This window comes from Xanthomonas sp. CFBP 8152, assembly GCF_014199025.1.
Lineage (GTDB): Bacteria > Pseudomonadota > Gammaproteobacteria > Xanthomonadales > Xanthomonadaceae > Xanthomonas > Xanthomonas arboricola_B.
The window spans coordinates 1-56,757 of sequence record NZ_JACHNO010000004.1; the positions used below are offsets into that span (position 1 = coordinate 1).

Annotated in this window: 52 protein-coding genes and 3 pseudogenes (1 of these 55 only partly in view); 14 read left to right on the forward strand and 41 right to left on the reverse strand. The window is 67.3% G+C overall.

Features of this window, described 5'->3' with window-relative positions:
* The first annotated feature begins 118 nt into the window (after positions 1–118).
* The gene (locus FHT09_RS15490; RefSeq protein ID WP_104606696.1) at positions 119–580 is read left to right on the forward strand and encodes a hypothetical protein; all 462 of its coding nucleotides are present in this window, start codon (positions 119–121) and stop codon (positions 578–580) included.
* A 25-nt stretch (positions 581–605) separates the two neighbouring features.
* Positions 606–1,082 (forward strand): tRNA (cytidine(34)-2'-O)-methyltransferase, encoded by a 477-nt coding sequence (locus tag FHT09_RS15495; RefSeq protein WP_104534297.1) that lies wholly within the window; start codon positions 606–608, stop codon positions 1,080–1,082.
* Between the two features lie 152 nt (positions 1,083–1,234).
* Here the strand turns inward: FHT09_RS15495 and FHT09_RS15500 are convergent.
* From FHT09_RS15500 to poxB, 6 genes and pseudogenes are all read right to left on the reverse strand, one after another.
* Positions 1,235–1,800: pseudogene (locus FHT09_RS15500) on the reverse strand (MFS transporter); the annotation flags it as partial.
* A 43-nt stretch (positions 1,801–1,843) separates the two neighbouring features.
* Positions 1,844–2,458, reverse strand: coding sequence for a hypothetical protein (locus tag FHT09_RS15505; RefSeq protein WP_104606695.1), 615 nt, complete (start codon positions 2,456–2,458; stop codon positions 1,844–1,846).
* 136 nt (positions 2,459–2,594) lie between these two features.
* Complete coding sequence (locus FHT09_RS15510; RefSeq protein ID WP_104606694.1) at positions 2,595–3,401, reverse strand: hypothetical protein; 807 nt, start codon at positions 3,399–3,401, stop codon at positions 2,595–2,597.
* Between the two features lie 434 nt (positions 3,402–3,835).
* Complete coding sequence (locus tag FHT09_RS15515; protein ID WP_104606692.1) at positions 3,836–5,179, reverse strand: sigma-54 dependent transcriptional regulator; 1,344 nt, start codon at positions 5,177–5,179, stop codon at positions 3,836–3,838.
* The gene (locus FHT09_RS15520) at positions 5,164–6,606 is read right to left on the reverse strand and encodes an ATP-binding protein (protein ID WP_104606691.1); all 1,443 of its coding nucleotides are present in this window, start codon (positions 6,604–6,606) and stop codon (positions 5,164–5,166) included. Before FHT09_RS15520 ends, FHT09_RS15515 begins: the two co-directional genes overlap by 16 nt.
* Before the next feature lie 45 nt (positions 6,607–6,651).
* Positions 6,652–8,361, reverse strand: coding sequence for a ubiquinone-dependent pyruvate dehydrogenase (gene poxB, locus FHT09_RS15525; protein ID WP_181141370.1), 1,710 nt, complete (start codon positions 8,359–8,361; stop codon positions 6,652–6,654).
* A gap of 364 nt (positions 8,362–8,725) precedes the next feature.
* On the opposite strand from poxB, the gene FHT09_RS15530 reads away from it, so the two are divergent.
* Positions 8,726–9,322 (forward strand): diffusible signal factor-reguated Ax21 faimly virulence factor, encoded by a 597-nt coding sequence (locus FHT09_RS15530; RefSeq protein WP_042596714.1) that lies wholly within the window; start codon positions 8,726–8,728, stop codon positions 9,320–9,322.
* A 272-nt stretch (positions 9,323–9,594) separates the two neighbouring features.
* Here the strand turns inward: FHT09_RS15530 and FHT09_RS15535 are convergent, their stop codons facing one another.
* The 6 genes and pseudogenes from FHT09_RS15535 to FHT09_RS15560 form a co-directional block, all read right to left on the reverse strand.
* Complete coding sequence (locus tag FHT09_RS15535; RefSeq protein WP_104539013.1) at positions 9,595–10,620, reverse strand: NAD(P)H-dependent glycerol-3-phosphate dehydrogenase; 1,026 nt, start codon at positions 10,618–10,620, stop codon at positions 9,595–9,597.
* A gap of 15 nt (positions 10,621–10,635) precedes the next feature.
* Positions 10,636–11,151: a protein-export chaperone SecB gene (secB, locus tag FHT09_RS15540; protein ID WP_055825569.1), complete on the reverse strand. Its 516-nt coding sequence runs from the start codon at positions 11,149–11,151 to the stop codon at positions 10,636–10,638.
* A 110-nt stretch (positions 11,152–11,261) separates the two neighbouring features.
* Entirely contained in the window at positions 11,262–11,699 is a 438-nt protein-coding gene (locus FHT09_RS15545; RefSeq protein ID WP_104538935.1) for a rhodanese-like domain-containing protein, read from the reverse strand.
* A 76-nt stretch (positions 11,700–11,775) separates the two neighbouring features.
* Positions 11,776–12,198, reverse strand: coding sequence for a hypothetical protein (locus tag FHT09_RS15550; protein WP_104539014.1), 423 nt, complete (start codon positions 12,196–12,198; stop codon positions 11,776–11,778).
* Between the two features lie 28 nt (positions 12,199–12,226).
* Positions 12,227–12,697, reverse strand: a complete 471-nt coding sequence (locus FHT09_RS15555) for a YiiD C-terminal domain-containing protein (RefSeq protein ID WP_104539015.1) — start codon at positions 12,695–12,697, stop codon at positions 12,227–12,229.
* A 139-nt stretch (positions 12,698–12,836) separates the two neighbouring features.
* Positions 12,837–13,037 (reverse strand): annotated as a pseudogene (locus tag FHT09_RS15560) (glycosyl transferase); the annotation flags it as partial.
* Positions 13,038–13,297: 260 nt separating this feature from the next.
* Here FHT09_RS15560 and FHT09_RS15565 point away from each other — a divergent pair.
* The 3 genes from FHT09_RS15565 to FHT09_RS15575 all read left to right on the forward strand — a co-directional run bounded on the left by FHT09_RS15565 (position 13,298) and on the right by FHT09_RS15575 (position 16,504).
* Entirely contained in the window at positions 13,298–14,158 is an 861-nt protein-coding gene (locus tag FHT09_RS15565) for a uroporphyrinogen-III synthase (RefSeq protein WP_104606689.1), read from the forward strand.
* Positions 14,159–14,261: 103 nt separating this feature from the next.
* Positions 14,262–15,239: a uroporphyrinogen-III C-methyltransferase gene (locus FHT09_RS15570; protein ID WP_104606688.1), complete on the forward strand. Its 978-nt coding sequence runs from the start codon at positions 14,262–14,264 to the stop codon at positions 15,237–15,239.
* The gene (locus FHT09_RS15575; protein ID WP_104606687.1) at positions 15,236–16,504 is read left to right on the forward strand and encodes a heme biosynthesis HemY N-terminal domain-containing protein; all 1,269 of its coding nucleotides are present in this window, start codon (positions 15,236–15,238) and stop codon (positions 16,502–16,504) included. Before FHT09_RS15570 ends, FHT09_RS15575 begins: the two co-directional genes overlap by 4 nt.
* 184 nt (positions 16,505–16,688) lie before the next feature.
* Here FHT09_RS15575 and FHT09_RS15580 read toward each other — a convergent pair whose 3' ends face one another.
* Complete coding sequence (locus FHT09_RS15580) at positions 16,689–17,231, reverse strand: hypothetical protein (protein WP_104606686.1); 543 nt, start codon at positions 17,229–17,231, stop codon at positions 16,689–16,691.
* 101 nt (positions 17,232–17,332) lie between these two features.
* Entirely contained in the window at positions 17,333–18,628 is a 1,296-nt protein-coding gene (locus FHT09_RS15585; RefSeq protein ID WP_104538939.1) for an acetyl-CoA C-acetyltransferase, read from the reverse strand.
* Between the two features lie 88 nt (positions 18,629–18,716).
* Here FHT09_RS15585 and FHT09_RS15590 point away from each other — a divergent pair, with 88 nt between their 5' ends.
* Positions 18,717–19,601, forward strand: a complete 885-nt coding sequence (locus tag FHT09_RS15590) for a hypothetical protein (protein WP_166775269.1) — start codon at positions 18,717–18,719, stop codon at positions 19,599–19,601.
* Positions 19,598–20,035 (forward strand): VOC family protein, encoded by a 438-nt coding sequence (locus tag FHT09_RS15595; RefSeq protein ID WP_104606684.1) that lies wholly within the window; start codon positions 19,598–19,600, stop codon positions 20,033–20,035. Before FHT09_RS15590 ends, FHT09_RS15595 begins: the two co-directional genes overlap by 4 nt.
* A gap of 168 nt (positions 20,036–20,203) precedes the next feature.
* Here FHT09_RS15595 and FHT09_RS15600 read toward each other — a convergent pair whose 3' ends face one another.
* The 7 genes from FHT09_RS15600 to glnA form a co-directional block, all read right to left on the reverse strand.
* Positions 20,204–20,851: a superoxide dismutase family protein gene (locus tag FHT09_RS15600; protein ID WP_104606683.1), complete on the reverse strand. Its 648-nt coding sequence runs from the start codon at positions 20,849–20,851 to the stop codon at positions 20,204–20,206.
* Between the two features lie 49 nt (positions 20,852–20,900).
* Positions 20,901–21,500: a superoxide dismutase family protein gene (locus FHT09_RS15605; RefSeq protein ID WP_181141368.1), complete on the reverse strand. Its 600-nt coding sequence runs from the start codon at positions 21,498–21,500 to the stop codon at positions 20,901–20,903.
* Positions 21,501–21,866: 366 nt separating this feature from the next.
* Positions 21,867–23,297 carry a nitrogen regulation protein NR(I) gene (gene ntrC / locus FHT09_RS15610; protein ID WP_104606682.1) on the reverse strand — a complete coding sequence of 477 codons (1,431 nt, stop codon included), beginning with the start codon at positions 23,295–23,297 and terminating at the stop codon, positions 21,867–21,869.
* A complete protein-coding gene (locus FHT09_RS15615; RefSeq protein ID WP_166775272.1) occupies positions 23,290–24,345 on the reverse strand; it encodes an ATP-binding protein in 1,056 nt (351 codons plus the stop codon). The genes ntrC and FHT09_RS15615 overlap by 8 nt, the downstream gene beginning before the upstream one ends.
* A gap of 264 nt (positions 24,346–24,609) precedes the next feature.
* Positions 24,610–26,052 carry an ammonium transporter gene (locus FHT09_RS15620; RefSeq protein ID WP_181126433.1) on the reverse strand — a complete coding sequence of 481 codons (1,443 nt, stop codon included), beginning with the start codon at positions 26,050–26,052 and terminating at the stop codon, positions 24,610–24,612.
* 22 nt (positions 26,053–26,074) lie between these two features.
* Positions 26,075–26,413 carry a P-II family nitrogen regulator gene (locus FHT09_RS15625; RefSeq protein ID WP_002808480.1) on the reverse strand — a complete coding sequence of 113 codons (339 nt, stop codon included), beginning with the start codon at positions 26,411–26,413 and terminating at the stop codon, positions 26,075–26,077.
* Positions 26,414–26,689: 276 nt separating this feature from the next.
* Positions 26,690–28,099, reverse strand: coding sequence for a type I glutamate--ammonia ligase (glnA, locus tag FHT09_RS15630; protein WP_016903411.1), 1,410 nt, complete (start codon positions 28,097–28,099; stop codon positions 26,690–26,692).
* A gap of 221 nt (positions 28,100–28,320) precedes the next feature.
* Between glnA and FHT09_RS15635 the strand changes: the two genes are divergently transcribed.
* A complete protein-coding gene (locus tag FHT09_RS15635) occupies positions 28,321–29,115 on the forward strand; it encodes an undecaprenyl-diphosphate phosphatase (protein ID WP_104538945.1) in 795 nt (264 codons plus the stop codon).
* A 136-nt stretch (positions 29,116–29,251) separates the two neighbouring features.
* Positions 29,252–30,064, forward strand: coding sequence for an META and DUF4377 domain-containing protein (locus FHT09_RS15640; RefSeq protein ID WP_104606681.1), 813 nt, complete (start codon positions 29,252–29,254; stop codon positions 30,062–30,064).
* 105 nt (positions 30,065–30,169) lie between these two features.
* On the opposite strand, the gene FHT09_RS15645 is transcribed toward FHT09_RS15640, so the two are convergent.
* The 13 genes and pseudogenes from FHT09_RS15645 to FHT09_RS15700 all read right to left on the reverse strand — a co-directional run bounded on the left by FHT09_RS15645 (position 30,170) and on the right by FHT09_RS15700 (position 43,545).
* Positions 30,170–30,781: a YbhB/YbcL family Raf kinase inhibitor-like protein gene (locus FHT09_RS15645; RefSeq protein ID WP_104606680.1), complete on the reverse strand. Its 612-nt coding sequence runs from the start codon at positions 30,779–30,781 to the stop codon at positions 30,170–30,172.
* A gap of 427 nt (positions 30,782–31,208) precedes the next feature.
* Positions 31,209–33,281, reverse strand: coding sequence for a tetratricopeptide repeat protein (locus FHT09_RS15650; RefSeq protein ID WP_104538948.1), 2,073 nt, complete (start codon positions 33,279–33,281; stop codon positions 31,209–31,211).
* Positions 33,282–33,339: 58 nt separating this feature from the next.
* Positions 33,340–34,326: an alpha/beta fold hydrolase gene (locus tag FHT09_RS15655; RefSeq protein WP_104606679.1), complete on the reverse strand. Its 987-nt coding sequence runs from the start codon at positions 34,324–34,326 to the stop codon at positions 33,340–33,342.
* Between the two features lie 63 nt (positions 34,327–34,389).
* Positions 34,390–35,289, reverse strand: a complete 900-nt coding sequence (locus FHT09_RS15660; protein ID WP_181126434.1) for a lysophospholipid acyltransferase family protein — start codon at positions 35,287–35,289, stop codon at positions 34,390–34,392.
* A 21-nt stretch (positions 35,290–35,310) separates the two neighbouring features.
* On the reverse strand, positions 35,311–35,739 hold the full coding sequence (locus FHT09_RS15665; RefSeq protein WP_104538950.1) for a hotdog fold thioesterase: 429 nt from the start codon (positions 35,737–35,739) through the stop codon (positions 35,311–35,313).
* Between the two features lie 280 nt (positions 35,740–36,019).
* Positions 36,020–38,041, reverse strand: coding sequence for a phospholipase D family protein (locus FHT09_RS15670; protein WP_104606678.1), 2,022 nt, complete (start codon positions 38,039–38,041; stop codon positions 36,020–36,022).
* On the reverse strand, positions 38,038–38,610 hold the full coding sequence (locus FHT09_RS15675) for a YceI family protein (protein ID WP_104606677.1): 573 nt from the start codon (positions 38,608–38,610) through the stop codon (positions 38,038–38,040). The genes FHT09_RS15670 and FHT09_RS15675 overlap by 4 nt, the downstream gene beginning before the upstream one ends.
* A 3-nt stretch (positions 38,611–38,613) precedes the next feature.
* Positions 38,614–39,090, reverse strand: a complete 477-nt coding sequence (locus tag FHT09_RS15680) for a histidine phosphatase family protein (protein ID WP_104538954.1) — start codon at positions 39,088–39,090, stop codon at positions 38,614–38,616.
* A gap of 14 nt (positions 39,091–39,104) precedes the next feature.
* Complete coding sequence (locus FHT09_RS15685) at positions 39,105–39,737, reverse strand: ParA family protein (protein ID WP_104606676.1); 633 nt, start codon at positions 39,735–39,737, stop codon at positions 39,105–39,107.
* 142 nt (positions 39,738–39,879) lie between these two features.
* Entirely contained in the window at positions 39,880–40,905 is a 1,026-nt protein-coding gene (locus tag FHT09_RS15690; RefSeq protein WP_258077244.1) for a hypothetical protein, read from the reverse strand.
* Between the two features lie 120 nt (positions 40,906–41,025).
* A complete protein-coding gene (locus FHT09_RS15695) occupies positions 41,026–41,943 on the reverse strand; it encodes an AEC family transporter (protein WP_104606674.1) in 918 nt (305 codons plus the stop codon).
* Between the two features lie 440 nt (positions 41,944–42,383).
* Positions 42,384–42,649, reverse strand: a pseudogene (locus FHT09_RS20460) (hypothetical protein).
* 257 nt (positions 42,650–42,906) lie between these two features.
* Positions 42,907–43,545 carry a hypothetical protein gene (locus FHT09_RS15700; RefSeq protein WP_104606673.1) on the reverse strand — a complete coding sequence of 213 codons (639 nt, stop codon included), beginning with the start codon at positions 43,543–43,545 and terminating at the stop codon, positions 42,907–42,909.
* 160 nt (positions 43,546–43,705) lie between these two features.
* Between FHT09_RS15700 and FHT09_RS15705 the strand changes: the two genes are divergently transcribed.
* A complete protein-coding gene (locus FHT09_RS15705) occupies positions 43,706–47,449 on the forward strand; it encodes an indolepyruvate ferredoxin oxidoreductase family protein (RefSeq protein WP_181141367.1) in 3,744 nt (1,247 codons plus the stop codon).
* 251 nt (positions 47,450–47,700) lie between these two features.
* Here the strand turns inward: FHT09_RS15705 and FHT09_RS15710 are convergent, their stop codons facing one another.
* The 3 genes from FHT09_RS15710 to egtB are packed head-to-tail and all read right to left on the reverse strand — an operon-like array spanning position 47,701 to position 50,258.
* The gene (locus FHT09_RS15710; RefSeq protein WP_104606671.1) at positions 47,701–47,970 is read right to left on the reverse strand and encodes a DUF3253 domain-containing protein; all 270 of its coding nucleotides are present in this window, start codon (positions 47,968–47,970) and stop codon (positions 47,701–47,703) included.
* 15 nt (positions 47,971–47,985) lie between these two features.
* On the reverse strand, positions 47,986–48,972 hold the full coding sequence (egtD, locus tag FHT09_RS15715; RefSeq protein WP_104606670.1) for an L-histidine N(alpha)-methyltransferase: 987 nt from the start codon (positions 48,970–48,972) through the stop codon (positions 47,986–47,988).
* Positions 48,969–50,258: an ergothioneine biosynthesis protein EgtB gene (egtB, locus tag FHT09_RS15720; protein WP_181141366.1), complete on the reverse strand. Its 1,290-nt coding sequence runs from the start codon at positions 50,256–50,258 to the stop codon at positions 48,969–48,971. Before egtB ends, egtD begins: the two co-directional genes overlap by 4 nt.
* 65 nt (positions 50,259–50,323) lie before the next feature.
* On the opposite strand from egtB, the gene FHT09_RS15725 reads away from it, so the two are divergent.
* Positions 50,324–51,505, forward strand: a complete 1,182-nt coding sequence (locus tag FHT09_RS15725) for an aminotransferase class V-fold PLP-dependent enzyme (RefSeq protein WP_104606669.1) — start codon at positions 50,324–50,326, stop codon at positions 51,503–51,505.
* Positions 51,506–51,579: 74 nt separating this feature from the next.
* On the opposite strand, the gene FHT09_RS15730 is transcribed toward FHT09_RS15725, so the two are convergent.
* Genes FHT09_RS15730 through FHT09_RS15745 form a run of 4 tightly spaced genes read right to left on the reverse strand, consistent with a single transcriptional unit; the run spans position 51,580 to position 55,429 of the window.
* The gene (locus FHT09_RS15730; protein WP_104606668.1) at positions 51,580–53,052 is read right to left on the reverse strand and encodes a glycine betaine ABC transporter substrate-binding protein; all 1,473 of its coding nucleotides are present in this window, start codon (positions 53,050–53,052) and stop codon (positions 51,580–51,582) included.
* Positions 53,049–53,786: an ATP-binding cassette domain-containing protein gene (locus FHT09_RS15735; RefSeq protein ID WP_039529173.1), complete on the reverse strand. Its 738-nt coding sequence runs from the start codon at positions 53,784–53,786 to the stop codon at positions 53,049–53,051. The genes FHT09_RS15730 and FHT09_RS15735 overlap by 4 nt, the downstream gene beginning before the upstream one ends.
* A 46-nt stretch (positions 53,787–53,832) precedes the next feature.
* Entirely contained in the window at positions 53,833–54,234 is a 402-nt protein-coding gene (locus FHT09_RS15740; RefSeq protein ID WP_104606667.1) for a calcium-dependent protein kinase 21, read from the reverse strand.
* Positions 54,224–55,429, reverse strand: a complete 1,206-nt coding sequence (locus tag FHT09_RS15745; protein ID WP_104606700.1) for a fatty acid desaturase — start codon at positions 55,427–55,429, stop codon at positions 54,224–54,226. Before FHT09_RS15745 ends, FHT09_RS15740 begins: the two co-directional genes overlap by 11 nt.
* A 151-nt stretch (positions 55,430–55,580) precedes the next feature.
* Here FHT09_RS15745 and FHT09_RS15750 point away from each other — a divergent pair, with 151 nt between their 5' ends.
* Entirely contained in the window at positions 55,581–56,426 is an 846-nt protein-coding gene (locus FHT09_RS15750; RefSeq protein WP_104606666.1) for an ATP-binding cassette domain-containing protein, read from the forward strand.
* Between the two features lie 195 nt (positions 56,427–56,621).
* On the forward strand, positions 56,622–56,757 hold the beginning of the coding sequence (locus tag FHT09_RS15755) for a TIGR00266 family protein (RefSeq protein ID WP_104538966.1). The gene runs 875 nt beyond the window's last position; 136 of the gene's 1,011 nt are visible here — the first part of the coding sequence; it begins with the start codon at positions 56,622–56,624; its stop codon lies beyond the right edge, outside the window.

A 56,757-nucleotide genomic window follows, 5' to 3' on the forward strand; every position in this document is an offset into this window, starting at 1 on the left:
ATGACCCCGGCTGCTTATGCCCAACATCTGGCCAACACCGATATCATTACCCCCGGACTCTAAACCAAGCCGCTACTCAGGGCGGGGGGATGTCGCACCCACACCAAGAGACCTCGCCATGAAGACCCAGACCCTGCGCCTCGCCCTCTCCGCCACCCTGCTTGCCGGTACCGCCCTGGCCGGTTTCGCCCAGGCCGCCAGCCTGACCACGCTGGACACCGTGCAGGTCCGCCCGTCTGCCGACCAGATCGCCCAGCAGACGCTGGAGCGCAACAGCGACATCCGTACCCTGGCCGCCGTGCAGGTGCGTCCGTCTGTCGAGCAGCTGGCCGCCCTCGCCGCCGGACAGGCCGGCCCGCGCATCGTCACTCTCGCTGCGGTGCAGGTGCGTCCGTCCGCCGACCAGCGCGCCGACCTGGTGACCCGCAGCACCGCTGCCACCGCGCAAAGCACCGCCGGCCAGGCTGCTGCTGCCATCGGCGCGCTGATGGGCCAGGTCATCGTCAACCTGCCGGTGCCGCAGCTGCAGCCGTCGCCGGTCGAACTGGAAGCGCTGGTCAACGCCGCCATCAGCCTTTGAGCACGCGCGCAGCTACACTGCGCGCATGTCAGCTCCCGTCCTCGATGTCATCCTGTTTCAGCCGGAAATTCCGCCCAATACGGGCAATGTGATTCGCCTGTGCGCCAACACCGGCGCGCGCCTGCACCTGATCGAGCCACTCGGCTTCGACCTCAGCGACAAGCAGCTCAAACGCGCCGGCCTGGACTATCACGAATATGCAACCCTGCAGGTACATGCCGACCTGCCCACCGCCCTGGCCGCGATCGCGCCCAAGCGTGTGTTTGCCCTGAGTACGCGCAGCACCGTGCGTTACGACACACCGCAATTTGCCGATGGCGATGCCTTCCTGTTTGGCCCGGAAACACGCGGCTTGCCCGCCGACGTGCTGGAGTCGATCCCGCCACAGCACCGGCTGCGCCTGCCGATGCGCCCGGACAACCGCAGCCTCAATCTGTCCAACACCGTTGCGGTGATGGTGTTCGAAGCCTGGCGTCAGTGGGACTTCAGCGGCGGCCGATAGCCGCGGCGATGCAGGCGGCTGGCTGACTGCCAAATCCTCCGCCCCGATCCCGGCGCGCTGCATGGTTCCCGTACCGGTCTGTCGTTCAAAGCGTGCTCCGCGCGTATGCCAGTCCCGGGCACTGCAGTTTGCCTGCTGCTCCATGCTTGGCATCACTGCATCACCTGGACCTCGGCCGCTGCCTGCAACATGCCGCGGCAGCCTGCCGATAACGCCACCGCCAGCGCGGCGATGGCGTCCAGCGCCAGAAACGCGATGCGATAGCCGAAGGCGTGCGCCAGCCAGCCACCCAACGTCGGGCTCGCCGCGCCCACACCTTGCATTGTCATCACTGCGCCCTGGCCGACATTGATACGCCCGGTGCCCTAAAGCAATCGCGCCACCAGTGCCAGCACCGCCACGGCCTGCAGGCCGGCGAGTCCGTCAAAGATCTGCACCAAAACACGCCCCCAGCCATGGATCAGCGACGCTGCCACCAGTGCACCCACCAATGTCCGTGCACGCGGATCCAGCGCATCGCCGACAACGCCACCACCATCATGCCTGAACGACCATGATGGTGGTGGCCGTCAGCGCACTCGCATCGCCCGCATGCGCAGCCACGATGGCCATGCCGTAGAGCGGCATTACCGCCGCATTGCCCAGTGCAACGGCCCCGGGGCGATGCCGGCAATGCCAGCGGACGGCAGGTCTGCAGTACCCGCCAGTCGCGACCCGATTGCGGTCGCACTGCGCCGACACGGCAGTCGCATTGCAGGCTGCTAGTGCTTCGGCTTCGGCTTATGCCCACCCGGGCCATGCGGATGCTCGATCTGCTTCAGCGACGCGGCCTTGGTGCCCAGCCCATGCGCGTGGATCAGCACGCCGTGCGGGGTGGTCCTGGTATCGCCTTCGGCCACCAGCGTCTTGCCGACCACCAGCTGCCTGGCGAAGTCCGCACCGGCGTGCGGCGGGAACCGCACCGTGGCCCCGTCGTCCAGCAACACGCCATGCACCTGCCCGTGCGGACCGTGCAGCAACCGCGCAATGGTGCCGCTGTACTGGGTGATTTGCGGCCTGGGCGGCTTGTCGGCGGGCGGTTTGGGCTTGGGCTTGGCGTGCGGCCCGTGCGGGCCTTCATCGACGATGCGTTTGCCGCCTTCCGGATCGATCGCCAGGGCCACCAGCATGTCCACATCGCGCGGCTTGAGGCCGCGCACGGTCAGGGTGCTGCCTGGCTTTAGCGCCTTGAGCAAGGCGGCGGACAGGTGCGGCGGCGTGTGCACCTCGGTGCCGTCGGTCAGCAGCAGGCCGTCGATATCGGCCTTGGGATTGAGCAGAAAGCGCGCCAGCGTGCCGCGGGTTTCGGGGAGGAAATCAGGATCGATCCAATGCATGCAAAAACTCCAGAGAAGTGAGAACCGGCCGATGCCGGCAAGCCGCGCCCGCCGCCACGCATGACGCGTGGTGAACAGGCGCGTAGAGGGGAACGAAACGATGTGAGCGCCGCCGCGTGGCCGGCGGCGCCCTGGATCAACGCGGCGCCGGAGCCGGAGCCGGCGGTGCAGCCGGTGGGACAGGTGGCGCTGGTGGTGCGGGCGGCACCGGGCCGTCCGGGCGCGGCGGGCTGAACAACGCACGCTGCGAGGCGCGATCGCGGCCCAGTCGAGTGGCTTCGATGGCGCGGCCGTTGGCGGTGGCAACCCCGAAGCCGCTCACGCTCAATGGCGCGCCGGCCTGCAGCAGATCGCCAAACTGCAGCGCCAGATGCGGCGGCATCCGCACCAGCGTGCCGTCGCTCAGCAACGCGCCATTGGTCTCGCCACCCGGGCCGTAGACCAACCGCTCGATGCGTCCTTCCGCCTGCAACGGTGTCAACGCGGCAGGTGTCGGCGGCGCCGGCGGCATGGCGCCAGTGGGCGGCTGGTCGACCACTTCGCCCCCACCACGACTGGAGCGGATGCTGCTGGCGCGCAGCACCGGCAGGCTGCCCAGGCGATAGCCCTGCACGCTCACCGTATCGCCGCGGCGTACCGCGGCCTGCAACTGCGCGGACAGATGCGGTGCAAACGCCACCTGGGTGCCATCGCGCAGCCACAGGCCATCGACCTCGCCATTGGGATTGAGCATGAAGCGCTCGACCGTGCCGGTGATGCGTACCGGCGTGGCGGCCAACGGCGCAGGTGGGGCGGGTGGGGCAGGCGGCAGCGGTGGAGCCGGTGGTGGCGTGCCGACCGGCGGACGCGGCGCTACCGGTGCCGCCGGCGGTGTGGGAGCCTGCGCGGCGGCGGTCGCCACGCTGCAGGCCAGTGCGAAAGCAAGTGCGGTCTGACGAATCATGCAGTATCTCCAACGCGGCAGGAGCGCCGCTCGCCCTGAAGACAAAGCAGCAATCGTGCCAACGGCGAATCCGTTGTTTTACAGGGGTTTTGTGTCTGCACGCTCACGGACAGTCGTCTGCATTTCATACACCACTGTCCGCTTTGCAGACACTTGCAGCTTGGGTTGTGCGTCCCTGCAAGGCAAGAACGTGCCGGGCACGCTCGACGGTGGCGTGCGCGTGCGGATGTCCGGGCTGGATTTTGAACGCGTGGTGCTGCGCTTTCCGGCTGCGCCGTTTGCTGGTGGAACGCCGATGGCCAATGCTGCGAGTGGCAGCGGCGGCATGCAACCAAAAGGTGCGCACCACAACAGGTGCACGTGCTGCTGTGCGCGTACTGCGTGGTGACCGAAGCGGCAGCCTGCAACCATCGCGTCCGGTCTGATCGCTGCGACTACTGCAAGCCGTACTCATCGAGCTTGCGGTACAGCAGCTGGCGATGAATCCCGAGCCGGCGCGCGGCTTCAGCGCGGTTGCCGCCACTGTGCGCCAGGGCGGCCTGGATCATCTGCTTTTCCAGCCGCGCCACGGCTTCGGGCAAGCTGCCTTCCGGTGGCGCTATCGTCATGGGTTGCTCTGCACTGTGATCAAGCGCTTCGTCCAGATCCGCGGCAACGATGCTGTGGCCGCGCACCAGCAGCTGGCTGCGTTGCATGAGGTTACGCAGCTCGCGCACGTTACCGGGCCACGGGTAGGCCAGCAGCCGCGCTTGCGCGTCCGCCGACAACGCACGCGCCGCGCCTTCGCCGGTGCGCAGAAAATACTGCGCCAGCAGCACGATGTCCTGCCCGCGTTCGCGTAGCGGCGGCAGTTCGATCGGCACCACATTCAGGCGATAGCGCAGATCGCTGCGGAACTGCCCTGCCGCCACCCACGCCGCCAGATCGCGATGCGTGGCCGCCAGCACGCGCACATCCACCTTCTGCGCGCCGCGCCCGCCCAGCGGCGTCACTTCGCCTTCCTGCAAAAAGCGCAACAACTTGGCCTGCATCGGCAGCGGCATGTCGCCGATCTCGTCCAGAAACAGCGTGCCGCCATCGGCTTCGCGAATCAGGCCGATGCGGTCCCCGGTCGCCCCGGAAAACGCGCCCCTGCGATGGCCGAACAATTCGCTTTCCATCAACTCCGACGGAATCGCCGCGCAATTGACTGCCACGAACGCCGCATTTGCGCGTGCGCTGGCGCGATGCAGGGCGCGCGCGACCAGTTCCTTGCCGGTACCGGTTTCGCCGGTGATCAACACCGGCAGATCGGACGCCGCCGCCAGCCCGATGCGTTTATGCACGGTACGCATCGCCGGACTGTGGCCGACCAGGCCGTCGTCGTCGGAAGGTTCGCTCGCTGCGGCATCGGCGTCGGCATCGGCATCGGCGCGACTTGCCAATGCACGCTCCACCACATCGACGATATCCGCACGCCCCACCGGCTTGACCAGGTGATCGAACGCACCCAGCGTCATCGCCTCGATGGTGTTGCCGCTGGATGCGTACGCGGTGAGCATCACCAGCGGCACCTGGCGCGCGCGGGGATCGTCCGCACGCGCACGCATCAGCTGGATCCCGTCCATGCCGGACATACGGAAGTCCACGAACGCCAGCTCGATGTCGCCCTCGTTCAAGCGCATCAGTCCCTCGGCGCCGTTATCGACCGCGACCACCGCATGGCCGAGCGAGCGCAGCGTTGCCTGCAAGGTGGCCAGAAACGCCGCATCGTCGTCGATGATCAGAATGCGCGCCATGGCAGCTCCAGAATGAAATGGGTCAAACCGTCGGTGTGTGCGTAACGCACCTGCCCGCCATGTGCACGGGCGATCTCGCGCACCAGCGCAAGCCCCAGGCCATTGCCGTCGGCGCGACCGCTGACGAACGGCTCGAACAACTGCGCTGCGATAGTTGGGGCGATGGCCGCGCCGCGATTGCCCACCTGTAGCTGCAGCAACCCATCGCGGGCGCTGGCATCCAGTGTCACCGCGCTGCCTGCCTCGGCATGTTGCAGTGCGTTGCGCAGCAGATTGTGCACGGCGCGTCCGAGCTGCTGCGGATCGAGCGTCCACTGCAGCGGCGTGTCAGGGACGCACAGCTGTGGCGTCGGCGTGCCTGGCGGCAGCAAGGCCGGATCGAGCAAGGCCGCCAACCAGTCCTGCACCACCACCGTTTCCAGCTGCAGGCGGATCGGCTGCACCATGCCGAGCAGACTTTCGACCACCCCATCCAGGCGACGGATCTGCCCCAGCATCAGCTCGCCGTGCGCGGCATCGTCCGGCGTGCCCTGGCGCGTGGCGATTTCGTTTTCCACCGCCAGGCGCATCGTGGCGATGGGGTTGCGAATCTCATGCGCCACCGTGGCGGTCAGGCGCCCGAGTGCGGCCAGCCGCTCGTGCCGTGCCAGTTCGTCGGCCAGCCGCCGCGTCTGCGCCAGGGCGTGCGCATTGCGCTGTGCGTAATCGCTCACCGCAGCGCCCAGCCGGTCCAATTCGGGCGCGCCGGTGACCGGAATCTGCGGAAGTTCGGTGTCGGCGGCCAGCGCCTGCTGGATGCGCTGCAGGCGCTGACTCCAGCGCCGCACCACCACGCCCAGGGCAATCGCGGACACCGCCACCATGGCGAAAATCAGCAGCATGCCGATTACCAATGGCCGCCAGGCATCGGAGGTGCTCGCCGGCACCCGCGACATGGTCCATGCGGCGGTGCCGGCGGCCAGCGGGCAGGCGCTGATCAGTACCACTTCGCGGCTGCCATCGCGACGAAAATCCACGGCCCTGTTGCCCACCGCACTCTGCCGTGCGGTACTGACGATCGTGGTCCACTCGGCGGCCGGAATATCGGTCTTGTGATCGCTGCCGTCGTAGGTGGGATAGGCGTAGGCAACAAACCCCTTGTCAAGATTCCACACCCCGCCCTCCACGCCGGGCGCATCGGCCAGCACCAGTTGCACGACCACCGCGGCCAGCCCGGCGCCGTTGTCGCCGCTGCGCGCCGCCTCGCTTGCACCGGCGTAGCGCTGCACGATGCGTGCGCATTGCGCGGTCAACTGCTGGTGCGCATCGTCCAGTCGCACGCCTTCGGTCTGTCGGTACAGGCCATACAACATGGTGGCCACGCCCACGCAGGCAGCCAGGACCACCACCCAGATCAGCAGCAACTGGCGCAACAACGAACGAGGCATGCGAGGGTCCGAAAAAACGTGCAGTGGTGGAGCGTGGCGATGGCGTCAGCGCATATTGGTCTTGACCAGATCGATCACTTCATCGCCGCGCCCGCTCATCACTGCCTTGAGCAGGTACAGGCCCATGCCCTTGGCCTGTTCCAGCTTGATGGCCGGCGGCACCGCCAGTTCCTGCGTGGCGATACGCACGTCCACCAGCGCCGGACCCGAATGCGCGAAGGCCTGCCGCAACGCCCGCTCCAGTTGCGCGGACTCATCGACCCGGATGCCCAGGATGCCCATCGCATTGCTCATCGCAGCGAAGTCCGGATTGCGCAACTCGGTGCCGGTATCCAGATAACCGGCGGCCTTCATTTCCATCGCCACAAATCCCAGCGAGGCATTGTTGAACACCACGATCTTCACCGGCAGGCGCAGCTGCGCCAGCGAGATGAAATCGCCCATCAGCATCGCAAAACCGCCATCGCCGGACAGCGCAATCACCTGACGGCCCGGATACGCCGACTGCGCACCCAGCGCCTGCGGCATCGCATTGGCCATCGAGCCGTGATTGAACGAACCGAGTAACCGGCGTTGCCCATTCATGCGCAGATAGCGCGCAGCCCACACCGTCGGCGTGCCGACATCGCAGGTGAATACCGCATCCTGGTCGGCGATCTGGCTGATCATGCGCGCCACGAATTGCGGATGCAGCGGCTCGCCTGGATCGGCCGGCACCGCCAGATCGTCCAGCCCCTCGCGCGCCTTGCGATAGTGCGCAAGCGACTTGTCCAGGAAGTCGCGTTTCTCGCGTCGCTGCAGCTGGGGCAGCAAGGCGGCGATGGTTTCACCCACATCCGCTGCGATACCCAACTGCAACGGCGTGCGCCGTCCCAGCGCGCTCGGGTCGCGGTCCACCTGCACGATGGTCGCGTCCTTCGGATAGAACTGCCGATACGGGAAATCCGTGCCCAGCATGATCAAGGTGTCGCAATTGAGCATCGCGTGGTAGCCGGAGCTGAAACCGATCAGGCCGGTCATGCCGACATCGAACGGGTTCTCCCACTCCACGTGTTCCTTGCCGCGCAAGGCATGCACGATCGGCGCGCCCAGGGTGTCGGCCAATGCCACCACCGCATCGTGCGCACCCGCGCACCCGCTGCCGCACAACAGCGTGATCGCTTCGCTTTGCTGCAGCAGCTCAGCCAGCTGCTGCACATCTTCGGGAGCCGGCAGCACGCGCGGTTGGCGCAATTGCGGCCAGGCCGTGGGGATGTGCTTGTCCACTTCCAGCAGTGCGATATCGCCGGGGATCACCACCACCGCCACGCCTTGCTGCAGGATGGCGGCGCGCATCGCCCGGTGCAGCACTTCCGGGAGCTGCGCCGGATTGGTCACCAGCTCAACAAAGTGACTGCACTCGCGGAACAGTTCCTGCGGATGCGTCTCCTGAAAATAGTTCAGCCCGATCTCAGACGAGGGAATATGCGCGGCAATCGCCAGCACCGGCTGGCGGCTGCGATGGCAATCGAACAGCCCGTTGATCAGGTGCAGGTTGCCTGGTCCGCAGCTACCCGCGCACACCGCCAGCCTGCCGGTCACCGCCGCCTCGGCGCCGGCGGCGAACGCGGCCACTTCTTCGTGGCGCACGTGCATCCACTCGATCGTCTGCATCTCGCGCACGGCATCGGTCAAGCCGTTGAGGCTGTCGCCGGTCAATCCCCAGATCCGCTCCACCCCCGCGCTCTGCAGCGTCTCGGCCAGAAACCGCGCCAATGTCTTCTTCTTCGCCACGATGCAGCTCCACGCTTGTTCGACAAGCCTGGCATGCTCCCAGTCGCGGCGTCAGCGCAATGTGCTTGCACGCTGCAAACGCGGTAAAAACCCCTGAAAAACAGCTGCTGCTATACATGCGCGTGGTAACGACCGATGTAAAGCGCCAATGCATCACGCTTTTCGTGTGCGCTACGCGCGTTGCAAGTTAGTGACAAGGAAGCGCAGCTGAACCGGGTGCGATGATTCATGCACCAGTCAGTCCAAAATTCATGTCGCGTTCCATCGAATAACGGAGAATTTACATCTCGGCAGCGAACGGCATCCGCCTCAGCGCCGGCCCAAACCATAAGTACAGGTATCGATCATGAAGACTTCACTGCTGGCCCTCGGCCTTCTCGCAGCCCTGCCGTTTGCGGCCTCCGCTGCTGAAAACCTCTCCTACAACTTCGTCGAAGGCGACTACGTGCGCACTCCGACCGAAGGCCGCGACGCCGATGGTTGGGGCGTGAAGGCGTCCTACGCCGTCGCTCCGAACTTCCACGTGTTCGGCGATTACAGCAAGCAGAACGCTGACGACAACGACAACGTGTTCGAAAGCTCCAACTCCGACTTCCAGCAGTGGGGCGTTGGCGTGGGTTACAACCACGAAATCGCCACCAGCACCGACTTCGTCGCCCGCGTTGCCTACCGCAAGCTGGACCTGGACACCCCGAACATCAGCTTCGATGGTTACAGCGTTGAAGCTGGCCTGCGCAACGCCTTCGGCGAGCACTTCGAAGTCTACGCCCTGGCTGGCTACGAGGACTTCTCCAAGAAGCGCGGCATCGACATCGGCGACAACTTCTACGGCCGCCTCGGCGCCCAGGTCAAGCTGAACCAGAATTGGGGCATCAACGGCGACATCCGTATGGATGGCGACGGCAACAAGGAATGGTCGGTCGGCCCGCGCTTCAGCTGGTAAGCCGCACGTTTGACTGCAACGCGACTCTCTCTCCCGCGTTGCATTGGAAGCCCGGTCCCCCGACCGGGCTTCTTTCTTTTGGGCGATCGGCTGGTGACGCGCACATCGCTTCATAGCGGCATGTGCGCAATGCCGCTCCTGTAGAAGCACGGTGCATCGCGCTCAGCTGCTGCGTCCTGCCGCCAGCCTTTGCGATCCGTGCCAACAAAAAGCCCGGCAATGCCGGGCTTTTTGTTGATTTCCGCACAGTGCGCCAACACGCGACGCCGCAATCAGGTGAACAGGGTCTGCGGATACTCGGGCTTGCGCTCGCGTGCCAGCAATTCCTTCAAGCCCGCTTCCGGGGTGATCTCGCCATGCAACACCGCACGCACGGCATTGGAGATCGGCAGCTCGATGCCGTGATGCTCGGCCTGACGCATGACTTCGTCGGCGGTCTGCACCGATTCCACCACCTGGCCGATCTCGCGGATCGCATCGTTCAGGCTCTGTCCGCGTCCCAGGGCCAGTCCCAGCCGTCGGTTACGCGACAGATCGCCGGTGCAGGTGAGCACCAGATCGCCCAGACCCGCCAGACCCATCAAGGTCTCCGGACGCGCACCGATCGCCGCCGCCAGACGCAGCATCTCGTTCAAGCCGCGCGTGATCAGACCGGCGCGGGCGTTGAGGCCAAGCTGCATGCCATCGGCCACGCCGGTGGCCACGGCCAGCACGTTCTTCATCGCGCCACCGAGCTCGGCGCCCACCATGTCATCGCCGGTGTAGGCGCGGAAGGTCGGGCCATGCATGGCATCGGCGACGACTTGCGCAAACGCCGCATCGTCGCCGTGGACAGTGATGGCGGTCGGCAGGCCGAGCGTGACTTCCTTGGCGAAGGACGGCCCGGTCACCACGGCCAGAGGAACGCTGGAGCCGAGGATGTCGCGCGCCACTTCGTGCAGGAAACGCCCGGAACCGGGCTCGAAGCCCTTGGTCGCCCACGCGACGCCGGCACCGGCCGGACGCAACGGTGCGATCAACCGGATCGTCTCGGTGAATGCATGCGAAGGCACCACGACCAGGATCCAGCCGGCATCGGCAATGGCCAGTTGCAGGTCGGTGGTTGCGCGCAGGCTCTCGGGCAATGCGATACCCGGCAGATAGCGTGCGTTTTCGTGCGTGCGGTCGATGGCATCCACCATCGCCGCATCGCGTCCCCAGAGCACGGTCGGGTGACCGTGCCTGGCGAGCAGCGCGGCCAGGGCCGTGCCCCAGGAGCCGGCGCCGAGAACAGCGATCTTCTGTTTCGAATCGCTCATCGGCGCACGCAAGGCTTAGGCGTTGCCAGCCGGCTCGGAATCGGCCAGCGAAGTGCCTTCGCCCTGCGAACGCTGGCGCAGGGTTTCTGCGTACAGCGCTTCGAAGTTGATCGGCTGCAGGTAGAACGGCGGGAAGCCGCCGGCCTGGATCAGGTCGCTGACCAGGGTGCGCACATACGGGAACAGGATGTTCGGGCACTGGGTGCCGAGCAGCACGTCGATCGCCTGCGGCTCCAGGCCGACCAGGCCGAACACGCCGGCCTGCTGCACTTCGGCCACGTAGGCGGTCTTGCCACCGGCGGTGCAGGTCAGGGTCACGGCCAGCACGACTTCGAAGGCGTTGTCGTTGAGGCGCTGCACCTTCTGGTTGAGGTTCAGCTGCAGCTCGGGCTGGTTGGCGTCATTGAAGACGGCCGGCGCGTTCGGCGATTCGAAGGAAACGTCCTTGACGTAAATCTTCTCGATGGTGAAAGCGGGGCCAGCAGCGGCGTCGGCCGGCGCAGCCGCGCCGTTGATGATTTCGTCGGACATTCCTAACTCCAGAAACGGTTCGGTGGATGCAGCGTTGAATGATGCAGACGTGAAAGCGCGAGTCTCTCACGCCAGCAATGGGGACTTGCCTGGCGCCTCACAAGGTGCGGTCAGGCGCGGCCCTTGACCAGCGGCAGCTCGGCCATCTGCCAGGCAGCCACGCCGCCATCGAGCCAGTAGACCTGCTCGAACCCGGCTTTCTTCAGCGTCTTGGCCGCGCCTGCGGAGGCGTTGCCAGTGCGGCACACCACCACCACGGGCGAGGACTTGGCGTTGGCGAGCAGCTTGCCGGCCGGGTCGAATTTGGCCAGCGCCACGTTGCGGCTGCCGGCGATGTGGCCTTTTTCGAAATCGGCGGTCGGCGACAGATCGATCACCAGCGCGTTCTCGCTATTGATCAAACGGGTCAGCTCGGCCGGCTTGAGTGCGCGATACCCACGGAACAGGCGCGCGACCTCGGTGACGATCAGGGCGATGGTCAGGCCCACCAGGGCCAGCGACAACATGGGGTTGCGGCCGACAAAGGCCTGCAGCTCTTCGAAATTCACGGGGTCAGGGTCAGTCAAGCGGGCGGGAATTGTCGCACAGCTGGCGCACGCGACGGCCAAGCACCCCTGCGGCGGGCTATTGGCCCTGCCACAGATCGGGCAGGCCGCTGGCCAGCCACCAGCGTTTGCGCTCGGCGTCCCAGCGCCACAACTCGATGCTGCGCACCAGCCGCTCGGCCTGGGTATTGCGGTTGATCACCCGCAACTCGACCTCGCGGCGCAGGTCGCCGTTGCCGTCTTCGCCCACCCGCAGCTCGCGGTAGCCGGAGATCTGCACCTGTTCATAGCGCGAGCGTTCCAGATCGCTGAGCGGATGCGCCTGGGCGTAGGTCGGTTCGACAAAGCCCTGCGCGGCATCGAAATCGCTCCAGCGTATGGCGGCCGTGTAGGCGGCCTGGGTGGTTTCCAGCGCGCGTGCCTGGGCGCGGCTGCCGGCAGATACCACCCCGCTGACCATTGTCAGCCCGAGCAACAGCATTGCCCCGATCACTGCACGCATGCGCATTCCCCCAAGTCCAGCGCGCATCCTACCGTTTTGGAAACGCCACGAAACGCCCGCTCAAGGTGGCCGCCGCCGCGCCGGAACCCAGCGCGATCTGCGCACGCATGCCGATACGCGCCTTGCCGCGCTGCCGGAAGGTCGCAAGGAACGCCTCCCAGCCACCGAGTTCGGACGGCTCGGCATTGGCCACCAGGTCTTCGTAGACCGGGGCGACGTAGCGCAGCTGGCTGTCGGCCACATAGACATCGGCGCTGTGCCCGGCCAGTTGCAACTGCAGCGTCAGCCAGCCCCAACTGGCCAGCGTCATCAACGAAGCCAGGCTGCCGCCGAATGCATTGGCTTTGTCGTTGACGTTGGCCTGCAGCGGCGCACGCAAACGTAACGCGCCGTCATGCAAGCCGTCGACGGCAATGCCCATCGAGAGGACCGGCGGCATGGCGATGAACTGTTGCTGCAGCGACTGCAGGGCGGATGCGAGCGTGCACGAAGGAGTCATCGGCGAAGGCTGGAAGACGGCGAAGGGCGGCATCATGCCGCAATGTTCCGCGAGCGTCTTGTGCACTGGAATGACATGCGGTACCGCATGGTGAGACGCGTGTGGCGCCGCGGCGCCACACGCCTCGATTCTGCCCTGCTCAGTGTGCGAACACGACCTCGCGATAGCGTTGCGCCACCATGCAGTAATGCGGCGGCCCTGGCCTTCCAATGCGCGCGGCGCTGCTTCTGCGCATGCGTCAACGGCACATCGATGTAGTGCCGGTGAACACGCTCTGCTCCGGCGCGGCGTGGAAGCACTTGTCCAGGAAGCAGACGGCCGGCGACAGACGACAGGTGGACTGCGCAGGCGTCCAGGTGGCGCCATCGACCGCAGGCATCCGCTCGAGCGGATGCCCAGCGCCTGCCACCGCGCCGACATCGCCTGCAGGCAGTCGCGCTGCGCTGCATGTCGATGGGATAGACCTTGATCGCGGTGTCACTCCAGCTCGATTGTCGTGACCAATCGTGGGCGGAAGCAGTCATCGGTGCGGACCCCATCGCCAGATTCTGGCCGCAGAAGCGCAGGCGTCACGCTGATGCAGGCACGCAAGGCCAGACCATGCGCAGGAATCTGATCGTCGTCAGCCTCATCGCAGCGCGCGACGCCCGCCCCGATACGTCACGGCTCTCGCATAATCACCCGATGACACGTCCCGCCCCAGCTGCCGCCGCCTGGACCTTGATCTCGCTCCGGCCCAGCGGTGAACACGCGCCATTGCGGCGGGCCGCCGCGCGACACGGCGGACGGCTGCTGGCGCTGTCGCCGTGGCGGCTGCAGACCAACGACACCGCACAGGCACTGGCCGCATTGCGGCAGGCCTTGCAAGCGCCGATCGCGGTGTTCACCAGCCCGGCCGCGGTGCACGCTGCGCATCGTCTGGCACCACTGCAGCGGCCGGCGCAGGCGCAATGGGTGAGCGTGGGAGACGGCACTGCGCGCGCGCTGCAGGCCTGTGGCATCGACACGGTGATACGCCCGGCACGCATGGACAGCGAGGGCCTGCTTGCGTTGCCGCTGTTGCGGCAGCCGCTGCAGGCCGTGGGGCTGATCACCGCCCCGGGTGGGCGCGGCATGCTGGCGCCGGCCCTGGAGCAGCGTGGCGCCCGCATCCTGCGCGCCGATGTCTATGAGCGCGTGGCGCTGCGCCTGCGCGCATCGGCAGTCCGCGCGCTGGCGGATGCGCTTCCTGCTAGCGTGTTGGCGCTGAGCAGCGCCGAAGCGCTGACGCTGGTGCTGCAGCAGTTGCCCGGACCGCTGGTCGACACCTTGCGGCAACGGCCAGTGGTGACCTCCAGCGAGCGCATGCTGCAATCCGCACACCTCGCCGGCTTCCGTCATGTGGTGCGCGCCGCAGGCCCGTTGCCCGAGCAGTTGGCCGCTGCTGCCGCGGCGATCGTGACGCCATTGCGACCTTGCTGAACTCCAAACGCAAGCACCGCTTGCGAGTGTCTGCCGCTGCACGCCATGCTGTGCCGGATGACTGCAGCACCTGCACCCGTCGTGACCGCGCGAGGATGGACGAATGACCGAAATGCCCGCTACCACGCGACGCTTTCCCCTGGCATGGCTGCTGCTCGTCGTCGCGCTGGTCGCCGTGGGCGTGGCGCTGCTCTTCGGTTGGCGCGCATGGCAGGACTATCAAGGCGCGCAGCTGCAGGCGGCCGAGGCGCAGCAGCAGCGCTGGGACGGCACCCAGCAGATGCTGGAGACGCTGCGCCGCGACCAACGCCTGGCCAACGAACGCCTGGCGGACGCGGCAGCCACCAACCGCGTGCTGCGCGACGAGATGCTTGGTCTGAGCCAGCGCAGTGCCCTGCTCGAAGACACCGTACAAAAGCTCGCCGACACCAATCGCCACGGCGCGCAGGCGCTGCGGTTCGATGAGGTGGAGCTGATGCTGCGGCTTGGCCAGCAGCGGCTGAGCATTGCCGGCGACGCCGACGGTGCCCGCCGCGCCTACGCGCTGGCCAATGCCGCACTCAATGGCATCGACGATCCCGGCTATCTCAATCTGCGCCAGGCGCTGGTGCAGGAACGCGACGCACTGGATCGCCTCGGTGCCGGTCCGCAGGCGCAGGCCGGTCAAGCCCTGGATCAGTTGGCCGGCGACCTGCTGCGCCTGCCCGAACAGACCGCAAAAGACAGCGAAGCGGCGCAGCCGTGGTGGCAGAAAGCACTCGCACCGCTGGTGGACATCCGTCCCAGCCGTGGCGATGCGCTGCTGACCGGCGGCGACCGCCACGCCGCGCGCGACGCCTTGCAGATCGAAGTCAGCCTGGCCCGCGCTGCGGCCGAGCGCGGCGATGTCGCCGGCTTTGCGCAATCGCTGCGGCGCGTGGACACCTGGACCAGCCGGCTGTGGCCGGATTCGCCACAACGTCGCCAGGCACGCACGCGCCTGCGCACGCTGCAACAAGCCCCACTGCGTCCGCGCCTGCCGGAACTGGGCACCACCCTGCTGCAACTGCAGGCCATGCGTGAAGGGAGATCCATCCAATGAAAGTGTTGCGTACCGTCTTGATCCTGTTGGTTGCCGTGGCGCTGGGCGTGCTCGGTGCGCAATGGCTGTCGCATCAGACCAGTTACGACCTGGGCAATGTGGTGGTCAGCGTCGGCGGCAACGACTATCGCGCCGCCATGCCGCAGGCGCTGCTGATTCTGGTCATCGCGCTGTTGGTGCTGTGGCTGGTGTGGACGCTGGTCAGCCTGCCGTTCCGGGTCTGGGGCAAGTACCGCCGCAAGAAGGGCCGCGCCCGCCTGATCGAAGGTCTGCGCGCAGCCGATCACGGCCAATGGCAGCGTGCCGAGCGCCTGTTGGTCAACGCCAGCGAGGATGCGGACGTCAGCGGCATCGCCCTGGCCAGTGCGGTGCGGGTCGCCGATGCACGCGGCGATGAGGTGGCGGCGAACGCGCTGGCCCAGCAATTGGCCGAGCGCGATCCCACCGCGCATGCGTTGCTGCAGGGCGAGCGGCATCTGGCGCGGCAACGCCCGGTCGAGGCGATCAATGCGCTCGACAGTGCCGATGCGCAACCGCTGCCGGCGCGCGGCTTGCTGCTGCGCACGCATGCTTTGGCGCAGATCGGTCGCGCCGACGAGGCCTACGGTCAGCTGGGGGCATTGCGCCAGCAGGCGGTACTGGCACCGGAGGCCTACAGCGCACTGGAAGCCACGCTGGCCGAGCAGACGCTGTTGCAGGCAGGCGATGCCAATGCCCTGGCCGAACGCTGGGAAGCGCTGCCCAAACCGCTGCGTACCTATCCCGCGGTGGTGGGTGCCTACGCACAGCGCGCGGCAGTGCTGCACTGGGACGATGCAGCGGTGCATAGCCTGGAACAGGCGCTGGATACGCAGTGGGACGAGTCGCTGGTGCGCCTGTATGGCGTGCTGCCGCTGGAAAAATACGATTCGCGCCGCGCCAGTGCGCAGCGTTGGCTGACCCAGTACCCGGACAGCCCGGGCCTGTTGCTGACCCTGGCACGCCTGGCACGTCACCAGCAGCAGTGGTCGCAGGCCGAAGAGTTTCTGCATCGCGCAGTGGCCAATGGTGCGGGCAGCGAGGCCTGGGAAGAACTCGGCCACGGCTTTGCTGCCGCGGGCGATCTGCAGTCCGCGCAGCACTGCTATGCCAACGCCCTGCGCGCCACGCGGGGCGAGCCGGTGCACGAGGGCTTGCCGCAGCAGTCGCTGCGCGGGCCGATCGTGTCGGCCTATACAACGCCACCGCCGGCCGATCCGCTCGCACCGGACGATCGCGTGCTTTGATCTGACCTCTGATCGCTCCTGGAGCGATGCGCGGATTCACCAGCAGCCCCGGCATGTCCGGGGCTCTTGGTTTTCTAGATCCGAGCAAAAGCGCTACCGGCAACGCTTGCCGGCCTGTCATCACGCCTGCAGGGACGGCACCGCGCGGACGTTACGACGGCATCTGCAAACACAGCAGCGCAAATCACCAATCGCGCGATTGCCGCGGCGGCGCCGGCAATGCGCGCAAAAACGCCTCACAGGCACCGAGATAACGCGCCTGCTCGTGATCGACCGATTGCGCCGACAACACGCGCGAACAGCGCCTGCCGATCAACAGCATCGCCGCCATCGCACCGGCACCGGTCAGCCAGCCGGTTGCGCCATCGATCCACAGCACCCCCACCAGCAACGGCACGATCAACGCCATCGCGATGGCGACACAACGCACGCGGCGGCGCTCATGCCGCGCGCACAGACTCAGCACGTGCGCACTGCGCTTGCGCAGCACGATGGCCAGGATCAGATACGGCAGCACCCCCATCAATAGGGCCAGATAGATCGCCGGGTGATGCCAATGGAAGATGTAGCGGCGCGGCGAGATGTCCGCCGGCGCATTGCACTTGACGCAACGTGGCGGCAGATCGGCGCCTGGCGTGCACACCAGCACGTCGCCCTCGCGCCACACGGCGCCGTGCGCCGGAGGCAGATAAAGCGTAGGGGGTTGGCGTGAATCAACGTTCGACATCCATGCGTCCTTGCAGGTTGGGGATTCGGGATTGGGGATTTGTAAAAACCAGGGGTCCGCTTCTGCCTTGCGAATGCCCAATCCCACGCTGCGCAGCAGCGTCAGCGCTCGACGATGGCCACCACGCCCATGCCGCCGGCGGTGCAGATGGAAATCAACGCACGGCCGCCGCCGCGCTCTTCCAGTTGCTTGGCGGCGGTGGCCACCACGCGCGCGCCAGTGGCGGCGAAGGGGTGACCGGTGGCCAGCGACGAGCCCAGCGGGTTGATCTTGTCCGGGTCGATACGGCCGAGCGGCGCCTCCAGCCCCAGGCGATTGCGGCAGTAATCCTCGCTTTCCCAGGCGCGCAGCGTGCACAGCACCTGGGCGGCGAAGGCCTCGTGGATTTCGTAGATGTCGAAGTCCTGCAGGGTCAGGCCCTGGCGCGCCAGCATCTGCGGCACCGCAATGGTCGGCGCCATCAACAGGCCTTCGCCATGCACGAAATCCACCGCAGACACCTGCGCATCGCGCAGGTAGGCCATCGGCGTGTGGCCATGCGCCAGCGCCCAGGCCTCGCTGGACAGCAGCACCGCGGCCGCACCATCGGTGAGCGGGGTGGAATTGGCCGCAGTCAGCGTGCCGCGGCCGGAGGTCTTGTCGAAAGCAGGGCGCAGCGTGGCCAGCTTTTCCAGCGAGGTGTCGGCGCGCAGGATGTTGTCGCGCGAGACGCCGCGGAACGGCGCGATCAGCGTGTCGAAGAAGCCGCGCTCATAGGCGGCGGCCAGCTTGTGATGCGAGGACACCGCCCATTCGTCCTGCGAATCGCGCGAGATGTTCCATTCCTTGGCCATGTCCTCGCAGTGGTCGCCCATGCTCTTGCCGGTGCGCGGCTCGGCCACGCCTGGGAACTCGGGTTTGAGCTCGCTGAGCTTGAAGCCGCGCAGCAGGGCCTTGAGCTTGTCGCCGGTGGCCTTGGCGCGGTTGGCGGCCATCAACCGCGCGCGCAGCTTCTTGCCGTAGACGATGGGTACTTCCGAAGTGGTGTCCGAGCCGCCGCCGATGCCCGAATCGATCTGGCCCAGCGCGATCTTGTTGGCGATGGTGATCACCGAGTCCAGGCTGGTGCCGCAGGCGCGCTGCAAGGTGATGCCCGGCGTCAGCGGCGACAGCCCGGACGACAGCGCCGCTTCGCGGGCCAGGTTCCAGTCCGAGGAGTGCTTGATCACCGCTCCCATCGCCACTTCGCCCAGTTGCTGCCCGTGCAGCCCGAAGCGCTCGACCAGTGCGCCCAGCGTGCGCACCGACATGCCCAGGTTGCCCACGTCCGCGTAAGCGGTGTTCTGACGACAGAACGGGATACGAACGCCGCCCAGAATGGCGACGGGACGGGCTGCGGGCATCGGTTGACCTGGCATGGAGGACTCGGGGACATGGCCTGCACAGGGCCGGCAGGCATAATGGCCGCAGTGTAGCTTCGACCCCGTGATGGGCCAACCGCGAATCATGAGCAAGACCGAACACGGCGTGACCGCCATGGGTGTGATGGCGCTGGAATTGACGGGCGGCACCGTCCCCGAGCGCGGCGCCCTGGCGCCGGAACAGGCCGGCATGCTGGCCGAACGCATCGGCCGCGACCTGGCGCAGTGGATCCCCGAGGTCCGCGAGCTCGAGCTCAGCGTGGCGATGGCGCACTTCGACCCGGCCGAGGCGCTGCGGCCCGGCTGGCCGCTGCATCGCCGGCTGGAGGAGCTGCATGCGCGTGCGCCCGGGCGCGATCAGGGCCCGCGCGTGCTGGCGTTCGGCGCCGATGCGCAGGGCGAGATTCCCCTGCCCTTCCAGGCCGACCCGCAGCTGACCGGTGGCGGCCTGCGCGTGCTGCCGTTCCTGCTCTCCGGCGATCCGCAGATCGTGACGACGGTGGCCGATGCGATGGAAGACGTGCTGCTGGCCCAGGGCATGGCGCAGGCCGATACCGCGCTGCTGGCGCAGGAAAGCTTCGGCGCACGCATCGAACATGCGCGGTATCTCACCGCGAACGATCTGGCCGCAATGATTTCGATGCAGTACGACAACCAGGGCCTGGCCCCGTTGTGGCCGCTGATCGAAGCCGCCCTGCTGGCGCCGCAGTCCGAAGAGTGGCTGGAACAGCCGCCTGAGCCGGTGCTGCGCTACGTCGATGGCGAAGTGCGCATCGCGCTGTTCGACCCGGCCGGCTGGTGCGATTACTACGCGCACGACCGCGACAATTGCGAGCGCCTGCGCGGGGTGTACGAGCAGTATCTGTCGCGTCAGCGGCAGATGGCCGCAGTGCTGGAAGCGCATGGCCTGCCCGTGCTGTACGTGCACGTGGAACCGGGCCAGGATCCGCGCCTGGCATTGGCCGCGTGAGTCAGGCGCCGGCTTCCACGGCGCCGGCGTTGCAGGGCGTCTTGGAAACCGGCGTGTATGTGGCAGATCTGGAACGCGCCTGCGCGTTCTATGTCCGCGTGCTGGGACTGGCAGCCATGTACCGCGACGCGCGCATGGCCGCGTATGCAATCGCCCCCGGGCAGGTGCTGCTGCTGTTCCTGCAAGGCAGCACCGCCACCACCGTCACGCTGCCGGGCGGCACGATTCCGCCGCACGATGGCAGCGGGCGGGCACATTACGCACTGGCCATCGCCGCCGATGCGTTGGCCGGATGGGAGGCACATCTGCAGGCCTGCGATGTGCCCATCGAAGGCCGCACCCAGTGGCCGGGCGGCGGGCAGAGCCTGTACTTCCGCGATCCGGATGCGCATCTGCTGGAGCTGGCAACGCCGGGGCTGTGGCCGAACTATTGAATCGCTGATGACGCGGTGCCCACGGCGCCCGGCACTTCGATGCGTGCGAACAGGAAGCATTGAGCATGCCGCACCGCATGACCGGATCGCTCCCACCGCAGCACAGGAACAACAACGCCGCGGTGATCGATCACCGCGGCGTTTGGCCTGGCCGCTGACTTGCCCTGCTTACCTGGCTGCAGCCGGCGCGTTGTCGGTGGTGATCACGCCGCAGGCCAGACGGCCGCCGGCGTTGCCGGTGGGCTGGGTCTTGTAGTCGTCCGCATCGGCATGCACGATCACCGCGTGGCCGGCGATATCGAACTGGTCGGCCTTGCCGAGATTGACGTTGCTCGACACCGGGCCGTCGACGCTGGCATTGCCCTGCGCATCGGCCTTGATGTTGGGCATGTCGCCGCCGTGGTGCGGGTCGGCACTGACGGCGCCGTGATCGGATTGGGCCGGATTGAAGTGTCCGCCGGCGCTGCTGCCGTCCGGTGCGCTGCAATCGCCCTTCTCGTGGATATGGAAGCCGTGTTCGCTGCCGGGCTTGAGGCCACTGAGCTGGCCGGTGACACGCAGCGCGCCGTCGACGATCTTGAAGCTCACCGTGCCTTTGACATCGCTGCCCTTGGTCGGCTTGAGCTCGGCGGTTGCGGTGGTGGTGGCCGCCGCTTCGGTGACCATGGACGCGGCGTGCTCGCCGCCATGCGCCGTTTCGGCCGCTGCACCGGCCTGCGGTGCGGGTGCAGGGTCGGCCGGTGCGGGTTCGTCGCGCTTGCACGCGGTCAGCGCCAGCGCGGTGGCAAGGAACAATGTCGTTGGAAGAATGCGCATGAAAAAACTCCTGTAGAAAGGCCGCAGCTGCAGCCAGGGGTGCCCCGACTCAGGGATGCGAAGGGGGTGTGCGCCACTGGGTGACGCGGATGACGCCGCAGGCCAGACGTGCGCCGGCATTGCCGCTGGGTTGGCTGCGGTAATCGTCGGCATCGGCATGCACGACCAGCGACTTGCCGACCACGTCGGTGGGTGCGGCATCGCCGAGGGTGATACCGGCAACGATCATGTCCAGATGCGCGACACCTTCGGCATCGGCACGCAGATTGTCCATGTCGCCGGCGTGGTGGGGAGCACTGCCGGCACGTCCGTGCGCCGCACCGGCCGGATTGAAATGCGCACCGGCGCTGCTGGCATCGGCGGCGCTGCAGTCGCCCCGTTCGTGCACATGGAAGCCGGCCACGCCGCCCGGACGCAGGCCACCGACCGTGCCGGTGATGCGGATGCCCTGCAGCGCGGGGACCAGCACCACCCGACCGCTGACCAGACTGCCCGACGCCGATGCCAGCGCCGCCTCGGCCTGCTGGACTGGACGCACGGGCACCACCCGCGCCGCCGGGGGTGGAGGCGGGGGCGGCGGGGGCGTGCTGCTGCAGGCGGCCAGCGCCAGTGCGGTAAGGGCAACGATCGTGGACGACCGGTAACGCATCGAGCTGTTCTCCTGATCAGGCTGAAAACCTATGCGGGCGCATGTTCACATGTCATGAAATGCAACCGCTGGCAGCACAGGAGTTTACGGGGTTGGTGTGGTGAGTCGGGTTGTTAGATGTTGTGCGAGGTGCCAGCCACGGTGCGCGAGCTGCCTGGACGATGGCGTCGGCATGTCAGGGCTGCGCTGGCGTCATCGACGGCACGGGATGCGGCGGCGTGCCACGCATCAACGCTTGCCGCGGGCAATGTCAGGCAGCCTCGGCGCGATCAAGGCATCGTTGGAATAGCTGCGCGTGCAGTAGCGCTTTCATCGGCACAGGGACCCTCACCCTCCTCTCCCATAGGAGAGGGGCTTGGACCCAGATCAGCGGCGCTTGCGCCCCGGGCCGAGTTTGCGGGTGACGGTGTTGCGGCCCAGCCCCAATCGGGCGGCGGCTTCGGCACGGCGGCCCTGGGTGAGTTGCAGGGCGGCTTCGAGCAGGGTCTTGTCCAGGCGTTCGCGGGCTTCGGCGTGCAGGCCCTGGGCGCCTTCGCTCAGGCGTTGCGCGGCCCAGCTGGAGAGCATCTCGTCCCATTGCCCGTCGCCGCGGCCGGCACGCTGGCGGCGGCCGCCGCGCGCCAGTGCCGATTCGACGTCGACCACGTCGATGATGTCGGCAGTGGCCAGGGCCGCCAGGCGCCAGCAGACGTTTTCCAGTTCGCGCACGTTGCCGGGCCAATCGTATTGGCGGAGTTGTTCCAGTGCGGCCGAGGACAGCCGCTTGGGCAGCATGTCGAGCTTGCGCCCGGCCATGGCCAGGAAATTCTCGGCCAGTTGCGCGATATCGCCACGGCGTTCGCGCAGCGGCGGCAATTGCAGGCGCACCACGTCCAGGCGATGCAACAGGTCGGCACGGAAGCGGCCTTGCTCGACCAGCGCCTCCAGGTCCTGGTGGGTGGCGGCGATCACGCGTACATCGACGCGGATCAGCTCGCGCCCGCCGACCCGGAAGAATTCGTTCTCGGCCAGCACGCGCAGCAGGCGGGTCTGCAGCGGCAGCGGCATGTCGCCGATTTCGTCCAGAAACAGCGTGCCGCCGTCGGCCTGTTCGAAGCGGCCGATATGGCGTTTGGTGGCGCCGGTGAAGGCGCCGGTTTCGTGGCCGAACAATTCGCTTTCCAGCAGTTCCGCCGGAATGGCGGCGGTGTTGAGCGCGACGAAGGGTTTGCGCGCGCGCGGCGATTCGTTATGCAGCGCGCGCGCGACCAGTTCCTTGCCGGTGCCGGTCTCGCCGTTGATCAGCACCGACAGCGGTGCCTGGGCCAGCCGGCCGATCGCGCGGAACAGCGCCTGCATCGCCGGGGTGTCGCCGATCAGCGCCGCCGAGCCTTCTGCCAACGGAGTCCCGACGATCTCCTCGACACCGGCATCGGCATCCGGCAGCGCCCGTGCGGCCAAGGCCACCGCATCGTCCAGATCGAAGGGCTTGGACAGGAACTCGTGCGCGCCGCCGCGGAAGGCGCCGGCGGTACTGGCGACATCGGTATAGGCCGACATCACGATCACCGGCAGTTGCGGGTGCCTGGACTTGAGCTTGTCGAGCAGGCTCAGGCCGTCTTCGCCCGGCATGCGCACGTCGGTGAACAACAGATCCGGCGTAGGCCGCATGGCCAGTGCCTGCAATGCGGCGGCGGCACTCTCGAAGCCATCCACGGCATAACCGGCATCGCGCAAGGCGGTGGACAGCACGAAGCGGACCGAACGGTCGTCGTCGACCACCCAGATGTGGTGGGATGCGGCGGCGGCCTCAGCCATGCGGATGGTCCTTGTCGTGATTGCCGGCCAGCTCGGGCAACAGCAGGGTGAAAACGGTATGCCCCGGCCGCGAGCGGTAGGTCAGCGTGCCGTGGTGTTCGCGCGAGACCTGCTGGGCCAGCGCCAGACCCAGCCCGCTGCCTTCGGCACGTCCGCTGACCAGCGGCAGGAACAGGTGCTCGGCCAGTTCCTCCGGCACGCCGCCGCCGTCGTCGATGATCTCCAGCCGCAGCGACATCGCATGCACGCGGTCGCGGATGCGCTGGCCGTGCTCGACGCGGGTGCGCAGGGTCACCCGCGTGGCGCCGGCCTGGAACGCATTGCGCACCAGATTCCACACCGCCTGGGTCAGGCGGTCGCCATCGCCGAGGATCTCGGGAATGCTGGGGTCGTAATCGCGCTGCACCTGCACCGACCAGCCGCCCTCGGCTTCGGCCAGGCGCAACACGCGTTCGAGCACGACGTGGATGTTGAGATGGTCGTGCGGGCGCGCCGGCGTGGGCGAGAGCAGGCGTTCGAGCAAGGTGTTGAGGCGTTCGATCTCGGTGCCGATCAACTCGATCAGCTCGCGCTCGTCTTCGTCGCGCCCGGCCGAGCGCCGCGCCAGCAACTGCGCCGCGCCCTTGAGCCCGGCCAGCGGATTGCGCAGTTCGTGCGCCAGGCCCTTGAGCGCGGCGCTCAAGGCGTTGGGCAGCGCATGGGTGGGATCCAGCGCGGGGAATTCGTCGACCGGATGGGTTTCCAGCAGCCAGCCGCCGTCGTCCAGCCGCGACAGCCAGCCTTCGGCAAAGCGCGGTGCGTCATTGGGCAGGCCCAGTGCCAGCCGATGCAGGCGCAGCACGTCCCGCTCGTCGTTGAGCAGGAAACGGGCGAGCGCATCGCCCTGCACTTCCAGCGCGGCCAGCGGTTGATCGACCAGGCGCCGCGCACTGACCCCAAGCCAGCGCGCGAAGGCGGGATTGACGCCCAGCACGCGACCTTCGCGGTCGGTCCAGGCCACCGGCGTGCCCAGGCTGTCCAGCGACGGGAGTAGGGACGACATCAGCATTGCACCAATTTAGTGCAAACACGATCGGCCTGCGCATGTGGCGCGCAGAATCGAGCATGCAGGAAAGAATTCGGGGCCGGACGGCGGCAGGTCGCACCGATCCAGCGGGCATCCGCGCCGACAGTCACGGGCGTGGTGCTGGTCATGCAGACACCTCGGCAGTTGGTCCGCGGCCGGCGGGGCAGCGGGGAAAACGGACCCGGCAAGGCGCTCCCGGCCGGGTCGTTGCGCCACCCGCGGCAGCGTGGCCGCGGGTGTGCATGCTCAGGACTCGTATGCCGCTTCGCCGTGCGAGGTGATATCCAGGCCCTCGCGTTCGGCTTCTTCGGTGACGCGCAGGCCGAACACCAGCTTGGCCGCCAGGAAGCCCACCACCGACACCACGCCGATCCACACCAGGGTGATACCCACGCCCAACGCCTGGATGCCGACCTGATGCACGATGTCGTAATCGCCGCCCTTCTGGCCGCCCAGCGACGCCGCCGAGAACACGCCGGTCAGGATCGCGCCGATGATGCCGCCCAGGCCATGCACGCCGAACACGTCCAGACTGTCGTCGGCGCCCAGCAGGCGCTTGAGGCCAGTGACGCCCCACACGCACAGCACGCCGGCAGCCAGGCCGATGACGATCGCGCCGAACGGACCCACCGTGCCGCAGGCCGGGGTGATGCCGACCAGGCCGGCGACCATGCCCGACGCCACGCCCAGTGCGGACGACTTGCCCTTGATGATCTTCTCGGTCAGCGACCAGCCCAGGATGGCGGCGGCGGTGGCGAGCAAGGTGTTGAGGAAGGCCAGCGCCGCACCGGCATTGGCTTCCAGGTTGGAGCCGGCGTTGAAGCCGAACCAGCCCACCCACAGCAACGAGGCGCCGACGAAGGTCAGGGTCACGTTGTGCGGCTTGATCGCCTCGCGGCCCAGGCCGGCCCGCTTGCCGACGAAGTAGGCGCCGACCAGGCCGGCGATACCCGCGTTGATATGGACCACCGTGCCGCCGGCAAAATCCAGCGCGCCCAAGCCGAACAGGTAGCCACCGGTGGCCCAGACCATGTGCGCCAGCGGCAGATAGCCGAAGGTGAACCAGATCACCGAGAACAGCAGCACCGCGGCGAACTTGGCGCGTTCGGCGAAGGCGCCGACGATCAGTGCACCGGTGATGCCGGCAAAGGTCGCCTGGAACGCCACGAACACGTATTCCGGCAGGCTGACGCCCTTGGTGAAGGTGGCCGCCAGCGTTTCGATGGTCACGCCCTTGAGCAGCGCCTTGTCCAGGTTGCCGATCCATGGGCCTTCGCCGGAGAACGCCAGGCTGTAGCCATACACCACCCACAGGATGGTGAGCAGCGAGAACACCACGGCGACCTGGATCAGCACCGACAACACGTTTTTGGCGCGCACCATGCCGCCGTAGAACAACGCCAGGCCCGGTACCACCATCAGCAACACCAGCAGCGTGGAGGTCAGCATCCAGGCGACATCGCCCTTCTCGACCACCGGGGCGGACTCGGCCGCGGCCACCGGTGCGGCTGGCGGCTGCGCCGACGGCAGCGGTTCGGTGGTGACCGGCTCGGTCGGTAGCGGGGTGACCTGCGGGGTGGACTGCGCGTGCGCGCTGCCCATGCCGCCCGCCACCAGCGCGCTGAACAGCATCAACATGCAGACACTGTAGAACCGGGCTTTCCACCCGGCAAAAAGGGCTGTCTTCATAAGGACTCCGGGGATGGGGAACTCAGAGCGCATCGGCGCCGATCTCGCCGGTGCGGATGCGCACGACTTGCTCGATCGCGGTTACGAAGATCTTGCCGTCGCCGATCTTGCCGGTGCCGGCGGCGTTCTGGATCGCCTCGACTACTGCGTCCAGCCGGTCGTCGGTCACCACCGTCTCGATCTTGATCTTGGGCAGGAAATCGACGACGTACTCGGCGCCGCGGTACAGCTCGGTGTGGCCCTTCTGGCGCCCGAAACCCTTGACCTCGGTCACGGTGATGCCCGACACGCCTGCTGCGGACAAGGCCTCGCGGACCTCGTCGAGCTTGAACGGCCGGATGATGGCGGTGATCAATTTCATGCGCATACCCCGAATGGTGGAAAAGACCGGCCGGCATTGCGCCGCCCGGCGGTGTCATTCACCTGGATGCCAACCCCGGCATCCGCGCGTTCGCGATGACGCAGACCTCGGCCGATGCCGATGCATCCGCCTCGTGGGAGAGGTCAGGCCCGCGCCTCGCGAACTGTGTGCGCTCTCAATACCCCTTCAATCCACGGCCGATGCCGTGGACCGATCAAACATGTGCGGCGATGGCGGAGGTGGGAGGGGGGGCCTCCGCCATCACCGCGGTGGAACTCAGTTGCCGTAGTACAGCTGGTACTCCAACGGGTGGGTCGCAGCACGGAACTTGGTGACTTCCTGCATCTTCAGCGCGATGTAGCCGTCGATGAAGTCGTCGCTCATCACGCCGCCGGCCTTGAGGAACTCGCGGTCCTTGTCCAGCGCTTCCAACGCCTGATCCAGGCTGGAGCAGACCTGCGGGATCAGCTTCTCTTCTTCCGGCGGCAGGTCGTACAGGTCCTTGTCGCTCGGCGCGCCCGGGTCGATCTGGTTCTTGATGCCGTCCAGGCCGGCCATCATCAGTGCGGTGAAGGTCAGGTAGCCGGACTGCAACGGATCGGGGAAGCGCATTTCGATACGGCGTGCCTTCGGGTTGGTGACCCACGGAATGCGGCACGAGGCCGAACGGTTGCGGGCCGAATAGGCCAACATGACCGGCGCCTCGAAGCCCGGGACCAGACGCTTGTAGCTGTTGGTGCCGGAGTTGGAAAAGGCGTTGATCGCACGCGCGTGCTTGAAGATGCCGCCGATGTACCACAGCGCCATCTGCGACAGGCCGCCGTAACCGTCGCCGGAGAACAGGTTGACGCCGCCCTTGGTCAGCGACTGGTGCACGTGCATGCCCGAGCCGTTGTCGCCCACGATGGGCTTGGGCATGAAGGTTGCGGTCTTGCCGTTGCGGTAGGCGACGTTCTTGATGATGTACTTCATCGTCAGCAGTTCGTCGGCCTTCTGCACCAGCGAGCTGAACTTGGTGCCGATCTCGCACTGGCCGGCGGTGGCCACTTCGTGGTGGTGCACTTCGGTCTCGATGCCGACCTGTTCCAGCGTCTTGATCATCTCCGCGCGCAGGTCGTGCAGCGTGTCGGTCGGCGGAACCGGGAAGTAGCCACCCTTCACGCCAGGACGGTAGCCGCTGTTGCCGCCGTCGTACTTGGCGCCGGTGTTCCAGGCAGCCTCTTCCGAGCCGACCTGGAAGAAGGTGTGGCCCATGTCGTTGGCAAAGCGCACCGAATCGAAGATGAAGAATTCCGGCTCCGGGCCGAAGAACGCCTGGTCGGCGGTGCCGGAGGACTTCAGGTAGGCCTCGGCGCGCTTGGCGATGCCGCGCGGGTCGCGCTCATAGCTCTGCATGGTGGCCGGATCGAGGATGTCGCAGGTCAGCACGATGGTCGGATCGGCGAAGAACGGATCCAGATACGCAGTGCCGGCGTCCGGGAGCAGGACCATGTCCGACTCGTTGATGCCCTTCCAACCCGCGATTGAGCTGCCGTCGAACATCTTGCCTTCTTCGAACAGCGCCGGCTCGATGATGTTGGCCGGAAAGGTGATGTGCTGCTGTACACCACGCATATCGACGAAGCGCAGGTCGACAAACTCGACCTTGTTGTCCTTGATCAGCTTTTCAACATTTTCCACGGACATCGGAAGAAACCTCTGCAGGAGTTAAGTGGCTCGTGAGCGAACTACAGCAGGGACCATGCCAAGCGCTGCATCTTCACAAGTTGTTGATTTTGCTCGCATCGCTTGAGGCCGCTCACGGCTAATTAGCACCCTTAATGTGCTAACCAATTTCATAATGCACCAATATGGTGCATGCCGCTATGCACTATCCTGACGCCTCCCCCATCCCCCTCTCCAGTCCGATGTCCGATCTGATTTCCGCCCTGCTGTTGGGCATTCTCGAAGGCCTCACCGAATTCCTGCCGATCTCCAGCACCGGCCATCTGCTGATCGCCGAACAATGGCTCGGACGCCGTTCTGACTTCTTCAACATCGTCATCCAGGCCGGCGCGATCCTGGCGATCTGCCTGGCGCTGCGGCAGAAGCTGTGGACCCTGGCCACCGGCCTGGGCCAACGCGACAACCGCGACTACGTGCTCAAGATCGGCGTGGCCTTCCTGGTTACCGCGGTGGTGGGGCTGATCGTGCGCAAGGCTGGCTGGCAGCTGCCGGAAACCGTGCAGCCGGTGGCCTGGGCGTTGCTGATCGGCGGGCTGTGGATGCTGGTGGCCGAGCACTTTGCCGGCAAATTGCCCGAGCGCGATGTGGTGACCTGGAAGGTCGCCATCGCGGTGGGTCTGGCGCAGGTGGTGGCCGGTGTGTTCCCCGGCACCTCGCGCTCGGCCTCGGCGATCTTCCTGGCCATGCTGCTGGGCCTGAGCAAGCGCTCGGCGGCGGCGGATTTCGTGTTCATGGTGGGCATCCCGACCATGTTCGCGGCCAGCGCCTATGCCCTGCTGGAAATGTACAAGGAAGGCGGCGTCGGCAGCGAGAACTGGGCCGATGTGGCGGTGGCCTTCGTGGCGGCGACCATCACCGGCTTTGTGGTGGTGAAGTGGCTGCTGGGCTATATCAAGAAGCACCGCTTCACGGTGTTTGCGGTCTACCGCATCGTGCTGGGCGCTGCCCTGCTGTTGTGGCTGCCGGCGCTGGCCTGAGACCGCCATGCGGTCGCGTGCCGTGCCGGTTGAGCCGGCGCGACATGCAGGGCACGTGGCCGGGCAGTGACGTGCATCATTGCCCTGGCCGCGCGGTGGCGGTATCACTGACATATCGATCACCGGGAGCCGCCGCATGCGTGCCGTGTTGTTTGCCCCTGCACTGCTGGCAGCGGGCGTGACGGCCTGCGGGTCGAACACGCCGCCGCAGGCGCCCGGATCCAGCGCCGACCCCGCTGCCGCCGAGCCGGCCGCGAGCACCCCAATCGCCGCCGACAATGCGCCGTTACAGGCCGCCTTGCAGGCGCAACACTGGCAGCTGCAACAGGCCAGCGATGCGCACGGCACCGCCTTGCGCAGTCTGTTCGTCGCCGGCACCCCGCCCTTGCAGCTGGATTTCAGCGATCAACGCATCCAGGTCAGCCAGACCTGCAACGCATTGGGCGCCGACTACAGCGTGGCGCAGGCGCATTTGCAGATCGGCCGGGTGGTGTCGAGCAAACGCCTGTGCCCGCAACCGCGGCGGATGGCCCAGGAACGCGCCGCCAGCGCGTTGCTGTCCGGGCGCTTCGCGGTGGCACTGAACGCCGCACAAAACGGTCGGCAGCTGACCCTGACCCGCAGCGACGGCACCCGGCTGGTGTTCGGCGGTGTCGCCACGGCCGCCACACGCTATGGCGGCCCCGGTCAGACGCTGCTGATCGAAGTGGCGGCCGACACCGTGCCATGCGGGTCCGATCCGGCACGCCAATGCCTGAAACTGCGCGAACAGGATGCGGCAGGGCAGCCTGTCACCCGGACCTGGCAAGTCTTCGAGGGCAAGATCGAAGGCTTCGAACACGAAGCCGGCATCCGCACCCTGCTGCGCGTCACCCGCTACCCGGCTGCCGCAGGCACGGACGGTGCGCCGGTGTACGTGCTCGAGCAGATGATCGAAGCCAACGGTTAGCGGGTGTGGCGGCGGTGGTGCGAGCGACGCCGCACGCACCAGGGGCACCGCTGGCCGCACCGGCCCCGGGCACCCTAAGCGGTTGCGCAGGACCGTTCGTTGCCGTCAGCGCAGCGCCGGATTCAGCGTGTAGGTGCCGTGCAACGCCGCCTCGGCCAGCACGTGGCCCTGGATCGCCGCCAGCACATCGGCCGCGGTGAAGGTCTCGGGCAGGCCGAGTTGCGCCACGTCCAGCGCAAACACGCGGAAGAAGTAGCGGTGCACACGCAGGTCGTTGAACGGCGGGTACGGGCCGTCGTAGCCCAGATAGTTGCCGGCCATGTCGGCATTGCCGGCGAACCATTCGGTATACGAATTCAGGCCCTGGCGCGCACCGGCCGGGCCGGCCGGCTGCTGCTTGCCCTTGGGCACGAAGCCGTCGCTGCAGCTGCCTGCGGCGATCGCATGCACGTCCGTAGGGATATCGGCCATCGCCCAATGCACAAAATCGGTGCGTGGCTGATCGACCGGAATCTGCACGTCGTCGCGGCCCACGGTCTCCGGCACGGTCGGCACATCCGGGTCCAGGCACAGCAGCGCGAACGAGCGCGTGCCGGCCGGTACCTCGCTCCAGGCCAGATGCGGGTTGCGGTTGGGCGCAAAGCCCTCGGGCGTTCCGGCGGCAAATTCCGCCGCGATGGACTTGCCGTTTTCGATGCTGTTGCTGGTCAGGCGCATGCGGGGGTCTCCGAGGGAATGAGGCCGACCAGGGTGCCTGGGCCCGCGCCGCAGAGGAAGCCATCGCCATGGAACCCTCTGGTGCGCCCGGCCGGGTTTATCGCTGCCGGTTCACCACACCAACGGACACCGCGGCCGCGTGATCGTGCATCGGTAACATGGACGCTGCAGCGCCCGCGTGCCGCGTCGCGCGCCGTCCGCGTGCGCTCGGCAGGCAGCGCCATAGTCAGTCAGTGCTGGCGCCGGCCAATCCGCACCGACCGTAGGAGCGGCCCTGGCCGCGACGGGGCGTTCTCGGTAACGCCACATCATTCGGTGGCGACGCATCGTCGGTAACGCCTCGTCGCGGCCGGGGCCGCTCCTACGAGGCGGTGCGAGCTGCGCCGCCGATGGCATGCCGCACCCACGCAGCCGTGCTGGGCGGCGCTCAGTCCTGCGGGTAGCCGAAGCGCACCGCGATCAGCGTAAGCAGATCGAATTGCGCGCCCAGTACGTTGCGGTAGTTGCGCCAGCGACCCGCGGCCAGGCGGGCCGGGCCGCGCGGTTCGACCAGCGGGAAGCGCAGGCCGAACGCCTGTTCCAGCGCGGTGGAGATGCCTTGCGGGTCGCTCTCGATACCGTCCAGGCGGATGATCCGGTGCGGATACAGATCGCGCTCATGCAGCACCGCGAGCTGTTCCAGCGCCGTCAGCAGCCAGTCGGCGGCCTGCTGCGGCGATTGCACGGCCAGCGGTGCCGGCGCGCCGGCCGACAGCCAGTCCAGCAGCATGTCGCGCGGGTCGCGTAGCGCGATCGCCAGCCGGCCTTCGGGCAGGTGCGGGCGCAGCGCGGTCAGCAAGGTGTTGTCCCACCACAGCAGCCAGTCGATGACGTTGCCGTCGTCGATGCCGCGCCGCGGCAGCTGCGCCTTCCAGCCTTCCACCAGCGCCATCGGCGCCAGCTCGCCGGACGCCAGCTGCTCGACGGTGCGGTAGCTCTGCAGCGCGTCGGACGGCGGCGTGCTGCCATAGCGGTCGTCGCGCACCAGCGGGGTGGCCGCGCCCATCACCGCGACCAGGCGTTCGACATGCGAGCCGGGCGTGCCCCATACGAACAGCGGCCGTGCCGTCACCGTTTCAGGAATGGTCCCCAGCTCCGGCCACTGCATCGGCTGCTTGGCGGCCTGCGGCGGCAACGGCAGGCGGTGCTGGGCCTGTTCGCGCTGGAACTGCATCCAGGTCGCCACGGCAGCGTCGGGTTGGCCGGCGCGGTCCTGCACGTTGCCCAACCACGGCCGCAGCACGGTCTGCTGGGGTTCGGGCAGCGAGTCGATCAGCGATTGCACGCAGGCGATCGCCGCCGGCGGGTCGCGTTCCAGCAGCGCCTCGACGATGCGTTGCTCGCCGCTGATGCGGCCCGGCTCCACCGCCACGATCTGGCGCGCCACCATTTCCGCCTGTTCGGCATGGCCCTGCATGTCGTGCACGCGCATCAGCGCTTCCAGCGCCGGCAGATGCTCGGGCATGCCCAGCAGCCAGCGCTCGATCACCGCCTGCGCCTGCGGCCCGCCGACTGGCTCCACCGCCAGCCGCGCCAGCCACAGGTCGTGCGCATTGGCCGAGGTGGCCAGCGCCGCGTCCAGGGTGTCGCGCGCATCGTCCACCGCGCCCAGCCGCTCCCAGGCGGTCAGCAAGGCATGCAGGGTGCGGCGGTCGGCCGGCCAGTGGGCCAGCGCCAGGCGCAGGTGCGCGGCGGCCTGGTCGGGGCGACCGGCCTGCAATTCCATCTCGCCGGCGAGCCGGCGCATGGCCGGGAGATCGCCGCCGGGCTGGGCGAACACGCCCTGCATCGCGGCCAGCGCGTCGTCCAGGCGGCCCTGGCGCTGGGCGAGCTGGGCGATGAAGGCGCGCAGCGCGGTACCCGGCGGATTGAGCTCCACCACGCGCTCGAAGGCGCGCTCGGCAAACGCGAAGTGCTCCTTCTGCAGATACGCAAAGCCCAGCGCGAACATCACCCGCGGGTCGTCGGGCAGTTGCTCGGCGGCACGGGTCAGCAGCGACAGCGCGCGCTCGCCCTGGCCGCGACGCAGCTCCACCACGCCATCGACGGCCAGCAGCTGCGGGTGCTCGGGCGCCAAACGTGCGGCGGTGCGGCTCAGCCGCTGCGCCTCGTCCAGATCGCCGCGCGCCACCGCCAGATGCGCCTGCATCACGTAGGCGTTGAACTGGTTGGGGTCGAGCGCGGTGGTGCGCGACAGCGCATCGTCCGCCGCGGACAGCTCGCGCATCGCCAACAGCAAGCCGGCGCGCAGCAGGTGCAGGTCGGCATCTTCCGGCGTCAGCGTCAGCGCGGTTTCGATGCTGGCCAGCGCCAGCGCCGGTTGACCCTGCTGCTGCAGGGCCAAACCCAGCCAACGATGCGTGGCGGCGGTCTCGGGCGCGCTGAGGACCCACTCGCGGGCCAGCGCCACCGCATCGTCGGCCGCATTGCGGCGCAGGGCTTGAAGAATGGCGTCTTGCATGGCGGAGGGCGTGTCCAGGACAAACGCCTATTGTAACGATGCGCGAGGTGGCGCCGACTTACGCCTGCGCCGCCAGCCGCTCGGCCACCCAGCGTTCGGCAAAACCATCGCCGCGGGCGTTTTCCAGAAAGCCGCAGTGGCCGCCCCAGCGCGCGATTTCCAGCTGTGCGTGCGCCGGCAGCTGCCAGCCGGCGAAATCCTCGAACGGAATGACCGGGTCGTCTTCGGCCATCAGGATGTCCACCGGCACCTGCAGACCGGTCAGGCGCTCGCCGGCGATCGAATAACTGTCGAAATACGCTTCCAGCGTGCCATGCCCGGTGTGCTGCTCGGCCAGCCAGGCCATCAACCCGCGCATGTCCAGCGCCAGGGTGGCGTCGTCGTAGCCGTGCTGATCGGGGAACAGCTTGCGCTTGCGCAGCAGCGAGTCGCGCCACTTGCGGCGGAAATACCAATCGTAGAACTGCGGGCCTTTTTCCAGCTGCAGCATCGTCGCCGCCGGGTCCAGCAGCGGGCACACCGCCGCCACGCGCGCCAGCGGCAGACCGGCCGCCGGTGCACGCAGTGCCAGCCGCAACGCGAAATTGCCACCCAGCGAATAGCCCGCCGCCAGCAGCTGCGGCGCGGGGAACCGTCGCCACAGATCGCCCGCCGCATTGACCACTTCCCCGATCCGATCGGAGTGGAACAGGTCCACGTTGAGGTGGTGCGTGCCGCCGTGGTCGCGGAAGTTCAGCCGGAACACCTGATAGCCCAGGCCGAGCAGGCGCGCGGCGGTCAGCCGCATGTAGTTCGAGTCGGCACTGCCTTCCCAGCCGTGCAGCAGCAGCACCGTGCCGCGTACCGGCGCATCGCCGGGCGGGATGCTCATCCAGCCCTGCAGGCGCACGCCGTCGCCGCCGTCGAGAATATGTTCGCTGGTCACCGCGCCGCTGGCGGCCAGCACCTGGCGGCTGCGGATCCGGCGCAAGGCACTGCTGCCCAGCACCGATTGCACATGCGGATTGCGCAGCCAGCGCGGCGGCAGATAGTCGGAGGCGTTCATGCGCTCATCGGGCCAGACAAGATGGTGCTGGCCGCAGGGAGGATGAGCGTTTGCATCGTCGGCTCAGGACTCCATCGCCGCGATGATGCGTTGCCGCGAGGTATCGGCCAGGCGGCGACGGCCTTCGATATCCAGCGCGCGGATCGGCTCTAGAAAATGCACCTCGGCCAGCCGCGACGGCTCGCCGAGCAGCCGCACGATATTGGCGAAGAAACTCTCGCGCTCGCCGAACGCCACCACCGCCTGCGCATTGCCGCGCTCGCCGTAACGCAGCGCCACCGGCTGCACCGGCACGCCGGCCTCGACCGCGGCCTGGAAGATGCGCGCATGGAACGGGCCGACTTCGGTACCGCCACGGGTGCGGCCTTCGGGAAACACGCCCACCGGCTTGCCGCTGCGCAGACGCAGCAGCATTTCCTGCAGCACCCCGCCCAGCGATTCGGTATTGCCGCGCTGATGGAAGATGGTCTGGCCCTTGGTCGCCAGCCAGCCGACCAGCGGCCAGCCGGCGATTTCGCGCTTGGCCACAAAACCCATCACGCGCTGGCTGTGCAGCATCGAGATGTCGACCCAGCTGACATGGTTGGCCACGAACAGGGTCGCGCCCGGCAGCGGGGTGCCGAAGCGACGCAGGCGAAACCCGAAGATGCGCATCAGGTTGCCCTGCCACCAACGGATCATCAGCTCGTCCAGGGTGTCGTCGCGCCCGGTACGGATGCGCGCCAGCGGCGGTGCCACCACGCACAGCATGGTGATCGGCAGGCAGATGCTCAGATGCATCAGCAACAACGGCACCCGATACAGGTACCGGAACCAACGCAACACGCTGCCAGCATCGCGCGTGGCGTCCAGGGATGACTCGCTCATTGACGGAACGGGACCGGTACCAGGGGAAGGAAGCGCAACTATTGTGACAGCAGCGTGGCCTGCGCGCAGTGCCCGCCGCGGGTGGCGCTGTTCCACCCATGCACTTGCACGGCGTGCTCAGCCATTGCTGCGCGGGACCACGGCCAGGGTCAGCCGCGAGACGCAGACGCGCTTGCCGGCCGGATTCTCGATGGTGATGTCCCACACCTGGGTGCTGCGTCCCACATGCACCGCACGCGCAGTGCCGGTGACCAGGCCGTCGGTGGCGGCGCGCAGGTGATTGGCATTGATCTCCAGCCCCACGCACATCTGGGCGGTCATATCCACGCACAGGTTGCCGGCGCTGCTGCCCAGGGTTTCAGCCAATACCACCGACGCACCGCCGTGCAGCAGGCCGTACGGCTGCTTGGTACGCGCATCCACCGGCATGGTGGCGCTCAACCAGTCGTCGCCGGCGGCGGTGAACACGATGCCCAGATGGTCGATCAAGGTATCGCGGCTGGAGGCGTTGAGGGCGGCCAGGTCGACGGGTTCGCGGAAGGTCATAGGCTGGGGATTGGGGATTGGGGATTGGGGATCGGGAATCGGGAATCGGGAATCGGGAATCGGGAATCGGGAATCGGGAAAGCATCTGCGGCGCTGGGGTTGGATGCAACTGCCTTTGGCTGGTGCTGCAAGTCAGGCCGCGATGGTGACTTCAGCTGGTTGGCGGTGTGCGGCGCGCCGCTTCCCACGTCGGCGCACCGCGCCATTGCAGCGGTACGTCACTCCACGATGCACCAGTTACCACGCGTCGCTCGATGCTGGCCCCGGACCGGCGCGGCGATCAAAGGATCGGCACCAATCCTGCACCGAAGGCGGTCAGCATCCGCACCAGCAGCCACTTCGGGCCGACGTTGACCTCGGGGAAATCGCCTACCGCCACATAGCACTGCCGGAACTGCGGGTCCTGGCGCTTGAGCGGAAACGGGCAACCCGGCCCCGGCTGGAACTCGTAATTGGTGGCGTAGCGCCAGGGCCAGAAATCCAGCACCGGCAAGGCTTCGGACACCTTGCCCACGCTGTAGTTCAATCCGCTCAGCACCGGCGGCTTTTCGCGCGAGGCCACGGTCCAGGCGTTTTCCGGCGCCATGTCGCGTTCGATGCTGGCCGCCAGCGCCTGCGCAAAGCGCGCATCGTCGATCACCACCGCCGCCTCGGTGTTGTAGTTTTCGCTACGCGGATCGAAGTTGTGCGTGCCGATCACGCCGATGCGGCGATCCACCACCAACGACTTGGCATGCAGGCCCATGCGCGCACCGGCACGGGTCACCGGCAGCGGCTTGTTGACCGCCCGCGTGCCCAGGAACGAGGGCCGTGTCTCGGTGCGCAGCACGCGCCGATCGACCTCGCTGCCGCCAGGCGTGCGGCCTGCGACGCCACCGCTGCCGCGGACCGCATTGCCGGCTGTGCCACCGCCACCGCCACCACTGCCACGCATGGCGTTGCCGGCCGCACTGCCGCCGATCACACGGTTGACCCGACCATCGTCTTCGGCCGGCTCGGCCGCTTCGGGGTTGAGCGGATCGGGCACCAGGTTGGCGTACTCCACCGGCGCATCCAACGGGAACGGCTTGAACTCGTACAGATTGAAGCCCAGCTCGCGCATGTTGCGGCGTTTGAACTTGTACGACAGCGCATACACGATCGGGTTGTCGGTGGCGGCCAGGCTATTGGTCGACACCACGATCCGCGGCGGCTGCGGGCGCTGGCGCAATGCGCGGAAGATCGCCTGGGCCTCGTCCGACAGCACCAGATACGGCGTCTGCAGCAGCACTTCCTGCTGCGCGCCGGCAATCAGGCCGTCCAGCTCGGGCGCGGTGGATACCGCCTTGGCGGCGTGCTCCTTGCGATGCTTCTGCGGCAGGTCGGCCACATACAGCACGCGCTGCACCGGCATGGCCCCGGTCACGAACGCATCGCGCACGAACTGCGGATCGCGCGCCTCGTCATCGACCCGCTCCACCCGATCGGGGCGGCGGAACGTGGCCGGCGGCATCTTGGGCGCGCCCTGTTCCAGCAGCAGGCGACCGACATCGTTCAGACGCTCGGCCGGTACGCTGCGGCGCGCGCGCCAGAATGCATCGAAATTGGCCGCCATCGCGCGCACTTCCGGCCCGGCCAGGATCACGTCGCGGTCGCGGAAGTTGTACTCGCTGTCCCAGTCGTAATAGTCGTCCTGGTAGTTGCGTCCGCCGACCACGCCGAGCACGTCGTCCACCACCAGCAGCTTGTTGTGCATGCGCTGGTTGAAGCGGCGGAAGCAACACACCACGCTGCCGGCATAATCGAAATAATTGAGTTTGACCTTGCCGAAGGTCGGGTTGTAGATGCGTAGCTGCAGGTTTTCGTGGGTGCTGGCCAGCGCACCGAGAATCTGCAGATCGGCAATCGCCGAGAGCTGATCGATCAGGATGCGGACCTTGACCCCACGCTGCGCCGCATCGATCAGCGCATCCAGCACCATGCGCGCGCTGTCGTCCTTGTCGAAGATGTAGGTCTGCAGGTCGATGCTGCGGGTGGCACTACGGATCAGGTTGAGCCGCGCCACCAGCGATTCTTCGCCGTGATCGACGATGGTGGCGTAATGCCGTGGCGCGGCCGGTGTGGAGGCGGTGATCGCCTCGCCCCCCAGCGCGCGCAGCGGCGAGAGCTGGGCGCAGCGATTGGCCTGCGTGCAGCTGACCACGGTGCTGCGCGCCGCCGCCGCCACCCCTGCGGCACGGTTGCGCTCGATTTGCGACAGGCCGGCGCATCCGGTGCCGAGCAACAGCGTTGCCAGCACAAGCACCCTCAACAGGAACCTCACGGGCGCCGCGCCTCCTGCAACCGCCCACGCAGAATGAACGTCACCCTGTCGCCCAGGGCCATCTGCCACGCATTCATTCCGTAACGTCCACGCAGGACCGTACCTCGACTGATCACATCGCAATCATAGCCCGGCCGCGCACAGTCAGCCGGCACCACATGCAGGGTCTCGACATGGGTGATTCCGCGAATGGTCAGGTTGCCGGTGATGTCGCCGCCCTTTTTCACCACCTCCGCAGGGTAGGGAAACGACTCGAATTCCACTACCGGATACCGCGCGACGTCGAAAAAATCCTCTCCGCGCATCCATGACGTATAGCGATCCTTGGCGGGAATTTCCACCTGGGTGGCATCCAGGCGGAACCGCACCTGCTGGCGCCCGTTGGGCAATTCCGCCAGTTCACCCCGAAATCGCGGAAAAAACCCCTCGATCTTCATGCCAAAGCGCGTCCTGATCTCGAACCCGAAGCGCGATTGCACCGGATCGATGGAATGCAGCGTCTGCTGCGCCAAGCAGGGAAACGCGACCCAGAGCGCGAGCCAGGTGAACCAGCGCAGCGACAATGGCACGGATCAAGGCCACCAGAAGGCGGTCAGGCGGGCGATGCCCGGTTCGATGGCCGCGTCCAGCGGTAGTGCCAGCAAGGCGATCGCGGCGGTCGGCATGCCGCGGTAGTCGCCGGTCTGGCCGCTGTGCATCAGGGCGGCCAGCCGTTCCAGGCCCGGATTGTGGCCGACCAGCAGCAGGCGCTCGGCATCGCGGTGTTCGTCCACCAGGCTGGCCAGCGTGCCGGGCGTCGCGTCGTAGATCCGCTCATCCAGGCGTTGTTCGACATAGCCGGTGAGTTCCAGCACCGCTTCCAGCGTCTCACGGGCACGCCGCGCCGGCGAGCACAGCACGCGGTCGGGCACCAGGCGCTGCTCGCGCAGCCAGCGGCCGGCCGATTCGGCCTCGGCGATGCCGTGCGGGGACAGCGGGCGATCCAGATCGGCCTGGCCGGTATCGGCCGGCTCGGCGTGGGCATGTCGCAGCAGTATCAGTTCGCGCATGAAAACACTCCGGTCTAGGATTTCTTGAGCCACTTGAACAGTGGCTCCCAGTCCTGTTGATGGTCGCGCACCTGCGCCGAGCGGTAATCGAACAGGCTGCGCCCCAATCCGGCCATCACCACATAGGCCTGGGTGTCGCGCAGCTGGGCCACCAGGGGATAAGGCCAGCCGCCAATCATCTCGGCAGCCTGCTGCGAGGTCTGGGTCCAGGGACGGGCGCGGTTGAGCACCAGGCCCACCGGCAATTTGCGCTGATGCACGCGCGGTACCTTGGCCAGCGTGTTGAGGAAGCCGACCACCGCTTCGATATCCAGCGCCGAGGACAGCACCGGCACCACGATGGCATCGACGTGGTCGAGAAAGCCGCTCAGGTCATCGGCCATCGCACCGGCCGGGGCATCGATGATCAGCTGGTCGGTGCCGTCGGGCACCGCGGCCTGCCAGGTGCGCCGACGGGTGGCATCGATCGGCAATACCGCACTTTCCAGGCTGGCGCGACGCTGCGCCCAACGCGTGGACGAGCCTTGCGGATCGGCATCTGCCAGCACGGTGCGCTGGCCCTGCAAGGCCGCATGTGCGGCCAGATTGGTGGCGATCGTGGTCTTGCCGACGCCGCCTTTGGAGCCGGCCACCAGGACTGTCTTCATGCACGCCTCGCTTCCGGGAGCAGGCAGGCAGCGTACACCGCGACGAAGTGAGGAGGTAGTCGAAAGGCGTTAAACCTCCGACAGCGGCGGCCATCGCACCGCAGCATCTGCACTGGCACGTGCCGATGCGGCATGCGCTGGACTAGCGGATCTGGCGGCTCGGCGTGCCCGGCTGCCAATTGGCAGGCGGTCGCGCTGCGAGGCCTTGGCGCTGTAACCGCGCACGCAACGCCGGCACTTCGCCCTGCGTCAGGACGGCATCCAGCTCGACGGCCAGGCCATCGGCCGTGGGCGCGCGGCGCTGCGCTTGCTGCTGCAGCCACTCCAGCTCGCGCATGCGCGCCTGCCAACGCGCGGCGTCGGCGCCGCTGCTCAGTGCGACCATGCCTCTGGTGCCGATCATGGCGGTGGCCAAGGCGGACTCGTCATTGGCCACGTTGTTCAGCACGGCCATGCATTCGTCGCGTAGCGCGGGCGTAGCGGCGGTGGGGCTGCAGCGCCGCATCAGATCGCCCAGCGCAGGGAGTGCATGCGCAGACCAGGCAACCGTCACGAACATCGCGGCCATGCCCGCGCCCGTGGAAGGCATGTCTTGTGCGTCGAGTTGCGCGCGCAAGCTCACCGAGGCCAGCGATGGCCATTGCACACCGTCGTAGCTGGCATGCAGGGCCTTGCCGAGTTCCCGCGTACCGTTGTCGAAATGATCGGACTGCACGGCCGCCTGCCAGGCGCGTTCGGCAGCGGCCTGGTCGCCGCGGCGCTGTGCAGCCGCATAGGCACGCAGATGCACAGCGGCATTGCCCGCATCGGCCTGCTCCAGGAAAGCCAGCGCAGCGCCCGGATCGCAGCGCAATGCGGGTGCGCAACCGGCTGCTTCCATCTGCGCCACCAACGGGTCGCGCGGCCGCGCGTCCAGGGCACGCTGCAGCCAGACGCGCTGGATGGGGGCATAACCTCCGTCTGCGGTCGACGCCGCGTCGTCCTGGCCCTCGGCATCGGCCCACAACAGCCCGGCCAGATACACCTGCCTGGGCTCGCCGCTGGCCGCCATGCTGCGCAGGCGTGCCTGCATGGTCTGGCCGACCTGGCGTGCCCATTGATCCACCAGCGGATCGTCGGCCGGAGCCGGTGCGTGCGCAGGCGATGCCGCCATGGCCGAATGTGCCATGCAAACGCTGCCAAGCCACAGCAGCGCTGTGCTAATCAAGCGATATCCGTGCATGTGTTGCTCCTGTCCGTGTAGTGCGCGCAGCGTTGCAGGCCAGCATTTCATACGGCGTCAGCCGCATCAAGCCACCAGGCGTACCAGCAACCAGGCCCATGCAGGCAGGGTCAGCAGCGACAGCAGGATGCTGTAGCCGACCATCGCTGCGGCCAGGCGCGGTGCCAGCCGGTGCGAGATGGCCAGCGCGGCGGCGGTGATCATGGTGGGCATGGCCGATTCGAGCACGTTGGTCTGCAGCATCGCGCCCTGCAGGCCGAGCGCCAACGACAGCGGTAACGCCAGGATCGGCATCACGGCCAGCTTGAAGGCCAAACCCACGGCCAGGGGTTTGAGTTCGTCCGCAGGCAGGCGCAGCTGCAGCGAAAAGCCCACCGCCAGCATCACCAGCGGCAGCATCGCGTCGGACAGGCTCTTCAAGCCCGCGCCGATCCAGGTCGGCGGCTGTTCCGGCATCACGGTCAATGCAAACAGCAATGCCCACAGCGGTGGGAAGCGCAGCACGCGCAACAGGATCAGCCTCGCGGTCGGCGGAGTGTCGCCGCTGTAGCGGGCCAGCACATACAGCCCGAAGGTAGACAACAGCACGAAGGTGCCGAACTGGTCGTAGACCACCGCATACGGCAGGGCGTGATCGCCGATCAACGCGCGCACCATCGGAAAGCCGATGAAGCTGGAGTTGGTGAACACCACGCACATCAGCAGCGCGGCGTATTCCTCGCGCTTGAACCGGAACAGGCGGCTGCAGCCCCACAGCAGCGGCACGATGATCGCGGTCAGCAGCCACGGCGTGGCGATCACGCCACCCAGCGAGGCATCCAGATGCAACCGCGGCACATAGGTCAGCACCGAGGCTGGCAGGCAGATGTACAACACGATGCGATTGAGCACGTCGGCGCTGTTGTCCGGCAGCACCCGCAAGCGCGCGAACAGCAGGCCGAGCCCCAGCGTCGCCAGAATCAACGCAAATGCATCCACCGCCATGGCGTGGTCAGGTCCGTGGGAAAGCGGCACTCAGCATCGCATAGTGAGCGTGTCGTGCCTGGATCGGCGACGGGCTAAATCGGCAAGCATGCCTAGCCTACGCGTGGCGCGGATCGGTCGCTCAACGCCTGGCGACAGGCATGTCGAGGCTTGCCGACCATCTCGACGGGTCCTTGCCCGCTCACCGTCGCGGGACCTTACGCGGCATGGATGCCGCGTAAGAGCCTACAAGGACGTACTTGCGGCGTGTCCTGCGATGGTGGGCGGGCAAGGGCCCTGCAGCCAAGCCGCAGATCATCCGCTCTGCAACTGATCGATCCGCGCTGACCAGCGCTCTTTGAGCACGGCACCCAAAGCAATCGAGACTTGGAGCGATGGCTTCGTTTCGTCGCGATCAGATGCTTAAGTCAAAAGCTCGGTCCGTGGCGTGCGCGGTGCCCTCACCGCTTGCGGGACACGCCGTGAATCCGTCCATGGAGGCTCCTTGGCGGCATCCATGCCGCCAAGGGTCCCGCAACCGGCAAGGACACCGCACCAGAGAGTTGGTCGGTAGTCGAATGAAAAGCTGCTTGCTCGATGCATCGACCACTGAGCCAGCCCATCATTCTCCAGCGATGCACATCGCGCACCGCTCTTGACCGTGCACACCGACCATCTCAACTGGTCCTTGCCCGCTCACCGTCGCGGGACCTTACGCGGCATGGATGCCGCGTAAGAGCCTACACGGACGTACTTGCGGCGTGTCCTGCGATGGTGAGCGGGCAAGGGCCCTGCAACAAAGCCGCAGATCATCCGCTCTACAACTGATCCATCAGCGCTGACCAATCCTTCGAAGCACGACACCCGAAGCAATCGACTTGGAGCGGTGGCTGCGTTGCCCGCTGGCGCCGGCCGCAAAACGACGTGCGACGTGATGCACAGCGACGCGCTACGGGGCGTTCTGCAGCGCGCCCGCCTGCCGAATTACGGAAACGCCGGCGGGTTCGCCTGCCATGCCGCAAAGACCTCGGCCAGGCTGGCGCGTTCGGCCTCGCGCCAATCCGGCAGCAAGGTGGCGTAGCTGGTGGTGCTGCTCCAGCGATCCGGCCAGGTGCGCACTGCGGCGGCATACCACTCGACCGCTTCCTGCTTACGCCCGCTGCGCCATAGCGCCAGGGCGGCGGTGGTCGGCAACCAGGCCGGCGCGGCCGGACGGCCGTTGGCCAGGCTGGCCCACTGCTGCAAGGCCTTGTCGGGCTGGTCGGCGCGCAACAGATCCCAGCCGTAGTTCCAGGTGATGGCACGGTATTGCTGGCTGCCGTTGGAGACCAGCCCCAGGGCACCCTGGTAGAGCTCGTCGCCCAACTGCGTGCGGCCACCGGCATAGGCCAGCGATGCCAGCTGCGCGCGCGGTTCGGCCGCGCGGGCGTCACGCTGCACCATCGCCGCCAAGCGGTCCACCACCGCATCGCCCTGCCCCTGTACAGCGACCACGGCCTTGGTGGTGCCGCGATCTTCGTCGAAATAGAACTCCTTGGGCTTGGGCAGGTTCTGCGCCTGCGCCATCGACCACACGCCCCCGAGCAAGGCCACCATCGCGGCCCATGCGTATTTCCTTTTCACTGGCTTTATCCCCTGACAGCAAACGACCCTTCCCGTCCCCATCCTAACCGCAGCGCGCCTGCTGCGCATCCGCATGCGCAACGGGCGCGTGAAGGGCGACTGTTACACTTTGCGCCGCCGTTTTGGAATCCGTCGGGCGGGTCATCTGGTTTCAGATGACATGCACCGGGTCCCAGCCACCCTTTCCGGGCACGCCATGACCAGTACTGCTGCACTCTCTTCTCCCGACTCTGCCAACACGCCGGAGCTCGGCCGGGTGGATGCGGATTACACGCTGGAGCACAAGTACACGCGCGCCGATGGGCGCATCTACCTGTCCGGCGTGCAGGCGCTGGTGCGGCTGCCGTTGATGCAACGCCTGCGCGATGACGCCGCGGGCCTTGCGACTGCCGGCTTCATCAGCGGCTATCGCGGCAGCCCGCTGGGCGGTTTCGATCTGGAACTGTGGCGTGCGCGCAAGCATCTGGACGCGGCCGGGGTGACCTTCACCCCCGGCCTCAACGAAGACCTGGCCGCCACCATGGTCTGGGGCACCCAGCAGACCAACCTGTTCCCCGGTGCCAAGGTGCAAGGCGTCTACGGCATGTGGTACGGCAAGGGCCCGGGCGTGGACCGCAGCGGCGATGTGTTCAAGCACGGTAACGCCGCCGGCACCTCGCCGTATGGCGGCGTGCTGGCATTGGCCGCCGACGACCATGCCTGCCGCAGCTCGACCCTGCCGCACGGCTCGGAAGAGGAATTCGTCAGCGCGATGATGCCGATCCTCAACCCGGCCGGGGTGCAGGACATCCTGGACATGGGCCTGCTCGGTTGGGCGATGAGCCGCTATACCGGGCGCTGGGTCGGCTTCAAGACCATCGCCGAAACGGTGGAATCGTCGGCCTCGGTGGATGTGGATCCGTTCGCACGCAGCATCGTGCTGCCGGAGGACTTTGCGCTGCCGCCGGGCGGCCTGAGCATCCGCTGGCCGGATCCGCCGGTGGATCAGGAAATGCGCCTGCACCGCTATGCGATCGCCGCCGCGCAGGCCTTCGCACGCGCCAACCAGATCGACAAAGTGGTGCTGGATTCGCCGCATGCGCGGCTGGGCATCGTCACCACCGGCAAGAGCTATCTGGACGTGCTGCAGGCACTGGAGTATCTCGGCCTGGATGCGCAGGCCTGCGCGCAGATCGGCATCCGCGTGTACAAGGTCGGCATGACCTGGCCGCTGGAGCCGGTGGGCATCAGCGCGTTCGCGCGCGGGCTCGACGACATCGTGGTGGTGGAAGAGAAAAAAGCCTTCATCGAGCGCCAGATGAAGGAGCTGTTCTACAACTGGCCGGCCAGCGCCGGTGCGCGGCCGAGCATCGTCGGCAAGTACGACGAGCAGGGCGCATGGATCCTGCCGTCCACCGGCGAGCTGACCCCGGCCACGATCGCGGCGGTGATCGGCAAACGCATCCAGCGCTTTGCGCTGCCGTCCAGCGCGATGACCGAGTCGATCGAACACCGGCTGCGCTGGATGGACAGCAAGGAGGCCGAAATGGCCTTGCCGCGCGCGCTGTTTCCGCGCGTGCCGCATTACTGCTCCGGCTGCCCGCACAACACCTCCACGGCGGTGCCGGAAGGATCGCGTGCGCTGGGCGGCATCGGTTGCCATTACATGGTGACCTGGATGAACCGCTCCACCGACACCTTCACCCATATGGGCGGCGAGGGCGTGACCTGGTCGGGGCAGGCGCCGTTCACCGAGACGCCGCACGTGTTCCAGAACCTGGGCGACGGCACCTATTTCCACAGCGGCTCGCTGGCGATCCGGCAGTCGGTCGCCACCGGCGTCAACATCACCTACAAGATCCTCTACAACGATGCGGTGGCGATGACCGGCGGGCAGCCGGTGGACGGCACGCTCACCGTGCCGGATATCGCGCACCAGCTGCGCGCCGAAGGCATCCACACCATTGCGGTGGTCAGCGACGACATCGGCAAATGGACGCGCCGGCGCGAGCGCTTCCCCGGCGAGGTGGCGTTCCACGATCGCAGCGAACTGGATGCGGTGCAGCAGCAGCTGCGCACGGTCAAGGGCGTGTCGATCCTGATCTACGACCAGACCTGCGCCACCGAAAAGCGCCGCCGTCGCAAGCGCGGCAAGCTGATCGACCCGCCCAAACGCGTCATGATCAATTCGCTGGTATGCGAAGGCTGCGGCGATTGCGGCGAAAAGAGTTTCTGCGTGTCAGTGCTGCCCAAGGACACCGAATTCGGCCGCAAGCGGCAGATCGACCAATCCAATTGCAACAAGGATTATTCCTGTGTGTCCGGCTTTTGCCCGAGCTTTGTCACCGTGCATGGCGGTGCGCCGCGCAAGGGCATGCAGCGCGATGCCAGCGCCTTGCTGGACGACCTGCCCGCACCGCCGCAACGCACCACGCTGGAACAGCCCTGGAACATCCTGATCACCGGCGTCGGCGGTACCGGCGTGGTGACCATCGGCGCACTGCTCGGCATGGCCGGGCACCTGGAAGGCAAGGGCGCCACGGTGCTGGACCAGACCGGCCTGGCACAGAAGGGTGGCGCGGTGACCACGCATATCCGCATCGCGCGCCTGCCGGCCGATATCCACGCGGTGCGCATCGCTGCCGGCGAAGCGGATCTGGTGCTGGGCTGCGACATGGTGGTGGTCAACGATTACTGGGCCCTGTCCAAGGTGCGCGACGGGCGCACCCAGGTGGTGCTCAACACCTACGAAGCGATGCCGGGCAACTTCACCACCCAGCCGGATCTGCAGTTCCCCGCTGCCGAGATCATCGCCGGCGTGCGCACCGCATTGGGCGGCCAGGAGCCGTTGTTGCTGGATGCCACGCAACTGGCGACCGCGCTGCTGGGCGATGCGATCGCCAGCAACCTGTTCGTGCTTGGCTATGCCTGGCAACACGGGTTGGTGCCGTTGTCGCACGCGGCGCTGATGCGCGCGATCGAGCTCAATGGCGCGGCGGTGGCGATGAACCAGCAGGCATTTGCGTGGGGGCGACTGGCCGCGATCGACCTGCCGGCGGTGCAGCAGGCGGCGGGGCTGCGCAAGGGTGGCGAGCTCGCGCACGCGCGAGGCGATACGCCGCCAGCGCGCGCACCCGGCAGCTGGGAAGAACACGATCTCGGCGGGCAGACTGCGCCGCGTGCGCTGGCGCAAAGCGACAGCAACACGCTGCATGGCGATGTCGATGCGCCGACGCATCCGCTCGACGACGAACAACTGGCCCAGTCGCTGGATGAAGCCATCGCGCGACGTGTGGCGTTTCTGACCGACTACCAGGATGCCGCCTACGCACAGCGCTACCGCAGCCTGGTCGAGCGCGTACGCACGCACGAAGCGCACCATGCGCCCGGCAGCAGCGCATTGAGCGAGGCAGTGGCGCGTTACTTCTTCAAGCTGATGGCCTACAAGGACGAATACGAAGTGGCGAGGCTGTATACGCGTGGCGACTTCCAGCGCCGGCTGCAGCAGCAGTTCGAAGGCGACTACACGCTGCGCTTCCATCTGGCACCGCCGCTGCTGGCCAGGAAGGATGCGCACGGCCACGCGATCAAGCGCGAATACGGGCCGTGGATGTTCACTGCCTTCAAACTGCTGGCGCGTCTGAAGTTCCTGCGCGGCGGCAAGCTGGATGTGTTCGGCTACAGCGCCGAACGGCGTGGCGAGCGTCAGCTGATTGCCGATTACGCGGCGACGGTGGACACGCTGCTGCAACGGCTGGATGCCGACAACGTCGGCCTGGCCGCGCAGATCGCCAGCATTCCCGAGCATATCCGCGGCTATGGGCATATCAAGCACGCGCACCTGCAGGAAGCCAGGGCACGCGAAGCGGCGCTGCTGGTGCAATGGCGCAATCCCAAGGCCTTGCATGTGGTGCAGGCGGCGTAGGGCAGACGGATTGGCGCTGCGGTGTGAACCTTGCGCGCTGATCCGCTGGCGCGTTGTCGGTAATGCTGCAACGCCAAGCTGGTGCGTTGTGAATCAGATCTCGCGCACTGGGCGCTGCTGCGGCAAGTGATCGCGTTCGCGCATGACATCGGCCAGCGCATGCTGCGTGGATGCGCTGCCGGCGCCATGATCGGCGTTGCAACCTGTCCCTGCCGCGTACGAGCAGCGCTGCGCATGCAGCGCCCCACCCGTCATTCGAAATGCTGCCCACGTCTCAGGCGGACCGGGCCACGCACCGTGCTCAGGTCGACCGCTTGGCCGCGCTGAGTAATCTGCACCACGTCCTTGCCCGCCAGATCCGCGGCAACCGTGCGTATCTGCGGCATCAGGGCGCGCCAGCGCGCTTCGTCATCGCCGAGCGCGCGGGCGACCTCGGACGGGCAGATCGATTGCTCCGGCAGCCGGCGCGCCAGCAGCGCGCGGATGGTCGCGACGATCTGCGTGTCGTCGATCCGTTGCACGCCAGACGCCGGAGCTCAGAGCGGGCGCAGCACGCGTAGGCCGAACCAGTCCTTGGCATCGTTCCAGCCGTGGGTGACCTTCAGCCCGGCGGCGGCGGCGAGTTTGGCAAAGCGCGCGTCGGTGTACTTGTAGCTGTACTCCACCTGCATCGCCTCGCCCTCGGCGAAGGCGAACTCCTGGCCGCCCACACGCACGCGCTGTGCGCGCTGGCTGATCAGGAAGGTTTCGATCCGGCCGCGCTCGCGCGCATACACCGCGTGGTGGCGGAAGCCTGCCAGATCGAAGTCGCTGCCGATCTCGCGGTTGAGCCGCGCCAGCAGATTCAAGGTGAACTCGGCAGTGACGCCGGCCGCATCGTTGTAGGCGGCCTCGATCAGGCCGGCATCCTTGTCCAGATCGATGCCGATCAGGGCGCACCCGTCGCTGCCCATGGTCTGGCGCATCGCATCCAGCAACTCGACGGCGGCGTCATCGGTGAAATTGCCCAGCGTCGAGCCGGGGAAAAACACCAGATGCCGGCGCGCCGGGCGTTGCGCCTGCGGCAGCTGCAGCGGCTTGGTGAAGTCGGTGCACACCGGCAGCATCTGGATCTGCGGGAACTGCTGTGCCAGCCGCGCGGTGCTGTCGAGCAAGGCGGTACGCGAGATTTCCAGCGGCGTATAGGCCACCACATCGCGCAGGCCCTGCAGCAGCAATTCGGTCTTGCGCCCGCTGCCGCTGCCGTATTCGACCACGTGCACGCCAGCGCCGATCGCCTGCGCGATCGAGGCCATGCTGGCCTCCAGCAACGTCAGTTCGGTGCCGGTGAGGTAATACTCGGGCTGTCGGGTGATCGCCTCGAACAACTGCGAGCCGTGCGCATCGTAGAAATACTTCGACGGCAGCGTCTTGGGCGTTTGCGACAGGCCGGCCAGCGCGTCGGCCGTGATGTCGTCCGGTTGCGGGCGCAGGTCGGTCAGCGCGGCGTGCGCGCGTTGCATGGCATGGGCGGCGGCGTTCAAGGCAGATCCTTGGCAAGGCGCACGCCGGCAAACTGCCAACGCGCATCGGAGGGAAAAAAGTTGCGGTAACTGGCGCGGATATGGCTGGCCGGCGTGGCACAGCTGCCACCGCGCAGCACCCACTGCGCATTCATGAATTTGCCGTTGTACTCGCCCAGCGATCCGGGCCATGGCGCAAAGCCGGGATACGGCAGGTACGCGCTGCCGGTCCATTCCCAGACGTCGCCGAACAGCTGCTGCAGGCCGGTATCCACCGCGTCGGCGCCGCGCGGATGCAACGCGTTGGTATCGACGAAATTGCCCTGCACGGCCACACCGGTGGCGGCCTGTTCCCACTCGGCTTCGGTGGGCAGGCGCGCGCCGGCCCAGCGTGCAAAGGCGTCGGCTTCGAACAGGCTCAGATGGCATACCGGCGCATGCGCATCGCGCGGGCGCCAGCCATCCAGGGTGAACTCGCGTCCGTCCGCGTCCCAATACAGCGGCTGCTGCCAGCCTTGCGCCTGCACCATCGCCCAGCCGTCGCTGAGCCAGGCGCCGGCATTGCGGTAGCCACCGGCATCGATGAACTGCTGAAACTCGGCGTTGCTGACCACCCGATGCGCCAACGCATGCGCGCCCACCAGCACGCGGTGACGCGGCGACTCGTTGTCGTAGGCGAAGGTGTCGGCCTGCGGCCATGCCGCCGCACCGATCTCCACGATCTGTTCGTCGCGCGCCTGCCAGCGCAGCGTGCTGGCGACGGCAGCAGGCGGTGCGGGCGCGTCGCGGTACGCTGGCTGCAGCGGGTTGCTCCACAGCGCATGCTTGATGTCGGTCAACAGCAATTCCTGGTGCTGCTGCTCGTGCTGGATGCCGAGCTGCACGATAGTGCAGGCCTGCGCATCCAACACCCCATCGCGCAGGCGCTGCTGCATCTGCGTATCGACCGCGGCCCGGTAGTCGCGCACCTGCTGCAACGATGGCCGCGACAGCACTCCGCGGCGCGCGCGCGCGTGAATCGGGCCTACGCTCTGGTAGTAGCTGTTGAACAGAAAATCCCAGGCCGGATCGAAAACGCGGTAGGCCGGATCGGCCTGCAGCACGAAGCGTTCGAAAAACCAGGTGGTATGTGCCAGATGCCATTTGCCGGGGCTGGCGTCGGGCATGCTCTGCACCATTGCGTCTTCAGCGCTCAGGGGTGCGGCGAGGCGGTCGCTCAGCGCGCGGGTCTGCGCGTAGCGTTCCAGCAGCGTCAACTGCTGTTGCTGGTGGCGGCCCAGCAGAGGTGAGAGTGCAGACATCGCCATATGCTTGAGGAGCGCCTGTGAACGCGCCGTGTCGGCAACGTGGCAGCCAGCGGTAAGCTGTCGCCATGTCTTCTTTTTCTCTGTCCAGCCTGCTCCACGCGCCCGTCGAATGGGAATGCCGCCAGCAGGCATTTGCGTTGCCTGGCGACATCATCTATCTGGATGCCGCCTCGCGCGGCCCGCTGCTGCGCGCGGTGCAAGCGGTCGCGCATCAGGCGGTGGATGCGCTGGCTACCCCGTGGCGGCTGCCGTTCGATGCCTGGCTGCAGGACATCGAGCGTTTGCGCACGCTCGCTGCAGGCGTGTTCGACGACGATGCCGACGGCGTGGCGATGCTGCCCTCGGCCGCGCACGGCCTGGCCACGGCCGCACGCAATCTGCCGTTGCAACGCGGCGAGGCGGTGCTGCTGCTGGAAGGCCAGTTCCCCTCCAATCTGCTGATCTGGCAACGCCGCTGTGCCGAGGTGGGCGCGCACCTCGTGGCGGTGGCCACTGCCAGTGGCGATGCCTTGACCGCGGCGGTGCTGCAGGCCATCGCCGACACGGCTGCGTTGCGCATCGTGACGTTGCCGCATGCGTACTGGCTGGATGGACGACAGCTCGATCTGGACCGCATCAGCGCCGCGGTGCACGCACGCGGTGCGGCGCTGGTGCTGGATCTGAGCCAGAGCCTGGGCGTGCTGCCGACCGACCTGCCGCGCTGGCGGCCGGATTTCGTGGTCAGCGTCGGCCACAAATGGCTGCTGGGGCCGATGGGGCTGGCCTGGCTGTGGGTGGCCCCGCAATGGCGGGCGCATGGGGTGCCGATCGAGGAACACTGGATCGGCCGCGATGCCGGCAGCAGCTGGGAGTTTCCGGTCGCCCGAGCGCCGTCCTATCGCAGCGGCGCGCGGCGGTTCGATGCCGGCGGCGTCGCCGATCCGTTGCGGATCGCGATGGCGACCGTGGCCTTGCAGCAGGTCGCTGCCTGGCAGCCAGCGCGCATCGGGCAGGCGCTGGCTGCGCTCACCGCGCAGTGGGATGCGGCGCTGCAGGGGCGTGGCCTGGGCAGCTGGTGCACGCCTGCTCACGCGCCGCATCTGACCGCATTGCAACCGCCGGCAAACCGACTGGATGCGGTGGCGACGACGTTCGGCGAATGCGGGGCGATCTGCACACGCCGCCACGGACGTCTACGGATCGCACCGCACGTCAATGTCACCGAGGATGCGCTCTCAGCCCTGATCGCAGCGCTGCCAGACGAGTAACCGTAGCAGCGGACCTGGCCGCGACCGGGCTTACCCGATAGCGCCCCGTCGCGGCCGGGTCCGCTGCTACGTGCTCAGCTGCGTTGGCGGATGCGCAACCCACGCGGCGTGACCCAGCGCTCCAGGCCTTCGAATACCGCCTGCACGATCAGCGCAAGCACCGCCGCAGGAATCGCGCCTTCCAGGATCAAGCCGATGTCGTCCAGGCGGATGCCGGTGAGGATCGGTTGGCCGTAGCCGCCTGCGCCGATCAACGCGCCGAGCGTGGCGGTGCCCACGTTGATCACCGCCGCGGTCTGGATGCCGGCCACGATGGTGCGACGCGCCAGCGGCAGTTCCACCCGCCACAGGCGCGTCCATGCCGGCAGCCCGATCGCCTGGGCGGTCTGACGCAACTCGCGCGGGATCGAGGTCAGCCCGGCATGCGTGTTGCGCACGATCGGCAGCAGGCTGTAGAGCAACAACGCGGCAATCGCCGGTTTTGCACCGATGCCGAACAAGGGAATCATGAAGACGAACACCGCCAGCGACGGCAAGGTCTGCAGCACGCCGGTCAACGACAGCACCACCTGCCCGAGCCGCTGCCGCCGTGCCGCCAGCACACCCAGCGGCAACGCGATCAGCAACGCAAGCCCCAACGAGATGCCGACCAGGGCCAGATGCTCGCGCGTATGCCGCAGCAGACGCGCCACACGCGAGTCGGCTGCCGATGCGGGCGCAACGCCCAGCCACTGCGCGGCAACGGATGCCTCGGACCGACGCTCTAGCTTCACCTGTGCGTTGAGCCGCTGCATGGTCGCCTCGTCGATGCGCCCCTGCAGCCCCTGCAACGCCTTGAGCATCGCCGGTGAGCGCTGCGCCAGCTCCTTGCGATACAGGAACACCGCCTGGTAATCGGGAAAGTAATGGCGGTCGTCGCGCAGCACCTGCAGCCGGTAATACGGAATTTCCGCATCGGTGCTGTACAGATCGGTGACCTCGATCGCCCCGCTCTGCAGCGCGCGATAGGCCAGATCGTGATCCAGCCCGGTCGCGGTCTGCGGCAGTGCATAGGCGGCGCGTACCCCCGGCCAGCCATCGGCGCGCTGCATGAACTCGTTGCTCAGGCCGATCTTGAGCGCCGGATGCCGTGCCAGATCCGACATCGATGCGATGCCAAGCGCCTGCGCGCGCTCGACGCGCATGCCAAAGGCATAGGTGTTCTGGAAGCCGAGCGAGTCGGTCATCGCCAGCCCACGCGCGTCCAGTGCGGCGCGCAGTTCGGCCTGGCTGGCCTTGGGCAGCTGCAGCAGTTCCTGCGCCAGCGTGCCGGTGTATTCGGCGTACGCATCGATCTGCCCGGTCTCCAGCGCGCGCCACAGGATGCGCGTGCCACCGAGCTGCGCGCGGTGTTGCACGTCCACGCCGTCGCGCTGCCCGGCGGCGGTGGCGATCTCGCCCAGCAGCACGGCCTCGGTGAAGTTCTTCGAGCCGATCGTCACCTGCGCGGCCTGCGCACCGACGCTTGCGATCAGCAGGGCAACGGCGAACAGCACGCGCGCGATCATGCGGCGTCGCCGATGCTGCGCTGCGCAGTGAGAAAGCGCTGCACGAACGAATCGGCCGGCTGTTCCAGCAGGCTGCGTGCACTGCCCTGCTGCACCACCTGGCCGGCCCGCATCAGCACCAGGGTGTCGGCCAGGTAGGCGGCTTCGGCTACGTCGTGCGTCACCAGCACCACGGTCTTGCCGAGCTGGGCGAACAGCGCGCGCATCTGCGCCTGCAGGTCGTAACGCACGATCGGGTCGAGCGCGCCCAGCGGCTCGTCCAGCAGCAGGGCCGGTGGATCCAGCATCAGCGCACGGATCAATCCCACGCGCTGGCGTTGACCGCCGGACAGCTCGGCCGGATAACGCGCCAGCAGCTCCGGCGGCAGCTGGCAGAGCGCGCATAGGGTCTGCAGGCGTTGGTCGATGCGCTGCCGCGTCCAGCCCAGCGTCTGCGCCAGCAACACCACGTTGCTGCGTGCATCCAGATGCGGAAACAGCCCACCTTCCTGAATCACATAGCCGATGCGCTGGCGCTGCGCCTGCAGGCCGGCGCGTTGCAGCGGCGCACCATCGAAGGCGACCGTGCCGCTGTCCGGCCACTCCAGCCCCACCAGCATCCGCAACACGGTGGACTTGCCGGCGCCGCTGGGGCCGATCAAGGCGGTGGTGATGCCACTGGCGAACTGCAGGGAGACGGTGTCGAGGGCAATGGCCTGGCCGTAGCGCCGGCTGACCTGGTCGAGAGTGAACATGCGCTCGAGCTTGCCGAATGCAGCGTCAGACACGCGCGAAGGTGCATCAGCGCGGCGGCGCCAGTAACTCGCGCGCGCTCAGGTAACCGTCGCCGTTGGCATCCTGCCGCGCGAAACGCTCGATCAGCGTGGCGCGATGCGCGGCGCGGGTGATCGGCGTGCCGCGGCGGCCAGGCAGTTCGTCACCCTGCAGCACGCCGTCATGGTCCAGGTCGCGCTGGTCGAAGGCATAGCTCATCCAGGCCAGATACTCATCGCGACTGACGCGGCCATCGCCATCGGTATCCATGCGTTGCAGGTACTGCTGGCTGTCCTGCACCTGGGCATGCGCTTGCATAGAAAAACCCGGAGCGCACACGACGCACGCCGTCAGCAGTCCGCGTGCGATCGAACCATACGATCCACGCACGCGCACATCAGCACGCGTGCCACCACGATTACGCGCCACTCAGCGCATAACCCTTCAGCCGCGCTGCATAGGCCTGCAAGGCAGCATTGCCGCTGGCTTCGGCTTCGTGACACCACTGCTGCAAATGTTTGAGCCGTTCGGACGCATCGTGGCTGCGCGCTTCCAGTACGGCACTCAGACGTGCGCGGTACTCGACCAGCGTGCGCATGCGCGGGCGCTCGGCCACCCAGCGCTGCAGTTGCGCACGCGCATCGGGCTTGAGCCAACGTCCGTCATCGACCAGGCCCCTGCGCAGCCGCCGCGGCAACAGTTGCCGCAACTTGGCGCCGGTGGCCGCAGCTTCTTCGCGCAACGCCGGGGTGAACACATTGCGCTGGTAATCGGTCATGGCCTGGAAGCGATGCGAGAGCAAGGCCTTGAGCGTGTCGGCATCGGGCACGGCGATGTTGGGGCGGATGTCCAGCGACGGCGCCACGCGCAGCACCTTGGCCAGACCGATCGCCTGCAACCCGCGAATGGCGACCCAGCCGATATCCAGCTCCCAGCGCCGCATCGAAAACCGCGCCGAGCTCGGGAACGCATGGTGGTTGTTGTGCAGTTCCTCGCCACCGATCCACAGCGCCCATGGCGTGAGGTTGGTGGAGGTGTCGGCCGACTCGAAATTGCGATAGCCCCACCAGTGGCCCAGGCCATTGACCACGCCGGCGGCCCAGAACGGAATCCACGCCATCTGGATCGCCCACAACGCGATGCCGGGCAAACCGAACAGCACCGCGTTGATCACCAGCAGCGCGATCGGGCCGGCATTGGCATGCGGGGTGTACAGATGCCGCTCGATCCAGTCGGTGGGCGCGCCCTTGCCGTACTGCTCGATGTCGGCACGCTGCGCGCGCGCTTCGCGGTACAGCTCCACGCCGCGCCAGAACACCTGGCTGATGCCCTTGGTCTGCGGGCTGTGCGGGTCTTCCTCGGTCTCGACCTTGGCGTGATGCTTGCGATGGATCGCCACCCATTCGCGGGTGATCATCGAGGTGGTCAGCCAGGTCCAGAAGCGGAAGAAGTGCGCCACCACCGGATGGAAGTCCACACCGCGATGGGCCTGGCTGCGGTGCAGGTACAAGGTCACCGCGAAGATGGTGACCTGGGTGAACACCAGCAGCACCGCCAGCATGCCCCACACGCCCAGCCCGGCCACGCCGGAAGTCAGAACGTCGATGATCGGGTCGGACAACATCGGCATCTCCACAGCGGCGCCATTGATTTGGTTGTTAGAGACATGATGGGGGCGATGGCGGCAAACTTCACCCTTCGGATGCGTAGGGGTCGCCCTGCATTCCTAAAGCGGTTCACACGTCCCTTTCCCCACTGCGCCTGATGTCACCCGTATGACGGTTACTGCCGAGATGTCCACCGATCCTGTTGCTGTTGCGAACCCCACTCCGTTGATCGAGCTCGACCAGGCCAGCGTGATGCGCGGCCAGGTGCGCGTGCTGCATGCGCTCAGCCTGCGTATTGCGCTTGGGCAGCACACCGCCATCCTCGGCCCCAATGGCTGTGGCAAATCCTCCTTCATCAAGCTGATCACCCGCGAGCTGTATCCGCTGGTGCGCGCCGATGGCCAGGCGGCGGTGAAAGTGCTCGGGCAGACACGCTGGCAGGTGGATCGCCTGCGCGCGCAGCTGGGCATCGTCACCGGCGACCTCAGCGTCAACCTGGCCGACATGCCGGGGCTGGATGTGGAAAGCGCGGTGCTGTCCGGTTTCTTCGCCAGCTATGTGGTGCCACCGCACCGCGAGATCAGCGACGACATGCGCGCACGGGCACGTGAGGCATTGGCCCTGGCGCGCGCCTTGCCGTTGCTGGACCGGCAATTTGCCGAACTGTCGGCCGGCGAAACCCGCCGCGTGCTGATCGCACGTGCGCTGGTCAATCGCCCGCAGGCGCTGCTGCTGGACGAGCCGTCCACCGGCCTGGACCTGGTGGCGCGCCAGCACCTGCTCGACAGCATGCGTCACCTGGCCCGGCAAGGCATCACGCTGATCCTGGTGACCCACCACATCGAGGAAATCGTGCCGGAGATCGCACGGGTGATCCTGCTGCGTGCCGGCACCGTCGTGGCCGATGGCCCGCGCGATGCGCTGCTCACCGACGCCCGCCTGTCGGACGTGTTCGGCGGCCCGGTGCGGGTGCAGCGCGACGGCGAGCGCTATTGGGCGACGGTAGGCGAGTAAGGGCCACCCGCCCGCAGCGCGCGGGCCGCACGCCTTGCGCAAGCTGCGAGACGACACCCGGCATTGCGTCAGCGACGCGCGCCGGACAGGCCGCAACCGCGCCCAACCGCGCCCTCCAGGCATGACCTTGGACACGGGACGCCTTGGTGGCGGCTGCGCTTAGACTCGTCGCACGCACAGACAGGAGTCGTCCCGATGGCCCAGTGGTACTTGCATGTTCCCGGACAGGCCGATCGCATCGGCCCGCTCGACGATGCCAGCGCCCGCGCGCATGCCCAGCGCCAGCCCGACGCGCTGGCCTGGCGCGACGGACTCGATGGCTGGACGCCGG

What these genes read in the sequence shown, in the direction of transcription:
- FHT09_RS15490 (WP_104606696.1), top strand. Translation starts at nt 119, where the DNA reads ATGAAGACCCAGACCCTGCGCCTCGCCCTCTCCGCCACCCTGCTTGCC.
- FHT09_RS15495 (WP_104534297.1), top strand. Translation starts at nt 606, where the DNA reads ATGTCAGCTCCCGTCCTCGATGTCATCCTGTTTCAGCCGGAAATTCCG.
- FHT09_RS15505 (WP_104606695.1), bottom strand. Translation starts at nt 2,458, where the DNA reads ATGCATTGGATCGATCCTGATTTCCTCCCCGAAACCCGCGGCACGCTG.
- FHT09_RS15510 (WP_104606694.1), bottom strand. Translation starts at nt 3,401, where the DNA reads ATGATTCGTCAGACCGCACTTGCTTTCGCACTGGCCTGCAGCGTGGCG.
- FHT09_RS15515 (WP_104606692.1), bottom strand. Translation starts at nt 5,179, where the DNA reads ATGGCGCGCATTCTGATCATCGACGACGATGCGGCGTTTCTGGCCACC.
- FHT09_RS15520 (WP_104606691.1), bottom strand. Translation starts at nt 6,606, where the DNA reads ATGCCTCGTTCGTTGTTGCGCCAGTTGCTGCTGATCTGGGTGGTGGTC.
- FHT09_RS15530 (WP_042596714.1), top strand. Translation starts at nt 8,726, where the DNA reads ATGAAGACTTCACTGCTGGCCCTCGGCCTTCTCGCAGCCCTGCCGTTT.
- FHT09_RS15535 (WP_104539013.1), bottom strand. Translation starts at nt 10,620, where the DNA reads ATGAGCGATTCGAAACAGAAGATCGCTGTTCTCGGCGCCGGCTCCTGG.
- secB (WP_055825569.1), bottom strand. Translation starts at nt 11,151, where the DNA reads ATGTCCGACGAAATCATCAACGGCGCGGCTGCGCCGGCCGACGCCGCT.
- FHT09_RS15550 (WP_104539014.1), bottom strand. Translation starts at nt 12,198, where the DNA reads ATGCGTGCAGTGATCGGGGCAATGCTGTTGCTCGGGCTGACAATGGTC.
- FHT09_RS15555 (WP_104539015.1), bottom strand. Translation starts at nt 12,697, where the DNA reads ATGACTCCTTCGTGCACGCTCGCATCCGCCCTGCAGTCGCTGCAGCAA.
- FHT09_RS15565 (WP_104606689.1), top strand. Translation starts at nt 13,298, where the DNA reads ATGCGCAGGAATCTGATCGTCGTCAGCCTCATCGCAGCGCGCGACGCC.
- FHT09_RS15570 (WP_104606688.1), top strand. Translation starts at nt 14,262, where the DNA reads ATGACCGAAATGCCCGCTACCACGCGACGCTTTCCCCTGGCATGGCTG.
- FHT09_RS15575 (WP_104606687.1), top strand. Translation starts at nt 15,236, where the DNA reads ATGAAAGTGTTGCGTACCGTCTTGATCCTGTTGGTTGCCGTGGCGCTG.
- FHT09_RS15580 (WP_104606686.1), bottom strand. Translation starts at nt 17,231, where the DNA reads ATGTCGAACGTTGATTCACGCCAACCCCCTACGCTTTATCTGCCTCCG.
- FHT09_RS15585 (WP_104538939.1), bottom strand. Translation starts at nt 18,628, where the DNA reads ATGCCAGGTCAACCGATGCCCGCAGCCCGTCCCGTCGCCATTCTGGGC.
- FHT09_RS15590 (WP_166775269.1), top strand. Translation starts at nt 18,717, where the DNA reads ATGAGCAAGACCGAACACGGCGTGACCGCCATGGGTGTGATGGCGCTG.
- FHT09_RS15600 (WP_104606683.1), bottom strand. Translation starts at nt 20,851, where the DNA reads ATGCGCATTCTTCCAACGACATTGTTCCTTGCCACCGCGCTGGCGCTG.
- FHT09_RS15605 (WP_181141368.1), bottom strand. Translation starts at nt 21,500, where the DNA reads ATGCGTTACCGGTCGTCCACGATCGTTGCCCTTACCGCACTGGCGCTG.
- ntrC (WP_104606682.1), bottom strand. Translation starts at nt 23,297, where the DNA reads ATGGCTGAGGCCGCCGCCGCATCCCACCACATCTGGGTGGTCGACGAC.
- FHT09_RS15615 (WP_166775272.1), bottom strand. Translation starts at nt 24,345, where the DNA reads ATGCTGATGTCGTCCCTACTCCCGTCGCTGGACAGCCTGGGCACGCCG.
- FHT09_RS15620 (WP_181126433.1), bottom strand. Translation starts at nt 26,052, where the DNA reads ATGAAGACAGCCCTTTTTGCCGGGTGGAAAGCCCGGTTCTACAGTGTC.
- FHT09_RS15625 (WP_002808480.1), bottom strand. Translation starts at nt 26,413, where the DNA reads ATGAAATTGATCACCGCCATCATCCGGCCGTTCAAGCTCGACGAGGTC.
- glnA (WP_016903411.1), bottom strand. Translation starts at nt 28,099, where the DNA reads ATGTCCGTGGAAAATGTTGAAAAGCTGATCAAGGACAACAAGGTCGAG.
- FHT09_RS15635 (WP_104538945.1), top strand. Translation starts at nt 28,321, where the DNA reads ATGTCCGATCTGATTTCCGCCCTGCTGTTGGGCATTCTCGAAGGCCTC.
- FHT09_RS15640 (WP_104606681.1), top strand. Translation starts at nt 29,252, where the DNA reads ATGCGTGCCGTGTTGTTTGCCCCTGCACTGCTGGCAGCGGGCGTGACG.
- FHT09_RS15645 (WP_104606680.1), bottom strand. Translation starts at nt 30,781, where the DNA reads ATGCGCCTGACCAGCAACAGCATCGAAAACGGCAAGTCCATCGCGGCG.
- FHT09_RS15650 (WP_104538948.1), bottom strand. Translation starts at nt 33,281, where the DNA reads ATGCAAGACGCCATTCTTCAAGCCCTGCGCCGCAATGCGGCCGACGAT.
- FHT09_RS15655 (WP_104606679.1), bottom strand. Translation starts at nt 34,326, where the DNA reads ATGAACGCCTCCGACTATCTGCCGCCGCGCTGGCTGCGCAATCCGCAT.
- FHT09_RS15665 (WP_104538950.1), bottom strand. Translation starts at nt 35,739, where the DNA reads ATGACCTTCCGCGAACCCGTCGACCTGGCCGCCCTCAACGCCTCCAGC.
- FHT09_RS15680 (WP_104538954.1), bottom strand. Translation starts at nt 39,090, where the DNA reads ATGCGCGAACTGATACTGCTGCGACATGCCCACGCCGAGCCGGCCGAT.
- FHT09_RS15685 (WP_104606676.1), bottom strand. Translation starts at nt 39,737, where the DNA reads ATGAAGACAGTCCTGGTGGCCGGCTCCAAAGGCGGCGTCGGCAAGACC.
- FHT09_RS15690 (WP_258077244.1), bottom strand. Translation starts at nt 40,905, where the DNA reads ATGGCACATTCGGCCATGGCGGCATCGCCTGCGCACGCACCGGCTCCG.
- FHT09_RS15695 (WP_104606674.1), bottom strand. Translation starts at nt 41,943, where the DNA reads ATGGCGGTGGATGCATTTGCGTTGATTCTGGCGACGCTGGGGCTCGGC.
- FHT09_RS15705 (WP_181141367.1), top strand. Translation starts at nt 43,706, where the DNA reads ATGCACCGGGTCCCAGCCACCCTTTCCGGGCACGCCATGACCAGTACT.
- egtB (WP_181141366.1), bottom strand. Translation starts at nt 50,258, where the DNA reads ATGGCGATGTCTGCACTCTCACCTCTGCTGGGCCGCCACCAGCAACAG.
- FHT09_RS15725 (WP_104606669.1), top strand. Translation starts at nt 50,324, where the DNA reads ATGTCTTCTTTTTCTCTGTCCAGCCTGCTCCACGCGCCCGTCGAATGG.
- FHT09_RS15730 (WP_104606668.1), bottom strand. Translation starts at nt 53,052, where the DNA reads ATGATCGCGCGCGTGCTGTTCGCCGTTGCCCTGCTGATCGCAAGCGTC.
- FHT09_RS15735 (WP_039529173.1), bottom strand. Translation starts at nt 53,786, where the DNA reads ATGTTCACTCTCGACCAGGTCAGCCGGCGCTACGGCCAGGCCATTGCC.
- FHT09_RS15745 (WP_104606700.1), bottom strand. Translation starts at nt 55,429, where the DNA reads ATGTTGTCCGACCCGATCATCGACGTTCTGACTTCCGGCGTGGCCGGG.
- FHT09_RS15750 (WP_104606666.1), top strand. Translation starts at nt 55,581, where the DNA reads ATGACGGTTACTGCCGAGATGTCCACCGATCCTGTTGCTGTTGCGAAC.